At 61.7% G+C, this 57,671-nt stretch carries 52 protein-coding genes (2 of these 52 running past the window's edge); 16 read left to right on the forward strand and 36 right to left on the reverse strand.

What is annotated here, in order from left to right; all coding sequences use genetic code 11:
* The 6 genes from ggt to BLQ92_RS27995 all read right to left on the reverse strand — a co-directional run.
* Positions 1-1,696: the 5' portion of a gamma-glutamyltransferase gene (ggt, locus tag BLQ92_RS27970; protein WP_090689331.1), read on the reverse strand. Its footprint begins 32 nt before the window's first position; the window shows 1,696 of its 1,728 coding nt (coding positions 1-1,696); it begins with the start codon at positions 1,694-1,696; the stop codon falls past the left edge of the window.
* Between the two features lie 99 nt (positions 1,697-1,795).
* Positions 1,796-3,199 (reverse strand): MFS transporter, encoded by a 1,404-nt coding sequence (locus BLQ92_RS27975; protein ID WP_090689334.1) that lies wholly within the window; start codon positions 3,197-3,199, stop codon positions 1,796-1,798.
* 206 nt (positions 3,200-3,405) lie between these two features.
* A complete protein-coding gene (locus tag BLQ92_RS27980) occupies positions 3,406-4,170 on the reverse strand; it encodes a phosphocholine cytidylyltransferase family protein (protein WP_090689337.1) in 765 nt (254 codons plus the stop codon).
* 26 nt (positions 4,171-4,196) lie between these two features.
* On the reverse strand, positions 4,197-5,201 hold the full coding sequence (locus BLQ92_RS27985; RefSeq protein WP_090689340.1) for a flippase-like domain-containing protein: 1,005 nt from the start codon (positions 5,199-5,201) through the stop codon (positions 4,197-4,199).
* Positions 5,198-6,016 carry a HalD/BesD family halogenase gene (locus tag BLQ92_RS27990; RefSeq protein ID WP_090689343.1) on the reverse strand — a complete coding sequence of 273 codons (819 nt, stop codon included), beginning with the start codon at positions 6,014-6,016 and terminating at the stop codon, positions 5,198-5,200. Before BLQ92_RS27990 ends, BLQ92_RS27985 begins: the two co-directional genes overlap by 4 nt.
* Positions 6,013-6,696, reverse strand: a complete 684-nt coding sequence (locus BLQ92_RS27995) for a CDP-alcohol phosphatidyltransferase family protein (RefSeq protein WP_090689346.1) — start codon at positions 6,694-6,696, stop codon at positions 6,013-6,015. The genes BLQ92_RS27990 and BLQ92_RS27995 overlap by 4 nt, the downstream gene beginning before the upstream one ends.
* Before the next feature lie 236 nt (positions 6,697-6,932).
* Between BLQ92_RS27995 and BLQ92_RS28000 the strand changes: the two genes are divergently transcribed.
* A complete protein-coding gene (locus BLQ92_RS28000) occupies positions 6,933-7,367 on the forward strand; it encodes a hypothetical protein (RefSeq protein ID WP_090689348.1) in 435 nt (144 codons plus the stop codon).
* A 40-nt stretch (positions 7,368-7,407) separates the two neighbouring features.
* Here the strand turns inward: BLQ92_RS28000 and BLQ92_RS28005 are convergent, their stop codons facing one another.
* The gene (locus tag BLQ92_RS28005) at positions 7,408-7,944 is read right to left on the reverse strand and encodes a hypothetical protein (protein WP_090689351.1); all 537 of its coding nucleotides are present in this window, start codon (positions 7,942-7,944) and stop codon (positions 7,408-7,410) included.
* A gap of 624 nt (positions 7,945-8,568) precedes the next feature.
* Between BLQ92_RS28005 and BLQ92_RS28010 the strand changes: the two genes are divergently transcribed.
* From BLQ92_RS28010 to BLQ92_RS28020, 3 genes are all read left to right on the forward strand, one after another.
* A complete protein-coding gene (locus BLQ92_RS28010; protein WP_090689353.1) occupies positions 8,569-9,726 on the forward strand; it encodes a porin in 1,158 nt (385 codons plus the stop codon).
* 264 nt (positions 9,727-9,990) lie between these two features.
* Positions 9,991-10,332, forward strand: coding sequence for a sugar ABC transporter ATPase (locus tag BLQ92_RS28015; RefSeq protein WP_090689611.1), 342 nt, complete (start codon positions 9,991-9,993; stop codon positions 10,330-10,332).
* 187 nt (positions 10,333-10,519) lie between these two features.
* Positions 10,520-11,038 (forward strand): metal-dependent hydrolase, encoded by a 519-nt coding sequence (locus BLQ92_RS28020; protein ID WP_090689356.1) that lies wholly within the window; start codon positions 10,520-10,522, stop codon positions 11,036-11,038.
* A 133-nt stretch (positions 11,039-11,171) separates the two neighbouring features.
* Here the strand turns inward: BLQ92_RS28020 and BLQ92_RS28025 are convergent, their stop codons facing one another.
* From BLQ92_RS28025 to BLQ92_RS40800, 3 genes are read right to left on the reverse strand one after another with little or no spacing between them, the layout of a single operon-like run.
* A complete protein-coding gene (locus BLQ92_RS28025) occupies positions 11,172-11,687 on the reverse strand; it encodes a hypothetical protein (RefSeq protein ID WP_090689358.1) in 516 nt (171 codons plus the stop codon).
* Positions 11,684-13,984 carry a DUF6531 domain-containing protein gene (locus BLQ92_RS28030; RefSeq protein WP_244106461.1) on the reverse strand — a complete coding sequence of 767 codons (2,301 nt, stop codon included), beginning with the start codon at positions 13,982-13,984 and terminating at the stop codon, positions 11,684-11,686. Before BLQ92_RS28030 ends, BLQ92_RS28025 begins: the two co-directional genes overlap by 4 nt.
* An 18-nt stretch (positions 13,985-14,002) precedes the next feature.
* The gene (locus BLQ92_RS40800) at positions 14,003-14,170 is read right to left on the reverse strand and encodes a hypothetical protein (protein ID WP_244106459.1); all 168 of its coding nucleotides are present in this window, start codon (positions 14,168-14,170) and stop codon (positions 14,003-14,005) included.
* Between the two features lie 620 nt (positions 14,171-14,790).
* Between BLQ92_RS40800 and queF the strand changes: the two genes are divergently transcribed.
* Together queF and BLQ92_RS28040 are read left to right on the forward strand one after the other, a co-directional pair.
* Entirely contained in the window at positions 14,791-15,594 is an 804-nt protein-coding gene (gene queF, locus BLQ92_RS28035) for an NADPH-dependent 7-cyano-7-deazaguanine reductase QueF (RefSeq protein ID WP_090689361.1), read from the forward strand.
* On the forward strand, positions 15,591-16,547 hold the full coding sequence (locus BLQ92_RS28040; RefSeq protein ID WP_090689363.1) for a VUT family protein: 957 nt from the start codon (positions 15,591-15,593) through the stop codon (positions 16,545-16,547). Before queF ends, BLQ92_RS28040 begins: the two co-directional genes overlap by 4 nt.
* A gap of 7 nt (positions 16,548-16,554) precedes the next feature.
* Here the strand turns inward: BLQ92_RS28040 and BLQ92_RS28045 are convergent, their stop codons facing one another.
* From BLQ92_RS28045 to BLQ92_RS28080, 8 genes are all read right to left on the reverse strand, one after another.
* Entirely contained in the window at positions 16,555-17,106 is a 552-nt protein-coding gene (locus BLQ92_RS28045; protein WP_175772946.1) for an XRE family transcriptional regulator, read from the reverse strand.
* Positions 17,107-17,969: 863 nt separating this feature from the next.
* Positions 17,970-18,995, reverse strand: coding sequence for a M48 family metallopeptidase (locus BLQ92_RS28050; protein WP_090689369.1), 1,026 nt, complete (start codon positions 18,993-18,995; stop codon positions 17,970-17,972).
* Entirely contained in the window at positions 18,992-20,095 is a 1,104-nt protein-coding gene (locus BLQ92_RS28055) for a YjgN family protein (RefSeq protein ID WP_090689372.1), read from the reverse strand. Before BLQ92_RS28055 ends, BLQ92_RS28050 begins: the two co-directional genes overlap by 4 nt.
* Positions 20,096-20,442: 347 nt before the next feature.
* Positions 20,443-21,648 carry an aminotransferase-like domain-containing protein gene (locus tag BLQ92_RS28060; RefSeq protein WP_090689376.1) on the reverse strand — a complete coding sequence of 402 codons (1,206 nt, stop codon included), beginning with the start codon at positions 21,646-21,648 and terminating at the stop codon, positions 20,443-20,445.
* 305 nt (positions 21,649-21,953) lie between these two features.
* The gene (locus BLQ92_RS28065; protein WP_090689379.1) at positions 21,954-23,126 is read right to left on the reverse strand and encodes an NAD(P)/FAD-dependent oxidoreductase; all 1,173 of its coding nucleotides are present in this window, start codon (positions 23,124-23,126) and stop codon (positions 21,954-21,956) included.
* 78 nt (positions 23,127-23,204) lie between these two features.
* A complete protein-coding gene (amaB, locus tag BLQ92_RS28070; protein ID WP_090689383.1) occupies positions 23,205-24,704 on the reverse strand; it encodes an L-piperidine-6-carboxylate dehydrogenase in 1,500 nt (499 codons plus the stop codon).
* A gap of 243 nt (positions 24,705-24,947) precedes the next feature.
* Positions 24,948-25,835, reverse strand: coding sequence for a LysR family transcriptional regulator (locus BLQ92_RS28075; RefSeq protein WP_090689386.1), 888 nt, complete (start codon positions 25,833-25,835; stop codon positions 24,948-24,950).
* A gap of 255 nt (positions 25,836-26,090) precedes the next feature.
* Positions 26,091-27,497: an MFS transporter gene (locus BLQ92_RS28080; protein ID WP_244106457.1), complete on the reverse strand. Its 1,407-nt coding sequence runs from the start codon at positions 27,495-27,497 to the stop codon at positions 26,091-26,093.
* A 555-nt stretch (positions 27,498-28,052) separates the two neighbouring features.
* On the opposite strand from BLQ92_RS28080, the gene flhD reads away from it, so the two are divergent.
* On the forward strand, positions 28,053-28,376 hold the full coding sequence (gene flhD / locus BLQ92_RS28085; protein WP_090689389.1) for a flagellar transcriptional regulator FlhD: 324 nt from the start codon (positions 28,053-28,055) through the stop codon (positions 28,374-28,376).
* 30 nt (positions 28,377-28,406) lie between these two features.
* Here flhD and BLQ92_RS28090 read toward each other — a convergent pair whose 3' ends face one another.
* The 5 genes from BLQ92_RS28090 to BLQ92_RS28110 are packed head-to-tail and all read right to left on the reverse strand — an operon-like array spanning position 28,407 to position 33,887.
* Positions 28,407-29,213, reverse strand: coding sequence for an HpcH/HpaI aldolase/citrate lyase family protein (locus tag BLQ92_RS28090; protein WP_090689392.1), 807 nt, complete (start codon positions 29,211-29,213; stop codon positions 28,407-28,409).
* Positions 29,210-30,586, reverse strand: coding sequence for an MmgE/PrpD family protein (locus tag BLQ92_RS28095; protein ID WP_090689395.1), 1,377 nt, complete (start codon positions 30,584-30,586; stop codon positions 29,210-29,212). The genes BLQ92_RS28090 and BLQ92_RS28095 overlap by 4 nt, the downstream gene beginning before the upstream one ends.
* A gap of 40 nt (positions 30,587-30,626) precedes the next feature.
* Positions 30,627-31,805: a CaiB/BaiF CoA transferase family protein gene (locus BLQ92_RS28100; protein WP_090689398.1), complete on the reverse strand. Its 1,179-nt coding sequence runs from the start codon at positions 31,803-31,805 to the stop codon at positions 30,627-30,629.
* A gap of 27 nt (positions 31,806-31,832) precedes the next feature.
* Positions 31,833-32,996: an acyl-CoA dehydrogenase family protein gene (locus BLQ92_RS28105; protein WP_090689401.1), complete on the reverse strand. Its 1,164-nt coding sequence runs from the start codon at positions 32,994-32,996 to the stop codon at positions 31,833-31,835.
* A gap of 48 nt (positions 32,997-33,044) precedes the next feature.
* The gene (locus BLQ92_RS28110; protein ID WP_090689404.1) at positions 33,045-33,887 is read right to left on the reverse strand and encodes an HTD2 family dehydratase; all 843 of its coding nucleotides are present in this window, start codon (positions 33,885-33,887) and stop codon (positions 33,045-33,047) included.
* 233 nt (positions 33,888-34,120) lie between these two features.
* On the opposite strand from BLQ92_RS28110, the gene BLQ92_RS28115 reads away from it, so the two are divergent.
* Positions 34,121-34,906, forward strand: a complete 786-nt coding sequence (locus BLQ92_RS28115; RefSeq protein ID WP_090689407.1) for a 2OG-Fe(II) oxygenase — start codon at positions 34,121-34,123, stop codon at positions 34,904-34,906.
* Positions 34,907-34,971: 65 nt separating this feature from the next.
* Here the strand turns inward: BLQ92_RS28115 and BLQ92_RS28120 are convergent, their stop codons facing one another.
* On the reverse strand, positions 34,972-35,883 hold the full coding sequence (locus BLQ92_RS28120; RefSeq protein WP_090689408.1) for a LysR substrate-binding domain-containing protein: 912 nt from the start codon (positions 35,881-35,883) through the stop codon (positions 34,972-34,974).
* Positions 35,884-36,024: 141 nt separating this feature from the next.
* Here BLQ92_RS28120 and BLQ92_RS28125 point away from each other — a divergent pair, with 141 nt between their 5' ends.
* On the forward strand, positions 36,025-37,119 hold the full coding sequence (locus BLQ92_RS28125; protein ID WP_090689411.1) for a tartrate dehydrogenase: 1,095 nt from the start codon (positions 36,025-36,027) through the stop codon (positions 37,117-37,119).
* A 78-nt stretch (positions 37,120-37,197) separates the two neighbouring features.
* Here BLQ92_RS28125 and BLQ92_RS28130 read toward each other — a convergent pair whose 3' ends face one another.
* From BLQ92_RS28130 to BLQ92_RS28175, 10 genes are all read right to left on the reverse strand, one after another.
* Positions 37,198-37,626 (reverse strand): helix-turn-helix domain-containing protein, encoded by a 429-nt coding sequence (locus tag BLQ92_RS28130; protein ID WP_090689614.1) that lies wholly within the window; start codon positions 37,624-37,626, stop codon positions 37,198-37,200.
* A gap of 11 nt (positions 37,627-37,637) precedes the next feature.
* Positions 37,638-38,792, reverse strand: a complete 1,155-nt coding sequence (locus tag BLQ92_RS28135) for an NAD(P)/FAD-dependent oxidoreductase (RefSeq protein ID WP_090689414.1) — start codon at positions 38,790-38,792, stop codon at positions 37,638-37,640.
* Positions 38,789-40,165 carry an FAD/NAD(P)-dependent oxidoreductase gene (locus BLQ92_RS28140; protein ID WP_090689417.1) on the reverse strand — a complete coding sequence of 459 codons (1,377 nt, stop codon included), beginning with the start codon at positions 40,163-40,165 and terminating at the stop codon, positions 38,789-38,791. The genes BLQ92_RS28135 and BLQ92_RS28140 overlap by 4 nt, the downstream gene beginning before the upstream one ends.
* Positions 40,147-40,455, reverse strand: a complete 309-nt coding sequence (locus BLQ92_RS28145) for a (2Fe-2S)-binding protein (RefSeq protein ID WP_090689419.1) — start codon at positions 40,453-40,455, stop codon at positions 40,147-40,149. Before BLQ92_RS28145 ends, BLQ92_RS28140 begins: the two co-directional genes overlap by 19 nt.
* A complete protein-coding gene (locus BLQ92_RS28150) occupies positions 40,452-41,249 on the reverse strand; it encodes an amino acid ABC transporter ATP-binding protein (protein ID WP_244106456.1) in 798 nt (265 codons plus the stop codon). The genes BLQ92_RS28145 and BLQ92_RS28150 overlap by 4 nt, the downstream gene beginning before the upstream one ends.
* 47 nt (positions 41,250-41,296) lie before the next feature.
* Positions 41,297-42,001, reverse strand: coding sequence for an amino acid ABC transporter permease (locus tag BLQ92_RS28155; RefSeq protein ID WP_090689423.1), 705 nt, complete (start codon positions 41,999-42,001; stop codon positions 41,297-41,299).
* 149 nt (positions 42,002-42,150) lie between these two features.
* Positions 42,151-42,960: an ABC transporter substrate-binding protein gene (locus BLQ92_RS28160; protein ID WP_090689427.1), complete on the reverse strand. Its 810-nt coding sequence runs from the start codon at positions 42,958-42,960 to the stop codon at positions 42,151-42,153.
* A gap of 87 nt (positions 42,961-43,047) precedes the next feature.
* Positions 43,048-44,325, reverse strand: coding sequence for an NAD(P)/FAD-dependent oxidoreductase (locus BLQ92_RS28165; RefSeq protein ID WP_090689429.1), 1,278 nt, complete (start codon positions 44,323-44,325; stop codon positions 43,048-43,050).
* Between the two features lie 23 nt (positions 44,326-44,348).
* Positions 44,349-45,017, reverse strand: a complete 669-nt coding sequence (locus BLQ92_RS28170; RefSeq protein WP_090689431.1) for a haloacid dehalogenase type II — start codon at positions 45,015-45,017, stop codon at positions 44,349-44,351.
* Between the two features lie 436 nt (positions 45,018-45,453).
* The gene (locus BLQ92_RS28175; RefSeq protein WP_090689432.1) at positions 45,454-46,935 is read right to left on the reverse strand and encodes an aldehyde dehydrogenase family protein; all 1,482 of its coding nucleotides are present in this window, start codon (positions 46,933-46,935) and stop codon (positions 45,454-45,456) included.
* 318 nt (positions 46,936-47,253) lie between these two features.
* On the opposite strand from BLQ92_RS28175, the gene BLQ92_RS28180 reads away from it, so the two are divergent.
* The 7 genes from BLQ92_RS28180 (at position 47,254) to BLQ92_RS28210 (ending at position 55,421) form a co-directional block, all read left to right on the forward strand.
* Positions 47,254-48,444, forward strand: coding sequence for an ATP-binding protein (locus BLQ92_RS28180; RefSeq protein ID WP_090689436.1), 1,191 nt, complete (start codon positions 47,254-47,256; stop codon positions 48,442-48,444).
* 179 nt (positions 48,445-48,623) lie between these two features.
* Positions 48,624-49,487 carry a GNAT family N-acetyltransferase gene (locus tag BLQ92_RS28185; protein ID WP_244106455.1) on the forward strand — a complete coding sequence of 288 codons (864 nt, stop codon included), beginning with the start codon at positions 48,624-48,626 and terminating at the stop codon, positions 49,485-49,487.
* A 60-nt stretch (positions 49,488-49,547) separates the two neighbouring features.
* Complete coding sequence (locus tag BLQ92_RS28190) at positions 49,548-50,483, forward strand: 2-hydroxyacid dehydrogenase (protein WP_090689439.1); 936 nt, start codon at positions 49,548-49,550, stop codon at positions 50,481-50,483.
* 276 nt (positions 50,484-50,759) lie between these two features.
* Positions 50,760-52,139, forward strand: a complete 1,380-nt coding sequence (locus BLQ92_RS28195) for an aspartate aminotransferase family protein (protein ID WP_090689442.1) — start codon at positions 50,760-50,762, stop codon at positions 52,137-52,139.
* Positions 52,140-52,322: 183 nt separating this feature from the next.
* A complete protein-coding gene (locus BLQ92_RS28200; RefSeq protein ID WP_090689445.1) occupies positions 52,323-52,805 on the forward strand; it encodes an Lrp/AsnC family transcriptional regulator in 483 nt (160 codons plus the stop codon).
* A 107-nt stretch (positions 52,806-52,912) separates the two neighbouring features.
* Complete coding sequence (locus BLQ92_RS28205) at positions 52,913-54,394, forward strand: NAD-dependent succinate-semialdehyde dehydrogenase (RefSeq protein ID WP_090689448.1); 1,482 nt, start codon at positions 52,913-52,915, stop codon at positions 54,392-54,394.
* A 46-nt stretch (positions 54,395-54,440) separates the two neighbouring features.
* Positions 54,441-55,421, forward strand: a complete 981-nt coding sequence (locus tag BLQ92_RS28210) for a M14 family metallopeptidase (protein ID WP_090689451.1) — start codon at positions 54,441-54,443, stop codon at positions 55,419-55,421.
* A gap of 86 nt (positions 55,422-55,507) precedes the next feature.
* Here BLQ92_RS28210 and BLQ92_RS28215 read toward each other — a convergent pair whose 3' ends face one another.
* Together BLQ92_RS28215 and BLQ92_RS28220 are read right to left on the reverse strand one after the other, a co-directional pair.
* Entirely contained in the window at positions 55,508-55,891 is a 384-nt protein-coding gene (locus BLQ92_RS28215) for a cupin domain-containing protein (protein WP_175772944.1), read from the reverse strand.
* 128 nt (positions 55,892-56,019) lie between these two features.
* On the reverse strand, positions 56,020-57,671 hold the 3' portion of the coding sequence (locus tag BLQ92_RS28220) for a hydantoinase B/oxoprolinase family protein (protein WP_090689457.1). It continues 343 nt past the right edge of the window; only the last 1,652 of its 1,995 coding nucleotides appear in the window; the start codon falls outside the window, past its right edge; the stop codon is at positions 56,020-56,022.

Genomic DNA, 57,671 nt, shown 5'->3' on the forward strand with positions numbered 1-57,671 from the left:
GCGGATCGGCAGCCGGCTCAGGCGTATCGCCGTTGACCTTGATCGCCTGGATGTCGCCGCTGAATTCCTGGCCTTTCAACGTGTAGCCCTTCGCTTCGATCTGCTGCGCGAGCTCGCCAGTGATCGGATGGTACGGCTCCCAGAAGATCGTATTCGGCGGCAGCAACTGGTGATGGAAGCGCATAGCGGCCACCGCGTCGGGCAACGGCATATTGAAGTCGTAGACGTTGTTGATTACCTGGAAGATCGAGGTGAAGATGCGCGAGCCGCCTGGCGTGCCGATCACGAGCGCCACCTTGCCGTCCCTGGTGAGGATGGTCGGCGTCATCGACGACAGCGGACGCTTCTTCGGCGCGATCGCATTCGCGTCGCTACCCACCACGCCGAACTGGTTCGCCATGCCCGGCTTGGCCGAGAAGTCGTCCATTTCATCGTTCAGCACGATGCCCGTACCGTCCGCCACCACGCCCGAGCCAAAGTAGCCGTTGATCGTATAGGTGTTCGATACCGCGTTACCCCACTTGTCGATCACCGAGAAATGCGTCGTCTCGGCCTTCTCCGGCATCGAGGTGCCCAGCCCCGGTTGTACGCTCTGCGTGTCCGACGGCTTGGTCGGGTTGACCTCGGCGGCCCGTTTGGCGATATATGAATCGTCGATCAACTGCGCGACCGGCACCTTGTAGAAGTCCGGGTCGCCCAGGTATTGCGCGCGATCGGCAAACACGCGCTTCTCGATTTCCGCGATCAGGTGTACGTACTGCGCCGAGTTGAGCGGCACGTCCTTGAAGTCGGGCGCGAGATCCTCTTTCATCTTCAGCAACTGCACGAGGCCAATGCCGCCCGAGCTCGGCGGCGGTGCGGTAATCACGCGATAGCCGTTCCAGTTCGCCTGGATCGGCTCACGCCAGACCGCCTTGTATTCCTGCAGGTCGCGCTTCGTGATCAAACCGTGTCCGCGCATGGATGCGGCGATCAGATCGGCCGTCTTGCCGTCGTAGAAGTCTTTGGCGCCGTCATTGGCAATGCGCGTTAGCACAGCGGCGAGTTCCGGCTGCTTGAAGTTGGTACCCGCTTTGAGATTGCCGAAGTAGCTGTCGAAGTTGGTCTTGCCTGCAAAGTCTTTGGCCGCATCGTCACGGCGCTGTTGCAGTTGTTCGCTCACCTCGAAGCCGTTAGCCGCGTACTTGATGGCGGGCGCCAGTACCTGCTTCCACTTCAGCTTGCCGAAGCGGCGTTGCGCTTCCCACATGCCTTCGACCGTGCCCGGCACACCCACTGCGCGATAGCCGAACAGGCTCGCGCCCTTGATGACCTCGCCCTTGTCGTCGAGATACATGTTGCGCGTGGCAGCGAGCGGCGCCTTTTCGCGATAGTCGAGAAAGTAAGGCTTGCCGTCGACATACAGGGTCATGAAACCACCACCGCCAATGTTGCCTGCTTCCGGATAAGTCACAGCAAGCGTAAAGGCAATCGCCACGGCCGCATCGACTGCGTTGCCGCCTTCCTTGAAGATCTGCTCGGCGGCGTCGGCGCTGAATTTGTCGGCCACTGCGATGGCCGATGCGCTAAGAACAGCCGGCTGCTGATCCGACGTCTTGGCATAGGCCGGCGCTGTTTCGAGAAAGCCGCTCGATGCGGTAAGGAATGCAGCCACCGCAAATGCGGTAGCGGACAACTTTACTTTAACCAATGACATTCACTGCCCCCATGACCATTCTTTAGCTGAAAGAAAACGTCTACCTTGGGCTTATAGCATGCAACCGCGGGTTTTGCGAAGCTTAGGGGTAGTCCTAACTTACGCCTTTCCTCTCCCGCCCCTGGCAATTTCATCGCCGCTTCCCTGGGGCAAGTGTGCGGTCACCGGAATCGAGCCGAGCGAGAACAGCCCCACTACCAGAAACGCCGGCCAGAAGTCCGACCACACAATCGCCGGATGTCCCTGCAAGTGGTGCGAGATCTGCAGCACAACGCCGCCGATCGTGACCCCAAGCCCCAGCGAAATCTGCTGGATCACGCTCGCCACGCTGGTAGCGCGGCCGATGTCGCGGCTCGGGATATCCGCATAGGCCAGCGTATTCAACGAAGTAAACTGCAGCGACGGGAAGAAGCCGCCGAACAACACCACACACCAGATCGCCCAATGAGACATGCCCGGCGAGAACAAGCCATAAACGGCAATCGCCAGTCCCGCGAGTCCCGCATTGACCATCAACACCTTGCGGAAGCCGAACCGCCCAAGCACGCGCGAAGCAACCGCTTTCATAAAGATCGAACCGAAGGCCGAAGCGCAGGTAATCGAGCCGGACACGAAGGCAGTCATGCCGAGCCCTTCCTGCAGTGCCAGTGGTAGCAGGAACGGCACTGCGCCCAAGCCGATACGAAACAGCGACCCGCCCACCACGCTCGCGTGAAAGCTCGGAATGCGCAGCAGGCGCAAATCGAGCACCGGCAGTTCGACCCGGCTCGCGTAGAACCAGTAGATGAGCAGCAGTGCCGCGCCGAGCAACGACATGCCGATTGACAGCGTGTTCGACACCAGTTCCCCACCGACTAGCGAAAGCCCCAGCATAAACAGCGAAGCGCCCGCCGCCGACAACACGAAGCCGGGCCAGTCGAGACGCCCCGGATGCGCCTCGCGCACATTGGCAATATGTTTGTTCGCCAGCCAGATGCCGAGCACGCCGATCGGGATGTTGATGAAGAAGATCAGGCGCCAGTGCAGGTAGGTGGTGATGAACCCGCCAAGCGGCGGCCCCAGCACCGGCCCAAGCAATGCAGGCACCGTAAGGTAGTTGACCGCGCGAATGAACTCCGACTTGGGCATGGCGCGGAAGATGATGATGCGCCCCACCGGCACCATCAGCGCACCGCCCAGACCCTGGACGAAGCGTGCGAACACAAAGGTGCCGAGCGAGGTGGAGGCCGCGCACATCAGCGAACCGGTCATGAAGATGCCGATTGCGGTGCGAAACACCGTGCGTGAGCCGAAGCGGTCGGCCACCCAGCCGCAGATGGGAATGAATACACCGAGGCCGATCACATAACTCGTGATGGCAAGCTTAAGGGTGATAGGACTCTGCCCGAGGTCTCGCGCCAGAACAGGCAGCGAGGTCACGATGACCGTGCCGTCCACGTTTTCCATGAACATCGCACACGCGACGATCAGCGGAACGATGAATGCACCCAGATTAAGAGGCATTGGCAGGACGACGGGGGGCAAAGCCGTCGGCGTAAAGCCGCAATTATCGCATCGCCTCGGCAACAGATGTTGTCAAGAAACGTGATTTAAGCAGCACGGCGTGCTGCGCACGATGGTTGAGGACACAACGAAAGTGACCAGCCAGAAACGACTGTGCCGGCATTAGCCGGCACAGTCTCATAGCAAACCAGAACGGCAAGCGCAGCTTAACGCGGCACGGTCACCAGCGGCTGCAACTGCGGCAGGATCTCGGCGCGAGCCCGCACGACATCGTTCGGGAAGTCAATCTCGATCCACGGCGCACCCGTCACGTCGGCGGTATCGAACACCTGGCTGCGTTCCAGCAGCAGGTCGCGCACCGCCTCTTCGTGCGGCATATTCGCGCGGCCGCTGTCGATGTAGCCCGCGACGATCTGCGCGAAGCGTCGTGCGGTTTCCTCCCGGAAACGGAAGAAACCAACCGACTCGCCAATCGTGTCGTAGTCGAGGTTCACGGCGAGCTGCTTGCGCAGTTCGACCGGCACGCCGTCCTTCAGGCACAGCTTGACCGGCTCGTCACCCGCTTCGAAATCGCGGTCGATCAGCAGCCGGTTGACGGTCTCGCCCGCCACCAGGGCATTCAGGATGCGCTCGTCATACAGCACGTCGGCGTCCATCAGCAGCACGTCGCCACCGCGCGTCAGCGGCTCGGCCACCGTGTGCACGGTCAGCACGCTGCCCAGGTCGAAACGCGGGTTGATCACGGTCTGGACCGGATGCGGCCAGTTGATGCGCTTCAGTTCCGCCTCGACCAGTTCCGGCTGGAAACCGAGCGCCAGCACGACGTCGGTGACGCCTGCGGTTTCGAGCATCTGCAGATGCCGCTCGAGCAGGCTCACGCCGTCGAACTGCAGCAGGCATTTCGGAAACTGTTCCCCCGGCGGGAGCTGGAGACGCAGGCCAAGGCCCGCAGCGAGAATAATGGCACGCATGCGTGGTCCCTTTCTAAAAAGTAGCGTTAATCGACAGCCGGCACACGCGTCGCGCGCCGACGCTGCCAGTTTCTTTCACTGAAATGCAGATACAACAGGCCCGGCAGGCCCAGCAGGATCTCGCGGGCGCGCTTGGCAAGCGACAATGCCAGCGCAGCGTCTGGCGGCAGGCCGACCAGCGGCGCAAGCAGCAGGTAGCCGCCCTCCTGCACGCCGAGCGAACCGGGAATCGCAAAAGCCGCGCCTCGAATCGCCTGACCGATGCTTTCGAGCAGCAGCGCATCGACCCAATCGACCGGATGACCGAGGAAGCGCAGCGCGAGCCACACCTCTACCGTGCCGACGATCCAGCCCACCAGGCTCAGCGCAAAGTTCGCCAGCACCCGCAAGCGGTTGCGATAAAGCTCCTGCACGGCGCCGTCGACGGCGTCGGCACGCATGGTCAACGCCGACCAGTCGCGCTTGCCGAACACCTTCGAGACCACCCGCAGAAGCCGCCCGAACAGGCCGTGCCGCTGGGCGAAGAAAAACAGGCCGATCAGCCCGGCAAGCACGCCGGTAGCGATAAGAGTGGCCGTACGCAGGTCGTGCAGCGCACCTTGCGCCGCATAGGCGCCGAACAGCAGCAAGCCGAGCAGGGCAAAGACAATTTGCGCGAGCGCCTGCAGCGTGGTGCTGACGGTGATCGTTGCCGCGGCGTCGCGCATGCGCATGCCGTGCTGCGACAGTTGCCGCACGACCACCACCGGTCCGCCGATCTGGCCGGCCGGCAGCAGGCTATTGACCGACTCACCAGACCAGCGCGCCAGCAACGCGTTATGCAGGGCAATATTGTCGCGGCGCCGGTCGATCAGCACGACGATGGCGGCCGAGTCCAGCACCAGCGGCACCAGATGGAAGGCCGCCACCAGCGCGAGTCCCCAGCCGGCGGCCATGAGCGTCGAGGTGACCGAGCCGAGTCCCTGCCAGGCGAGCAGGCCGACGAACAGCGCGACGCCGATCGACAGCAGGATCATGGCGGCGCGAGTCATGACCCCGCCCCTTTGCGTTTGGTCATCTGACGGAACACCTGGCGAAAACCAAAATAGGCGATCGCGTCTTTCATGTTGGAGATGAAACGCCGCCACGGGCGCATATTCGGATCGGTGACGTATTCGAACGTCAGCGACACACGGAACTCGTTGGCGCCGGCCGGTGTGACGCGGTGGCGCAGCTTGTCACCGTCGAAGAACACCAGGCCGCCCGGGGGGATCTGCACGGAGCCGGGCACATCGGGCACGTCTGGGTTGCGAGTATGCAGTTCGTAGTCGAGCCGGCAGGACGAGTCGTCGATCACGCCCAGCAGCAGCGTATAGCGGCGGCCGTCGTAGTACGAGGTGTCGTAGTGCCAGCCGATATGGTCGCCGGGCCGGGTGTAGTAATACAGCGCATAAGCATGCGGATCGTCCGCCGGCGAGACCATCAGCTTGTCGCCGCTCAACTGCTCCAGCCAGCCGATCAGTTCCTTCGAGCGATACAGCTCGGCGATGAACGGCGCCAGACGGTCGATCGTATGACGGCTCACACTGCCGCCCTGCTTGTGGCCAGGCAGGTAATTGCGGTTGACCTCGTCGAGCAGCGCGCGGGCGCTATGCACCAGTTGTTCGGTGACCTCGGGGGCGAGGAAGTCTTCCATATAGAGGAAGGCGCCCTGGTCGGCGAAGTCCTGGCGCAGGCGCGGCGTGTCGAACTGACGCGTGCGGCTGGCGACCGCGCCATCCGCCTCGGGGGCGGCCGGCGCCGGTGCGGCGGGTGCGCGGTCGAAAGAGGCTTGGCTGAGCACGTCTTCTTCGGCCTGGGTACTCATGGACTAACCTGCATTTGACGGGTTTCGCTTGCCGGACGCGCGGCGCGGCGCACCGCGCGGCGATAGTCCACGATCACCCAGATGGCGAAGAGCGGCGCGCCGATCGAGGCGGCCACCACAAACGGTGTAACAACGCTGGTCAAAGTGACGAGCGGCAGCAGATAGAGTACATCCTCTGTCTCGAAACCGGCCACGGACGCCTGTTTGGTGCCCGCTTTGCCTTCCATGTCTTCAATGCGCATACGCAGGAAGAAAATTACCGCGACTGCCACGCCGGCAAGACTGCCGAGAAACACGCCCGGCACAACCCGGCCGGCTTCATGCACCGTGCCTATGCCGAGGCCCATGCCGACGAACAGGAGGATCGTCACCAGTGCGTCGCAGGCCAGATCGTAAAAATGACCGATCCGGCTCGACTTGCCGCTGATGCGCGCGAGTTCGCCATCCGTATGGTCGACAAAATTCGACAAGACGATCAGCAGCGCGCCTGCGTTAGTCCAGGCGAACCCGCCGCGCGCCAGGCCCAGCGCGCCTGCGACGCCGATCAACAGACGCAGCGTGGTGAGGTGATTGGGCGTGACGAATGTGTTCACAAGCGGCGTGACGAGCCGGCGGGCGAGCCTCGCGTCCCACGTTTTCGGGACCGGAACGTTTTTTAAGGATAATGGTCGAGAATTCATAACCCGGAAATATATACGGTTACGAGAAACCTTGCAGTTTCCAATCGAAATTTCCGGCTAGCCGAAGCAAACTCTTGACAGAGGCCACTTGAAGCAAGAATCCTCGAAGGTTGGTAAAGTGCGAATCCTGTTACGCCTGTAACGCCGCGTAATCCCGATGGACAACCCGGCGTGGCGGCTTTTCCCGTGCTGCCCCGCTGCGCACCTGCCATTGTGTATACGCGACTCAGAAGCTTATGAAGCACGTTTTTTCTTCCGCACTCCTCGCCCTGGCGGCCGCCGCGCTGCCGCTTGCGTGTCACGCCACCGCGCTCGACGCGCCGCTGGCCTGCGACGAATCGGGTCATCAGTTCATTGCGGACCTCGCCCAGCAGCAACTGATCGATCCGACCCCGATGCGCGTGGAAAGCAACTCGATCAATGCATTCCGCCCCGCCAAGGGTGCCGATCTGAGCGCCTTCGGTTTTCATGTGTTTGCGGTGGTCGGCTTCGAGAAGGACGATCCGATGTTCAAGACCGGCGACGGTGAACCGCTCGCCAATTCAGCTTACGGCGCCGTGGTGTTCGGTAGCGACACCAGTGTGCAGAATGCAGTGACGCAGGCTGGCAGCACGGCCATCGTGCATCACGTCGGACCGCATATCACGGCGATTTTCTGCAAGCGCAATTGAGGCGCGTGGACGCGCCGCGGCAGAGCCTTCCGTTTCAGTATTAGCCTGGACGGCGAAAGCCGTTTTCCACCCAAGCGGCGGCGTTCACCTTACCCAGCTTGAAGTTGGGCGCTACTTTCACCTGCGCGAGCTGCTCGCCGAAGGCGTCGAACGCGCTCAGCAGCGCGTAAGGATCGTCCTCGCTCGGCACGATGTCCAGCGTGATCTCCAGTTCACCGTCGCCGGAAGGCGAATCCACGGTCACACGCTTGTGCAGCATGGCGTGCAGTTGCTGTTCGTGACGGCGCAATACCTCCGACGCGGTCTTCACCAGCGTATTGAAAGCCCCGGTATCGAGCGGCTTCGGATTCTTCTTGTCACGCCCCATCGTCCAAGGACCGACCAGCGCCGGCTCCGGCTCCCCGTCCTTGATCATCTCCACCGCCCAGCCGTCGTCGTCTTCATTCTTGATGACGCGCGCCGTCCAGCCGTCGTCGCGCCACAAACGCGCCTCGTGCAGGGTCTCGGGCACTTCGGGAAGGTCTTCCGTCGCGGAATCGGCAGCGGTGTCGGGCGAAGGAAGGGGCGTATCGGTCATTGCAGGGTCGCTCAGGTTCGGAACAGATTCATCAGCACAAGGGCTGGATTCTACCCGTCCGCGCTGGCCCCAGGGACGGCCTACGCCAAACAGCCAGGGCTGCCGATTATTTCTGTTTGTAGAAAAATATTTTTCTGGATTACTTGGAACTTATAATCGAATCTAATACAGAATAAAAAAACGCGGCCCGAGGGCCGCGTATAAACAGATGAAAAAGACACCCTTGGTCAAGGGGTGAACCGAATTGTAAAGCGAGTAACCCGAGGTAATCACCGCAATAACTGGAATAGTGTCTTCCAGGAAACTGAATAATCGAAATCTTATCGTTGCGGCCCTTTTAATTAATCGGCTCAGCCGCCAGGGCCGGGCGTCGCGCGTGTGCAACAACCAAAACGGTTGACACACCGCTCCATCTCTAAATTCAAATCCAAAATCGCTTTATTTACTTGCACTTACGGAAATCAAATCCAGCATTCCTGATTCAGGAAAGCATTGTTGCGCGAGATAGGGTTAATCAATTTATCAGAGGGAATACACTTCGCTGCGAATCCTCAGGCGGCCGGCGGTATCGGCATTAAGCCCTGCAAGGCGATTCTCTACGGACTGACTCGGAGTTAAAGAAGCATGAAAAAAACCCTCATCGTCGCGGGCATCATGGGCGCGTTCGCCATCAACGCTCACGCACAAAGCAGCGTCACGTTGTACGGCACGCTGGACGCTGGTCTGGTCTATACGAACAACCAGGGTGGCCACAACAACTGGCAACAAGGTAGCGGCACGGTCTCGGATACGTACTTCGGCCTGCGCGGCAGCGAAGACCTCGGCGGCGGCCTGCATGCCATCTTCACGTTGGAAAGCGGCTTCAACCTGAACAACGGCAAGTTCGCTGAAAGCAACACGATGTTCAACCGTCAGGCTTTCGTCGGCCTGCAAAGCGACCAGTACGGCACGCTGACCCTCGGCCGTCAATATGACTCCGTGGTCGACTATCTCGGCCCGCTGTCGGAAGCAGGTTCGGGCTACGGCAACAACCTGGCCGCTCACCCGTTCGACAACGACAATCTGGACAACTCGTTCTCGATCAAGAACGCCGTCAAGTACCAGAGCGCCAACTACGCGGGTCTGCGCTTCGGCGGCCTGTACGGCTTCAGCAATGACGCTGGCCAGTTCGCCAACAACCGTGCATGGAGCGCCGGCGCTTCGTACAACAACGGTCCGCTGAATGTTGCTGCTGCTTACCTGCAACTGAACAATTCGCTGGGCAGCTCGAACTCGGGCGGCGCAGTCTCGGCAGGCGACGGCAACAATGCCAACCTGACGGCGGCACTGCAACGCACCTATGGCGTGGGCGCGAACTACTCGTACGGTCCGGCTACGGTCGGCTTGCTGTGGACTCACACGCAAGACAACAACCTGATCGCCGGCGGCCAGAACGGCGTGGGCTTTACGGTGCCGACGGGTACGAACCTGCACCTCGACAACTATGAAGTCAACGGCAAGTACGCACTGACTCCGGCGCTGAGCCTGAACGCAGCGTACACGTTCACGGACGGCAAGGTCACGGGCGGCACGACTTCGGGCGATCCGAAGTGGCATACGGTTTCGCTGCAAGCTGACTACTCCCTCAGCAAGCGCACCGACGTCTACGTGGAAGGCGTGTACCAGCACGCGTCGGGCCAACTCGGCGATGGCAGCGCGAACGTCGCGATGATCAACACGCTGTCGCCGTCGTCGACCGGCAACCAGGTGGCAGCGACCGTCGGTCTGCGTCACCGCTTCTAATGAAGCTGCAGGCCGGATCGACCGATCCGGTCTGTTGAAAAACGCGCGCGTGACACAATCACGCGCGCGTTTTTTTATGCATCGAAGCGATGCGCAAACATCGAATCTTCATGCACGCGCAGGTATACTGGGTCAAGCCGTCTTCCATGCGGCGAGCTTCATCTGAAGTACTCGTCGCGGTCGACCGGCGGCTTCGTCGCGGAGCACCCTGTTCCGCCCGTGCCCCTGTTCCCGCGTCCGATCGGGAACACCGACGATCCGATCATGAAAAAACTTCTCTTGCTCGCACCCGTTGCTCTCGCGCTGGCTGCCTGTGGTTCATCAGGCCCCACGCAAGACGCCTCGCAACCAATGGTGTTCGTCACCTCGGCGCGAACCACCGCTGATATTACCGAGTGCCTCGAAAGCCGTCTGTCGCGCGTACGGGCGTCGTCCGTGGGCGGCGCGACCGAACTGGCGGTCGGCTCGGATTCCAATACCGCTTACTTTGTGACGCTGACACCGGTCAACTCCGGCTCGCAGATCAAGGTGATGCGGCCCGCGAACGCACCGGACGATCCACCGGAACCGGAAATGCGCTTCGATATCGCGCGCTGCGCGACGTAGGCGCGAGGCGTTGGGTCTGAGCGTTTCATCTGAGTGTTGAGCATCAAGCGCGTCGCTTGATGATTGAATCTCCAGCGCCGCGCATGTTTCGACACGCGCGGCGCTGTCTTTTTGCGCGGGCATCTGCGAACATAACCGCCCTTTGTATTCCTTTCGGCGGCGCGTGTGGCGCCGTGCGTTCCTCTCGATGGCATCAAACAAAGCACATCACGCTACCGGCTTCGCAGCCGGCGTCATCGCCGCAGCTATCGTTGCGCGCTGCAACGCAGGCGGTCCTTTTCATCTATGGGTGTTGCTGAGTTTCGTCGCTGCGGTGGCGGGCGGTACAGCTCCGGACTGGATGGAGGTGGCGTGGTGGTCGCGCAAGCGGCGCCTTTGGATCACGCATCGCACAGTCACGCATTGGGGTATTGGGTGGATCGTGCTGCTGGTCTCTTCTTATCGATGGCTTGGGCATCATCATCCGCTCGCTGCGCTCGCGTTTGGGTTCGCTTGCGGCGGGTTGATGCATCTGCTCGCGGACTGGCCTAATCCGCTAGGCGTGCCGTGGATCGTCGGACGTCACTCGCTTAACTGGTGGAATAGCGGCCACTGCGATTTGCTCGTGGTGGGGGCTTCGTGGATCGCGGCGTGGTTTGTGGCCGGCCATGTGTGGCTGCATGGCGTGCATGGGTTTGCGCTGCTGCAGCACTTGCGGGTGGGGTAGGTGGGGTATCAACGGAGAATGATCCCCGCTCCGTTGATCAATCGCCTTGGCCTCAACGGAGCGAACTCGTGTGTACTCTTTGCTGATGTGGGCGATCCATCAGGCCGGCGCGCTTAGCGCCGCCGGCCATTGACTACGGCTCAATCCGGAAGCCATTCGGAGCTGTGATGAAGAATGGGTAAAAACGCCTTGCACATTCCATGATATCTGGTGGACCATAGAACACCCCGACATCCCACGACCTGTCACCAAAAGCAATCCAGTCACCATCAACTGGCAAGAGCACATAGTGTTCATGATTCACTCCAAGCGCATCGGCTGGACTGTCGCCGGGATCCTGCATCATGAAGTGGAAAAACTCCTCATCGGTGTTTTCTCTGCCGTGAACGAAGCCCGGATATTTGCCAAAGTGATGGTGAAAGTAATTCAACGGATCTGGCTTCAGAATCAATGTCGCGAAGTCGCTCCTGCCCTCGAACGCCAGCAGCGTCTGTATAAGGTCGAAGAATTTTTGCGTCGCGATATCGATTGGATCGAAGTAGAGCAACTCATCGCGCGGCTTGCTCGCAAGCAACTGAACGCCCGCATTCGCGCGATTCCGTAGAGCCGTGAACGACGCTAGATCGCGGATGTAATCTAGTTGGGTCATTGCGTACCACCTTGAGGTTTATCCAATCGAATTTTAACCGTGGCCTTGTCTGCACCATTGGGAAAATACTCGGCCGTAGGACCACCGGACCTCGACTCGTCTCGCACTGTGTACTTGAGATCGCCCTTTCTGAAAATATCGGTTTTGCCGTCCTTGCTTAGCGTCTGCGCCCAACCCTCATTGCGCATATTTGCCTCGAACTCAACTTTCGTTACGTCCGTCTCGACATTGCGGACGCTAAATCCTTCTGTTGCATCTCTCCATTCCGAAGTGACCCGCCCCGGCGGAATCCCGTCCACCTCCGTCTCCGCGGCGGGCTTGCACATCTCCTTGATGCGCTCCCAGTTTTCCGCGACCTTCCTTGCACCCTGACCGATGCCGTATCTGACTACCGGGTTCTGCAAAAGCCGGTAGACAATCACGATACCGCGTACAGTTCCGTCAATCAGTCCCGCCGAAAAGTGACAGCCGCTGCATACGGTCGACGTGCCCAGCAAGTTATCGCCCAGCAAGCGGCTCGCGCCCTGGAGGTTGGCGGGCGGCCCGACTGGAGAGTCACCGTAGTTGTAGTTATCGATCCACTGATTGGTCTCGTCGCTGCTGATCGGAATATCCGAGCCGTCGTTCAGGTCGAGAATGCTGCCGTTATTCGCAACCGTGGCGTTACGCGACACAACCTGGCCGTCGGGTGAATAGCCGAACCTGACCTTGAAAACGCGTCGCACACCACCGTTCGCCGGACTCGCATATTCATTGAACTTGAAGAGATCAATTCGTCCGCGCCGGTCGTAGCGCAAGCTGAAATCACCCGTCGGGTTATAACCCTGCAGCGCGCGATGGGCGGCATCCCGCGTGATCATCTCCGTGGCTTTCTGAGGCGTTCCTAGTGCGATGATCGCAAAGGCGTTACCCGTTGAATCGCGTGTGACCATCCACTGGCCAGCGACCTTCCCATCGGCCATCTGTTGAACGAACGAGAGCCTGTTCGTTGCGTCATAGGTCATCCCATACGCGATCGTGACCCCATCCGCCTTTCCGGCTTCGAATGCGCTGGCGCCAGTTAGATCAGTAGTCGGTGTCTCGCTCACCCCGGTCGTGTTGCCGCTCGCGTCATACACGAAAGCCTGAATCAAGTTCGGCGACGCAATCATCGAAGGACGCAAACTCGTCCCATCGGCGTAACGGATCGTGGATATCGACGTACCCGTCGCGCTTTTCACGGTCGCCCGAACTGGCCGGCTCGCATCGTCGTAGCTGTACTCAGAAGTGCCGCCGCTTGCGTCAGCGTCCTTCTGCAGATTTCCCGACGCATCCCACGCAGAGCTGCTATTGCCCGCCGCAGAGGTGGTCCCGGTAGGCCGAAGCATCCCGCCAACCGACGACAAATTCAGCGTAGTGGCGCCTTTTCGACCGGTAATGACGGTCGAGCCGGTGTTATAGGCCAACTGAACATTTTGCGTGACATTCGGATGACTGACTCCCACCGCGCGTTCTTGGGCATCGTAGCTCCACGTCGCAATGCGGTTATCCGCCTCATCGATCTCGCCCGTCAGAGCATTCTTGAAACGCGCGTCGTCGTAGACATAGCGGTGTACATAACCATCGGGCCAGGTAACAGAAACAAGATTGCCATTCGCGTCATATCCGTACTGCGTCATGCGACCCAGGGGGTCGCTCAGGCGCGCCGGGCGGTTCTTATCGTCATAGTCGAGGCGAAGCGTGATGTCGTAGTTCGCGTCCGTACCCACTGCGTGCTGCGTGATTGTGGCCAGCAGTCCTGAGCTACCATAGGTTAATGTTCGGACAAATCCTGTCTTCGTCACCTCAGAAAGCAGCACGCCTTGGGCCGAATACGATTCGACGGTATCGGTCTTGAGATCGGTCAGCGTCCATCCGGAGCCGCTCTGTGCCAGTGCAAGGCCGGTAAAGCCAGCTGTACGCCAAATGCCGGCTGACCAGTTGAACGTGACAGGCTCACCGTTCTCGCGAAACGCAAGTACTTTGGACGAGCTACCGCTGTTGGCATTCGCGAGTCCCAGGTTGCGCTGCCAGCTATGGAACCAGACTGGTCCCATCGCCGTAGCGGAATTGCCTAGTGACCTGGATCGGTAGGTCCGGGTGAACAGCATCGGAATGTCGTCGCCGCTGACAAAGTCCGCTTCAGTCAGGGTGACAGCGCCATTGCCCGGATAGACCGGGTCGGCGACAGGACAGCTCGATTCGGGCTCTTCCGTAGTTGGTGTCGCGCACCACGCGTCGATCAGGGACCACGTGTTGATGCACGCGTAGTTCGCCATACTGCCCGGCACGCGCCCCTAAACGCCCCACCGGCAGGTCGGCGAACCTGGCACTGCGCCGGTCGCCGCATAGAGTGCGTTGCAGTCGGCCGCGTTGGCTCCAAACGCGAGCATCAGCAGCATGAATGCCGCGAGGAGGCGCTCCACCATGCCTGCTGAACTCTCTGTAACTCGGTTGTTTTTCATAGCCCTCCTTATTGGTTTTACTTGTTTGAAGTCCAAGCACCCTATAAGGAGCCTTCCATTCCAGCTATACGATAATTCTTAAAATTACAGATTCCATTCGTCTCGACAAAAGATGCTTTCGATGCAGTCGCCAAGGTTCGTAGGAAAGTATGAATAGACCTACCAGACACTCAGACCCGCGGGTGACGATAACCAGAAGATCGGCTATCCGTGTCAGATTCTCTGCCGACAACCTTTTGCAACCCACTCCCTCTGTGGGGCGTATTGGCATGCACACAATGCTCATTGCATGTCGCTGCTGATTCAGGCTTAAAACAAGGAGTATGTCAAACGGCTCGCCTAGCAACGTTGATAGGTGTCGTCATGCAGGGACTTGGGCTAGATTACAAACGCAGCAGAATCGCCCAGGCCCATGCGACACACTGATCTATGGCGCATCGGAGAACTCGGACGATCTATCGAATTCTCTGCAAATACCTTCACGACGAAGCGAAGATAAACCCATAGGGACCGCCATATTCGGCTGCCGGTTCGCGAATGAGCTTTGCGCCACGTGGATCGTGCATGCACGCGCCGTCGGAAAAGGTCGTTGGTAATAGTTGACGAACGCAAGGAACACTATGGAATTGGGTAAGGTTTCAGTTTACGAATCTCACTACAACCCCGAAAGGCTCTACGCCATCCCTCGTAAAGCCCAGAGAGATGAATTGGGTCTGACAGAGAATCTCCCTTTCGTCGGGCATGATTTATGGAACCATTACGAAGTATCGTGGCTCGATGCGCGAGGCAAACCGCATGTAGCGACTGCACAGATTGTGTATCCGTGCGATTCGGAGTTCATCATCGAATCGAAATCGATGAAACTCTATTTCAACAGCTTGAATAATTCGCGTTTTGCAAACACGGATTTGCTGCAGAAGACCATCGAAGACGATTTGTCGTCAAGACTGAGGGCAAACGCGTCGGTTTCCATTCAACCCCTTCAAAGTCATGCGCATCGCATTATTTCACCCCTCGAAGGCATTTGCGTTGATGAAAACGAGATTGATGTCGAAGGGTTTGCTCTGAATCCGGACTATCTCGAAGTCGAGACTGATTCCGCGGTGGAAGAAACGCTTTACTCGAATCTACTAAAATCGAATTGCCTGGTTACCGGCCAACCTGACTGGGGAAGCGTCTGGGTCAAATACAAAGGCAACAAGATCTCCAGGGAAGGTCTGCTTCGTTACGTCATTTCGTTTCGCGAACACCATGAATTCCACGAACACTGCGTAGAAAGGATATTCATCGATATTATGCGACGCTGCAGCCCTACGAGTTTGACAGTGGGTGCAAGGTACACGCGGCGTGGCGGCCTTGATATCAATCCGGTCCGTTCCACAAAGAGCCCGGAAATTACCAACCCTCGACTGATTCGCCAATGAATACGACAAGCACACATGAGATAGTGGGTGTTATCGAGCCCGGAGAGGTTGAGCAACTGACCTTGCGCGTCAAGGTCATCGGATCCGGTGTCTCCTTTGTGACGCGACCGAAAGATCTCTATACAAAAGAGTGGCTGCCTTGCTTTTCTGCTGAGGACGTTGCATATATTGCGTTCTTGAACGCCGCCTCATACGGAGACGGGAACGTTTCGATCAAGCACTTCCCAAGGAAGAAACACCGGCTGACGGAGTCGGTGGTGCTTATCACTATCCTGTTCGTTTGCTTCCTCATGATGTCCAACATGACTGCGTTCCGGATATCTGAGGTGACATTGCCGTGGCGAATTCTGGGTCAGGTAGCAACCATCCAGTTTCCTGCGGCCCTGATATTGTTTCCCGCGACCTTTGCTTTCAGCACGATCCTGACCGAAGTCTACGGATTTCATGTGAGCCGCCTGGTAATCTGGGGCGGGCTTGCCGCAAACTCGTTGCTTGTGCTCGGGGTCTGGCTGGTTTCACTCTTGCCAACGTCCCCTGTTTGGGCCGCTCATACGGGAATCAGCGTCAAGGCGTACGAGGGGCTTTTTTCCGGGTATGTCCGGACATTCTTTGCTTCGTCAATTGCCTATTTTTTTAGTGAATTCCTAAACTCCACCCTGCTGGCAAAATTAAAGGTATCAAATCACGGAAAACGACTTTCCCACAGAATTCTCAAAAGCACGGGACTGGCTGTAAGCCTTGATAGCACACTTTTTTGCTCAATCCTGTTTTGGGGAGTGCTCAGCGGCAAGGAGATTCTCGCAATTATTGCAGTGCAAATCGCAGTTAAATTCACGTATGAACTTGCCCTGCTACCATTTGTGATAAAGGTTTCCAGCCACCTGAAGAAGCGAGACCAGATCGATTACTACGATGTAAATACTATCTTTAATCCGTTTTCGCTCGCCGAATAGCGAGCAATTACTCCACCATCCGGGCTTCAGTCACGACACCGATGATTACATCGCCTGGTGAGTGAGGCACCGGTGGGATGGAAGGTGAATCATCAAGCTTCTTGAAGAGTAAAGTTGAACCATCCTTGATCAAGCGTCGTACAGCAGGATCCCCACCAGCGAAAGAGACGATTGCAACCTGGAAATCGCGGTAAAAACTGGATGGTTGAACAATAATAATTGAACCGTTTCGATACCGGGGTGCCATCGAAGGGGTTGTTTTTACTGCGAAACTTCCCTCTGCAGCTGGCTCGGAAGTGCTAATTCGCTCCCTCGGAATAGAGTCGTCAATACCAAACTTCGTGAAATGAATGATTTCATTCCAATCGAGAAGCGGGATGGTATTGAGATCGGCACTGCCAACAAGGTAATCGACCGTCGTGCCCAGAACACGGGCAATAGCCGCCACCGTACTAATCCGCGGATCTTTTGTCTCGCCGGATAAAATGCGGCTGACAGTGCCTTGCGGAACGCCTATCTGGCGTGCAAGTTCCGCATCTGATATTTCGAGCTGGCGCATAAGTGCGCATATGCGATCGATAAGAATAAAAGACTCGGATTTCATAACCTGGATTAAGTGCTAGAGCCTTGCGATCGAAGCGATTCGCATATCTGGGCAGACACCAAGACATACCACCTCGTCGCCCAATTCTTCAATTGTATCTGTTACAGCTATCTTTCAAGCCCATTGTTTGAACAAACAACACTTGCATATTTGCAAGTGTTGGGCGACACTCCCGCTGTGCCTAACGGAGTTGATCTCTTACAGAGTGGCTTAATCATTTCGCATGACTAAGCATTCATGAGGCAGCCTGACCGGATACGTTTTACATATCGACCGCCCGCTCAAAAATCCGGCGCACGCGTGGCGTGAACCCGTGTGCGTCACCGGCACGGAAGAAAGCCTGAACGAGCGCCAGGGAGCCACTCGTTCACGGTCTGGCGCGTACAGCAATCTCAGGGCCCTGGCAGACAGCTTGTTCCCTCATAGGCCAGGGCTTTTCTGGTGCCGGTTACGGCCGGCACTCTTTTTCAATTTGCTTGAGACCCGATCCAGCGACCGGTTGCCGGAGAAGCGATGTCCCCTGAAGACGAGGCATTGCGCAGGAACTATGCCGCGCGTCGCCTGGAGTTATCCCCACTTTTTGTTCGCAAGCCTGTGGATATCCTGCGGACTCGTAACCCAAGTGTTTGATCGGGTTGGGATTGAATGCCGTGCTTGCAACAAGGCAATAGGCCCGCAAACGCGGCCAGGTTATCAACAGATAATGTTGGCAAGGCTGTGGATATCCTGAGCACGCCTTACGCAAGTGCTTGAGCGCATTGGATTTCGCCCCCATGCACGCCCGGCATCACATTTAGGGAGCATGGCGCCAGCTGCCCTCAGCGCTTCTCACACATCTGCCGCACGGCCTGCCATTGCTCGGCCGTCAACGCATGCTCGCCATTCGGCGAGCCCTGGTTCTGCTGCTCGCGCTCGATGGTAGGCGGATGGTCGGACAAAAAATCGACCGCCCCACCACCGTTGCCTTCACGCTTTGCCATCAGCGCGAAAAAGCTGGCCAGCCCGTCACTGCGCAACCCGCTCGCATGCAGATAAGCAACGCCATGCGCGTCCGCTGCGCTCTCCATCTTGCGGCTATACGAAAGGCCGACGAGTTGGCCCGCCAGCGACGACATATCGACATCCCAGCCATTGAAGCCAAGCATCGCGCTCGCGAGGCCGATGCCGGCTCGGCGAAACATCCCCTGCAGCGGGTCGCGGCTCGCAATATGCCCGGTTTCATGGGCTAGCACGCCGGCCAGTTGATCGCCATTTTCGACGCGATCGATCAGGCCGCGCATGACGACGAGACGCCCGCCAGGCAAGGTCAGTGCATTAACCGAGGCGTTGTCGATCACCAACAGGTGAACCGGTTGCGACACGCCCGCTGCGTGTGCGAGACGCGCCTCCAGTTGCTCGAGCGCGCGCTGGCCCGTCTCGTTGCGGCAGATGCGGCGATTCCCCACCACCAGCGGTTCGAACGCTTCGCCGAGCCGGTTCTCCGCACTGGCCGGCACGAAAGCCGCCGCGACCGCCGGCAGGCGCACCACGACGACAAACGCGGCCAGCAACGCGAACACGCCGACCGCTGCCCAAGCGAGACCACGCCACGACCTGCGGCGCGGCAGCCACTCAGGTGCGAGCGCAGTTGCGGCCGTCAGCAGACGTCCGGGTTCGCCCTTGCACGACACGCTGACGACACCATCCGGGTCCGGCTCGCCTACCCGCAAGCGCTCGCGCGGCCAGCGGGCCAGTTCGCCGTACGGCCCGGCGATTGCCAGATGCGTGGGACTCCAGCGTAGCGTCGCCACCTGAGCGGCGGCGCTACGTCCGTCGTAGTAGCGCGTGACGATGACCAGGCTCAGAGCGCCCCACCATGATCGAGAAGGTTCAACATGCCTTCACCGGTGCGCGGCGGCCGCTGGTTGCTCTGCTCCAGGGTCTGCGGATCAAGCGCGCCCTCGACCACCAGCGTGTCCGCGAGAAGCCGCAGCCCACGTTGCAGCGCAATCGGATAACCCAGGCCCAACGTGCAGAACACAATGACCAGATTGCCGGCCAGCACGCCCAGGAGACGAACGCCTGTCAGCGTACTGCCGAAGCGCAACTGCTCGCCGAGTCGGGTATTGCCCGTGACATGGCGCGTCACCAGCGCAAGGTAGAAGCACTGGATCAGCAGCGAGCCGACCAGCAGCAGCAGATAAAAGGCCAGCATCGGCATGAACACCTGCGCAGACACCTTGCCACCTTCGTGCAGCGGTCCCATGACCATAAAGAACAGCTTGATGCTGTTCAGAAAGATCAAACCAAGCACGACGACCAGCGCAATGATCCCTGCAAACGTCGCCAGAAAGGGACCATAGAGTTCACGTGCACGGCCCTGGAAATGAAATGTTTCGCTGCCGAAGCTGGTGGTGTTGATACGGCGCTCGGTCAGACGCATGGTGACCCACGGGGCCATTTGCCCCAGTGTCACGACCAGCAGCAAGCCGTACAGCAGGACATACGCGCCGTAGACGAGCGCGGAGCCACTCATACCGCCGCGAATTCCGCACCAGAGCGTGCGGCTCAGACGGTAGCGCTGCGCACTGTAAAAAGCCCCGGCCGCCGCGATAAAGATAAACACATACAGCGCCACGAGGGGCAAGGACGACAAGACGACACTGTGAGTCAGCTTCGTCAGCACCATGGTGAGAATCACCACGCCGATGATCGCCCCGGAAAATGTGGCGATCGCGAGAAGAAAACCCTTGAACAATTCGCCGCCCGTGCCGGTATATTCGAAACGCTCCCCCTGAAACTGCACACGCGACCAGACATAACGACGCGTGTTGGTGGTGGCCCAAAAACGGTAGATACCCAGGGTGACGATCTGCAACAGCAGATTCTTGATGAAAATTCCGTAAAGTTCACCGAGCTTGCCGTCGTAGCTCAAAAGCGGCTGCTTGCCGTTAGATGCGTTCATTTTATTCACAACCCCCGATTTGTTAATTGACCTCTTCCCCGGTGCCCGCCCGCTCCGAGCGCCGCCCGTACCTACTGGACGCAAGGCGATGTTCGAAGATGCAATAGGCTTTAATATTCAACGTCAATCAATGCCGATTGAATATTTCGCGTCCTGCAGCGGGTTCTGGTTTAAGCGGTGCACGCGATGATTACATGCTTTATGATTTTTTTAAACCGCATTTTAATCAGACCGATTCCCGAAAACTCCCGGCCGATTAAGTGGATTCTGAATAATGGGGTAGTCGCGCGTGGTTCGATGCAATCATCAATACGGGAGTGGAAATCAAGCGCGCTTCCTCTGGCCGGTTATTGAACTTGCTGCATCTCCAGCGCACGCTTGAGCCGCAATACGCCTTCTTCGATATCGCTCACACCCGGCGCTGCAAACGACAACCGCAACGACGCCAAGTCGACGTTGTCCTTATAGAACGCAACACCCGGCACGAACATCACGTTCTGCTCGATACACGCCTTCAGATACACCGACGCATCGTGTCCGCCGCTGAGCCGGCCCCACACGAACATCCCGCCGCTCGGACGGTGCAACGTAATCGCATCCTTTAGATGAGTCTCGAGCGCATCGCACAGCGTCGTGCATTTCAGCGCGTAGGCCGCGATGATCTGCGGCAGATGCTGTTCAAGCGCGCTGCTCGCGAGATACTCCGCTGCAATCGCCTGAGTCCAGGGTGAGCTGCACAGGTCCACGGTCTGTTTAGCGACCACACAACGCCGCAGAATCTCGGCATGCGCGATTGTCCAGCCCACGCGCAAACCCGGCGCCACGATCTTCGACAGACTCGAGAAATGCACCAGCCAGTCGCGCGAGCCGGGCACCTCGGCGCTCAACGCGAGCAGCGACGGCAACGCCTCGCCGGCAAAACGCAGATCGCCATACGGATCGTCTTCGACCACCAGAAACTGATAGCGCGCCGCCAGCTTCAGCAAGGCAATGCGCCGCTCATAGGAGAGCGTCGCGCCGGTCGGATTCGCAAAGGTGGGTACGGTGTAGAGCAGCTTCGGCACGCGCTTGAGCGTACCGCCTTCAAGCAAAGCCGCCAGCGCGGCCACGTCGAGACCGTCCTGATCGACCGGCACCGTCACCACCTCGGCCTGTTGCAGCTTGAGCGCCTGCAGCGTCGCCGGATAGGCCGGCTGTTCGACCAGCACGAGATCCCCCGCGCCCACCAGCACCCGCAGCAGCAGATCGAAGCCTTGCTGCGAGCCCGTCGTCACCAGCAATTCCTGCGGCGTACATGGCGTGCCACGGTGCGTCATTAGCTTCGCGAGCTCCTCTTTCAGAACCGCCAGGCCGTCGGTTGGACCGTACTGCAGACAAAGCGTGGTGTGTTGCGACGCACGTGCGGCCGCCGCGTCGAGACCCGCGCGGTCGAACAGATCGCTCGCCGGATAGCCGCCTGCAAACGAAATCATGCCGGGTTGAGCGAGGTACTTGAACAGCTCACGAATCGGCGAGCCAGTCGGTGCTTCGAACGCAGGCGTGAAGGTGTACATGGTGTCGTGGTGGTTGTGTGCCGGCGCGGGGTCGGCGTGGGGGTGGCAGATCTGGAGTTCGGTCTGGCGCGCGGATCAAAGCGCGGCTTAAAGCGCCTGTCGCGCCCCCAAGCCCGAAGACGGAACTAGCGTCGATTGTGGTCAGCAACGCTGCGCCCGGCAAACGATATCTAATCACTACGTTTTGAGTTTTCGGAATCACCCGGCCCGAACGAAAAAAACCCGGCACGGGACCGGGTTCAAACTACTGCATCCACCTGAAGGGACCGGGAGGATGGCGGGCAATGCAAGCGCGACAGGCGCGCCTACACCACATTCTTTTCGACAATCGGCCGGTTTTCGAGCAGGCGCTCAAAGTTGAGCGACGACAGATCCAGTGTCGTATAGCGGCCATGCAAAATCAGTTCGCTGACGCCGCGCCCGGTGGCGGGCCCCTGTTGCAGGCCGTGTCCGCTGAAACCGTTGGCGAAGATGCAGTTCGTCACATCCGGGTGAGGGCCGATGATCGCGTTCTGGTCCAGCACGTTGTACTCGTAGTAGCCCGACCAGCAGTTCTGCACGCGCAGCGCTTCAAATTGCGGCACGCGATGCGCCAGCGTTGGCCAGATCACTTCGTCGAATATCGCATGATCGACTTCGTCGAGCGGCAGATCGTCGGGATCATTGTCCGCGCTCGGCGAGGTACCGCAGATAAACGATTTGCCTTCCGGGCGGAAATAGACACCGCTCGGATCGATCAGCAGCGGGCAGTTTTCCAGATGTGCGGGCGAGCTGACGTTGAAAATGCTGCGACGGCGTGCGAATACCGGAAGGTCGATGCCGATCATCTGCGCAATCTTGCGCGCCCACGCGCCTGCCGCATTGACCACGACGTCGCAGGGGAAAGTCTCGCCGCTGGCGGTCACGACTTGCGTGACGCGCTTGCCGTCGCGCTGCAAGGCTGTCACGTCGTCGGCCACGTAGCGTGTGCCGAGCGCCTGCGCCTTCTTGCGCAGGGCCTGCACGAGGCCATAACCGTCGAACCAGCCCTCGCCGCTCTCGCCGTAAGCGCCCGCCACCAGATCCTCGGTATTGAGCCACGGGAAACGGGCCTGCAATTCCACCCGCTCGAGCAGACTGATATCGGCGCCCAGGCTTTTCTGCAGCGCGTGATTTTCGCGCAGCGTCGACTCGCCGGCCGGCGTGGCAAGGAACAGGTAGCCGCCTTCATGCAGATCGATGGAGGGCCTGGCACCGTCGATCTCGAGACGCTCGCCGATGGAGCGCAGAAACTCGATGCCGAACAGCGACATCTGGATCGAGAGCGGGGTCGAGAACTGCTGACGGATCGACGCGGCAGACAACGCCGACGACGAACGCGCATAAGTGGGATCGCGTTCGATTACGGTGACGCTCACCGTCGGGTCCGAAGCACGCAAAAAATACGCAATCGAGCTGCCGATCACGCCACCGCCGACGATTACGACTTTCGAACTCACGACAATGCTCCACCGAAAGCAGGGGCTTGCCGCGCGACGTGCGCGGCAAGCTTCACAGCAGATTGAGAGGGACTGCCTTTAGCCGATATTGAAGTCGATGCCTTGTGCCAACGGCAGCGCCGACGAGTAGTTGACCGTGTTGGTCGCCCGGCGCATATAGGCCTTCCACGAATCCGAACCCGATTCGCGGCCGCCACCGGTTTCCTTCTCGCCGCCGAATGCGCCGCCGATTTCAGCGCCGCTCGGTCCGATGTTCACGTTGGCAATGCCGCAATCGCTACCTGCCGCCGAGAGGAAACGCTCCGCTTCACGCAGGTCCGTGGTGAACACGCACGAAGACAGACCATGTGCCGCCGCGTTGTTCGCTTCCACTGCTTCGGCGAAATCCGTATAGCGCAGCACGTAGAGAATCGGTGCGAAGGTTTCCTTCAGCACTACAGCCGTTTGCGACGGCATTTCGACGAGCGCCGGGCGCACATAGTGGCCGCCTTCATAACCCTTCACTTCGACGCGCTCGCCGCCGAACACCTTGCCGCCTTCCGCGACCGCTTGCTGCAGCGCTTCCTGCATGCGGTTGAACGACTGCTTGTCGATCAGCGGGCCCATCAGCGTGCCCTTTTCGAGCGGGTTGCCGATCGGCACCTTGTTGTAGAGCTGCTTCAGACGCTCGACGGTCTGGTCATAGACGCTGTCGTGCACGAACAGGCGGCGCAGCGTGGTGCAGCGCTGGCCGGCGGTACCGACCGCGGAGAACAGGATGCCGCGCAGCGCAAGTTCGTGATCGGCGCTCTGCGTGACGATGCCGGCGTTGTTGCCGCCCAGTTCGAGCAGCGAGCGGCCAAAGCGCTTCGCCACTTCGACGCCCACCGTCCGGCCCATTTCGGTGCTGCCGGTGGCGCTGACGATCGAGGCGCGCGGGTCAGCCACCAGCTTGGCGCCGACGTCACGGCCACCGTTGATGAGCGCGGTGAGGCCCGCAGGTGCATCGCCGAATTCCTGCAGCGCTTCCGTGAGAATCTGATTGACGGCGAGAGCGGTCAGCGGGGTCTTTTCCGACGGCTTCCAGATCACGGCGTTGCCGCACACCAGCGCGAGCGCGGCATTCCACGACCACACGGCGGCCGGGAAGTTGAACGCGGAGATCACGACGCAAGTGCCGATGGGGTGCCACGATTCGGCCATGCGGTGGCCGGGGCGCTCCGAGGCGATAGTCAGGCCGTACAACTGACGCGACAGGCCAACCGCGAAGTCGCAAATGTCGATCATTTCCTGCACTTCACCCAGGCCTTCCTGGAGGATCTTGCCGGTTTCGAGCGTAATGATGCTGCCGAGCGCCTGCTTTTTCTCGCGCAGACGGTTGCCGAGCAAACGCACCAGTTCGCCGCGACGCGGCGCAGGCACGTTGCGCCATACATTGAAAGCCTGCTTCGCATTGGCGAGCGCCGCATCGACGTCCGCTACCGTGTGGCTGGCCACGCGGCCGATGAGCTCGCCGGAGATCGGCGAATGAACCGCGATGTCGCCGGCTTGCGCCGCCTGGGCGATGCCGAGATCGGCGAGGATGGTCGAAGCGTTCATATGAAGAATCCCTTTAATTTCCAATGCGAAACAAGAGTAAGTTCGGAAACTATACACGCGGGGTTTTATGGCGGCAAGCGCAATCGCGGCGGGGGCGGCGGCGAACGCCGCACGGCCGCTGGCCAAGTCGGCTCAGACGCTTGCAGAATATAGGATAGCCGGATTTGGCGGGGTCTGCGTCTGGCCCCGTCTACCTCCCTGAACGGGGAGGTTTTGTTTCTTATTGGAAAATTTCTCGGACGTTCAGGCATCCGCCATCAAGCGGTCAACCAGTTCCCGAGCGAACGGCGGTAAATCCTTGACGTTGCGCACGCAGATTTTCAGCTTGCGTTCGGCCCACGCATCGTTCAGGCGCACGAGGGCGATCTGCATGGTCTTGCCGTGGCGCAGCGCAACGGATTCCGGCACGATGCCAATGCCCACGCCGGCCTCGATCATCCGGCAGGCGGCTTCGAAATTGCCCACCTGGATGCGCAGCTTGAGCCGCACACCGAGCGTGTCCGCCGCGCTTGTCACGAATGCGTGGATCGCGCTGGAGGTGGGCAGGCCGACGAAGTTGTCGTCGAGCGTCTGCGCGAAATCGACCGAGGGCTCGCGCGCCAGAGCATGGTCCTTCGAGGTGACGAGGATCAGCCGGTCGTCGCGATATGGCAGCATCTCCAGATGCTCGGCGTGCACGTTGCCGGCGACGATGCCGATATCGGTCGCGCTATCGGCGACGCCCTTGACGATCTCGCCGCTCAAGACTTCGCGCAGGTCGATGTTGACGTCGGGATGATCGCGCAGGAAATGACTGAGGACGGTAGGCAGAAACTCGCTGATCGCCGTGGTATTGGCCCAGATCCGCACATGGCCCTTGATGCCTTCGCCGTACTCCTGCATGTCGCCGGCCAGGTGTTCGACCCGTTCGAGCACGAGCCGCGCATGGTGGACGAACGCCTCGCCGGCGGGTGTGGGCGTCACGCCCTGGCTGGTTCGATAGAGCAGCTTGAAGCCGAGTTGCTCCTCCAGATTCTTGATGCGGTTGCTCGCCGCTGGCGCCGAGAGATGCGAACGGTCCGCCGCGCGGGCGAGGTTCTTCGTATCGGCAATGTTGACGATGAGCCGCAGGTCTACAAAATCGAAATGCATGACGAAAGCCGATGAAGTGAGCGCGGGGTTGCCAGCGGCCGGCGGCCGAGGACCCGTGGAGGGCGACCGGCGGCAGACGCCCGCAACGCAAAGACCCATCTTAACTCCTGCCTTCACCACTGGTTCTGGCCACACGGCGTAAAACCAGGCACTCCCTGGAAACACTCACCTTACACGGCGCGTAACCCAAGCCAGACGTGGCCAAGCAAGCACTCCCTGGAAAGTCTCACCTTTAGATCGCGCGCGCCCGCATCCTCACACCCCCGCAGAGCGCTGCGTCGCGCCGCCCGCCGTCATTTCGACGCCGCCCGCCCCGTACATCTCCGAATCCGGCGAAATCTCTTCGAGAGTCTGTCGGCTCGTCTCGATACGCAACGCGAGAATCGCGGCGCTCATCAGCAGCAACACGCCGCCGACCATCGCCAGCACCCCCGTCACGCCGAAATGCGTATACAGCAGCAGCGCCACATAAGGCGTCGTCATCGAAGCAGCACGCCCGCAGGTTCCAGCCACGCCAGTGCCGCGCAAGCGATGCGCCGTGGGGAACAGTTCAGGGATATACCCGAACAGACCCAGCGTGCAGACCGTATAGATCGCGGTGACGAGCGCAAACCCGACAATCGAAATTTCTGCGGGCGAACGCATCTGTACATAGATCAGGGCCAGCACGATCGTCACCACGGAAAACAGCACGAGGCCGTTACGGCGACCCATCCGGTCCGTGACGAAATAGCCCACCACGGCGCCAAACGGCGCGCCGAACGACATCAGCAGCACAAAGCCGAGCGACTGCACAATCGTTAGCCCTTCCTTGACGAAGAAGGTCGGCAGCCAGGCCACAAAGCCGTACAGCGACATATTGATCGCCATGCAGGTGAGCGCGGCCACCAGCGTGCGGCCGATCATCCCACGGGCAAACAACGCCGACAGCGGCGCGGCAGGCACTTCGTGGCTCACCACGCGCGCGACCGGCGGCAACTTGCCGACCCTTGCCTCGACCTCCCGCTCGATGGCGGCGACGGTCGCCTCCGCTTCATCGAGGCGGCCCACCGTTTCGAGCCAGCGCGGCGACTCCGGCATGCGGTGGCGCAGGAACCAGACAATCAGCGCGCCGACGCCGGCAATCGCAAACATGTAGCGCCAACCCAGGTGCGGAATCACCCAATAGCCGACTGCTGTCGCGCCGAGCAATCCCGAGTTGATGATCAGCGCCAGCAGCGAGGTCCAACGCCCACGCGTGGCCGGCGGCACGAATTCGCACAGCGTGCCGGCCGCCACCACCAGTTCCGCGCCGAGCCCAACGCCCATCACGAAGCGCAACAGGATCAACCAGTAGATGTCCGGAGCAAAGCATGCGGCCAGCGAAGCGAGGCCGAAGATCGCCAGGTTCGCCTGATACGAATAGCGCCGTCCGAAACGGTCGCCGAGATAGCCCGACAGGCCCGCGCCGATCATCATGCCCATGAAGGTCGCGGAGATAAAAAACGAACCGAACCGTAAATCGGTGAAGCCGGTTTTGACCATCGCGGCGAGCGAGCCGTTGGCGAGATAGATATCGAACGCGTCGAGAAACGCGCCGGCACCGATCAGGCCGAGGATCTTCCAGTGAAAACGACTGATAGGCAGGCGGTCGAGCCGCGCGCCGGAATTGACGGTAGCCAAGTTTTTGTCTCCTTTGTCGACCGGAGTTAGCGCTTTAGCGCTTACTCCGGTCCCATGCAACATGGTTGTGCGGTTGCACCCGCAGGTTCGAAGAAGCTTGCGTGGCCGTCTTGGGTGGCGTGACGGCTCTGCTGCAAGCCTCAGTGTGGCGTGGCTTCGATCGGCCTTCGCCTGACCAGGCTAAGAGTGCAATAGCCGGCTCATGGAAGGAATTCGCATTGTTGGAAGCCGGTGTTTTGCTGAGGTTAATGACGGTGGCGGGTCGGGATAAACCCAGGGCCTGGAGCCTGAAGCAACCCCGGAAAATGGACGCCTCAAGTCACCACGCCACCCTTTCATTAACCTATCACCGCGCAGCGCTACTTTCTGCCGCCACATCTTCTTTTGGAGCGATCCGATAGCGCCAACCAATATGCATAAGATTAAGTTCGCACGTTTTCTCCCCACCCTGCTCTCTATACTTGCGGCGTTCCACGGACGAGCACGCGTCGCGAGGGGTAAAAGGGCAAACGGCAGGAAATGCCGACGGGTAATCGGGGTTCGGAAGCAGCCAAAATGGACCGTAGCAAAGAGACGCTGGACTCGATCCGCGAAATCAATTTGTCGTACCTCATGCTCGCGCAGCAGATGCTGCGCGAGGACAAGGCCGTCGGGATGTGCCGGCTGGGGCTGTCGGCGGAACTCGCCGACCAGATTGCCGGGCTGTCGCTCGCACAAATTCTCAAATTGGCCAGCGCCGACCAGCTTTTATGCTGGTTCCGCTTCAACGACCATGCGATGCTCTCGGCGCTGACGCAGGCCACTAAGGGAATGGAAGTGTCGCGCACTCATGCAGCAGCAGCGCAACGGGAAGTGCCGACGGCGACAGACGCGGCCTGAAGAGGAGCGAAGTCACGTGGTCTCTTCCGTTTAGCCCCGCCCGAGAATCCGCTGAGCCTTGAGGATCACCGGCAGATCGACCATCTTGCCGTCGACGGCCACCGCCGCCCCTTTGCTCGCCTCCACGGCCTGCAGCACCCGCGCGGCCCATGTCTTCTCGGCCTCGCTCCATGCATACGCTCGATGCACCGCCTCAAGCTGCTTCGGATGGATGCATAGCTTGCCGCCGAAGCCGAAGCGGCGACCACGCCGGGCGTCGGCTTCGATGGCGGCGGCATCGTCGATCGTGGTCGACACGCCATCCACCGGCGCACCGATTCCAGCCAGCCGCGAAGCCAGCACGATCTGCGAGCGGAACAGATGCAGTTCCTCGCCATCGCCGTCAATGCCGAGATCGATCTGGAAATCGAGCGTCCCGAACACAATGCGCCCCACCCGGGACGCTGTACACAACGCCGTCAGGTTGGCAAAACCGCGGGCGGTTTCGACGATCGGCAGCACGCCCACAGCGGCATGTGCGTGAGCCAGTACCGCGCTCACCTGCTCCTGCGTTTCCGCCTTCGGCAACACCACGCCTGCGATACCCGGATGCCCTACAAGTGCGGCGATGTCGTCGCTGAACCAGGGCGTGTCGGAGCCGTTGATCCTCACCCACGCCGGTCGCGCGGCATCGGCGGCTGCCAGTACGGCATCGCGTGCGGCCGGTTTTTCTTCGGGCTGCACGGCATCTTCGAGGTCGAGGATCACGGCGTCCGCGCCCGAAGCACGCGCCTTCTCGAAGCGCTCCGGGCGGTTGCCCGGCACAAACAGGTAGGAACGCGGCAGCGCCGTGCTCATGCTGTAACCTCGTCCGCAAATACCGTGTCGACGCGTGGCTGCAATGCGATCTGCCACGCGTGATCCAACAGTCGCGATGTTTCTTCCTCCGAAGCCGCGCCGGAAAACGCCGCCAGCCGCCGCACCTTGCTCGCCAGCTCGGCACGCGTCAGCGTATTGCCGGGGTCACCTTTCGGCTCATCCACGCGGCCGTGCAGGGTGCGGCCGTCGCGCGTTTCGACCGTCACCTTGCCGATCCAGCGAGCCGGATAAGCGGTGTCCACTTCCGCGTCGAAGGCCATCTCAACCTTGTCGCGGAAGGCCGCAATCGCGTCGGCGTCAAAGCCTTCCTCGAACTCGGTCACGCCTGCATAGCCGTGATACGCGACGAGTCCCAGAACGGTGCCCATGTTGAACTTCGCCTGATGCACGGTGCGCGGCGTGACGACGGCCCCCAACACATCGATTGCGCCTTGATGCACGTGAGCGGTGACCTTCACGATCTCCTGCGGCGCGAGCGCATATTGCTGAACCACCGCGAGCAACGCATCCGCAGCCGGATGCGTATGGCGGCAGGCCGCGTGGTACTTGAACGACGTCTCGGCGGTAGCCCAGCGGCCGCCCAGGCGGTCGACAAGGCGCGCGGGATCGGCGTCGCTCGACATGCCCGCCGCCATTCCCTGCGCGCCTTCAAGAATGTGCGTCGCGCCCTTGAAACCGTCGGCGGCGAGCTGGGCCGCCATCAGACCGTTGGCCGCAGCCATTGCGGTATGCAGTTGTTTCGAATCCGCCGCGTCGCGCAGAAATTCCCACAAGCCGCTCGCCTGGGTGCCCGCCGAGCCAAACGCATCGAGCATCTGCGTGGGCGTCAGGCCGAGCAGCCGTCCTGCGGTGGCCGCTGCCGCGAGCGTGCCCGCGGTGCCAGTGGTATGGAACACCTTGTAGTGCGAGCGGCCGAGGAACTCGCCAACGCGAATCCCCACCTCATACCCCGCTACCGCCGCCGCGATGAATTCGCGTCCCGAGGCGCGGTTCGCTTGTGCCAGCGCGAGCGCCACCGGGAATACCACGGTCGCCGGGTGAAACACCGAGCCGTTATGCACGTCGTCCTGCTCGGCGAAGTGCGAAGCCGCGCCGTTCACCATCGCGGCGAAGTACGGCGTGGTGCGGCTGCGATCGATCAGGACCTCGCAAGGGTCATCGGCTAGACCGCCGCCCGCCTGACGCGCAAAACGGGCGATGGTTTCGACGGGACGTGCGCCCTTGCCGGCCAGCGCCGAGCCTAGCCAGTCCACATAAAGATTGACGGTGCGCTCGACCACCGCGTGGGGGATGGAGTCGAAGTCCAGTTGCGCGGCGAACGTCGCCAGTGTGCGGCTTGGATGATCGGTCATGATGGAAACGGTTTCGCGTTGAGGGGGTGGGTGCGCCGACTCAAATCGTACCGGCGGCGCGCAAGGCGTCGATCTGCGCGCTGTCGTAGCCAAGCTCGCGCAAGATCGCATCGGTGTGTTGGCCGAGCGCCGGCACGGGGTCCATGCGCGGTTCAAAGCCGGCAGGCAAGCCCGGTGGCAGCAAGGCGGGGATCATCCCGGCAGGCGTGCCGACTTCTTGCCAACGCTCGCGTGCCTTTAGTTGCGGATGCACCCATACGTCGGTCAGCGTGTTCATCTGTGCGTTGGCAATACCGGCCGCTTCCAGCCGCTCGATCACTTGCGTAGCGGTGAGCGACGCAAACGTCTCGACGATCACCGCACGCAGCGCGTCACGCGCCGCAGTGCGCCGGGAATTCGAGGCGAAACGCGGATCTTCAGCCAACTCGGGTTGTTCAAGCACCTGCTCGCAGAACAGCTTCCATTCACGCTCGTTCTGCAGGCCGAGCATGACCGTCTTGCCGTCGCCGGCGGGGAACGGACCGTAGGGATAAATCGTTGCGTGCGCCGCACCCGACAGCGCCGGAGGCGTCTGGCCATCGATCGCGTAATAGAGCGGATAACCCATCCACTCAACCATGCTCTCGAGCATCGACACGTCGATGCGGCAGCCGCACCCCGTGCGCGAGCGCAGCAGCAACGCGCTGAGGATGTTCGAATATGCGTACATGCCAGCGGCAATATCGGCGATCGAGCAACCGGCCTTGGCGGGCTCGCCGGGCGAACCGGTAATCGAGAGGAAACCGGATTCGCTCTGGATCAGCAGGTCATAGGCCTTCTTGTCGCGATACGGACCATCCGCGCCATAGCCGGAGATGTCGCACACAATCAGCTTCGGATACTTTGCGCTCATGGCCTCGTAGCTGAGGCCCAACCGGTCCGCTGCGCCAGGCGCCAGGTTTTGCACCAACACATCCGCGTCGGCGACCAGCGAGTCGAGAATCTTCTTGGCCTCCGGCCGCTTCACATCGAGCGCGAGGCTTTCCTTCGAGCGGTTAGTCCAAACGAAGTGCGAGGACAAACCCTGCACCCGCTCGTCATAGCCACGCGCGAAATCGCCGACGCCCGGCCGCTCCACCTTGATCACCCGAGCGCCGAGATCGGCAAGCTGGCGCGTACAGAACGGCGCCGCGATGGCATGCTCGAGTGTGACGACCTTGATACCGTCTAGAGGTCTCATCTGCGCTTCACCTTCCAAATCAGAACATCAGAACGAACGCGGCAAGCCGAGAATATGTTCGGCGACGTACGAGAGAATCAGGTTGGTCGAGATCGGCGCTACCTGGTACAGCCGGGTTTCGCGGAACTTGCGCTCCACATCGTATTCGCACGCAAAGCCAAAACCGCCGTGGAATTGCAAACACGCGTTGGCCGCTTCCCATGACGCATCCGCAGCCAGCAGTTTCGCCATGTTCGCCTGAGCACCGCAGGACTCGTGCGCATCGAAGCGCCGCGCCGCTTCGAAACGCATCAGGCTCGCGGCTTCGACGTTGACGAAGGAGCGCGCAATCGGAAACTGCACGCCCTGGTTCTGCCCGATCGGGCGGCCGAACACGACACGCTCCTTCACATAGGCGGACACCTTGTCGACGAACCAGTAGCCGTCGCCGATACACTCCGCGGCGATCAGCGTACGTTCGGCGTTCAGGCCGTCCAGTATGTATTTGAAGCCCTGGCCTTCTTCGCCGATCAGGTTTTCCACGGGGATTTCGAGGTTATCGAAGAACAGTTCGTTGGTCTCGTGATTGACCATGTTCAGGATCGGCTGCACGGTCAGGCCGTGACCGATCGCCTCGCGCAGATCGACGATGAAAATCGACATGCCTTCGGATTTCTTCTTCACATCGGCAAGCGGCGTGGTGCGGGCGAGCAGGATCATCAGATCGGAATGCTGCACGCGCGAGATCCACACCTTCTGGCCATTGATCACGTAGCGGTCGCCGCGCCGCTCGGCGGTCGTCTTGATCTTCGTGGTATCGGTGCCGGTGGTGGGTTCGGTTACGCCCATCGATTGCAGACGCAATTCGCCGCTGGCGATCTTCGGCAGATACTTGAGCTTTTGCTCCGCTGAGCCGTGCCGCAGCAGCGTGCCCATGTTGTACATCTGCCCGTGGCAAGCGCCCGAATTGCCGCCGGCCCGGTTGATCTCCTCCATGATGACCGACGCTTCGGTCAGCCCCAGACCAGAGCCACCGTACTCCTGCGGAATCAGCGCGGCGAGCCAGCCCGCTTTGGTCAGCGCATCGACGAAGGCTTCGGGATAGCCGCGCGCCTCGTCGATCTTGCGAAAGTATTCGCCTGAAAACTGCTGGCACAGATCGCGCACGGCTTCGCGAATGTCCTGGAAAGAATCGGATTGCGTCGTTTGCATGAGGTGTTCAGGAGAAAGCAGTGAAGTTCAGCGGTGCTTCGGTGCGCTTCAGGCCAACGCGGCCGTGGCGCGCATCGTTAGATAACCCTCGTGGTCTTTCGCCCACAGGTCGATGGTCTTGCCGTCCTCGGACGGCTGGCCGCAGACGGTGAACGGGTGGTTCGCATAGGTAGGGCGTAGCGCCTTGAAGGCGAAGCTCTGCAGCGTGGCCTCGGGCAACTCGCGACGCACGAGGTCGACCAGCAAGGTCGCAATCAGCGGGCCATGCACAACCAGGTCCGGATAACCCTCGACCTCGGTCACATACGGATAGTCATAATGAATACGGTGGCTGTTGAAGGTCAGCGCCGAATAGCGGAACAGCAACACCGGATCGGTATGAATCGTGCGCAGCCACGTTTCGCCTTCGGGCGCAGGCGCCGCTTTGGGCAGCGGGGCATCGGGATGCGGCGCATCGCGATAGACGATGTCGTGCTCCTCCTCGATCTTTAACTCGCCACCAACCTCGATGCTGTGCTGCACCGTGACGAATACGAGCCGGCCCGAGCGGCCGGTTTTGTCCTCGATATTGGCAATGGTCGAAGTGCGCACCGCACGCTCGCCGACTTTCAGCGGCTCATGGAATGCGAGACGCCCACCGGCCCACATCCGGCGCGGCAACGGCACCGGCGGCAGAAAGCCGCCGCGCTTCGGATGACCGTCCGGCCCCGCTTCCGCCAACGGCGAAACCGGCAGGAAATACAGCCAGTGCCACATAGGCGGCACCACATCGCCCGTCTCGGTCCGGTCTAGCGTCGCCGCCAGCGCGTTGAGCGGAAAGGCGGTGATGGTGTCCTTGACGACCTCCTGCTTGTCGAGCCAGGCATCGAGGTTCTGGGGAGAAGCGGACATGGGCGGCACTCCGGAAAAGCTAAATAGGGTCTTACTATGAACCTGATGGAGCGTTCCGCGAAGTTCGCATTTCGGAAGCGCGTCTTTGGTTTTGCTTAAGGCCTTTTGCTTTCAAACTCATGACTCCGGCCAAGGCGCGGAGTTCCACCGAATTGGAGAGCAAGACCCGGGGTGTCTGGCGACGCAAACCTTCCTACACTGGGCCTACCTTGACGCAGACTCCGGAGCCTTGCATGAACACCGTCCTGAAGCACATTCCCGAAGGCGCACTCGTCGCCGATACGCTCGCCGTTTCACCTGACTTATCGAGCGCAGAGGTGGCGCGTCGCGTCGAGGCGGTGGCATGGCCAGACGTCGAGCAGGATCTCGACCAGCACGGCAGCGCGCTGATTCACGGTCTCTTGTCGGCACAGGAATGCGATACGCTGGCCAACCTCTATTCGCGCGACGAGTTGTATCGCAGCCGGGTAGTGATGGCGCGTCACGGCTTCGGTCGCGGCGAGTACCAGTACTTCGGCTATCCGCTGCCGGATCTGATCGATACGCTGCGCCGCAACGTGTATCCGCACCTCGTGCCGGTGGCCAACCGTTGGAACAGCATCATGCACATCGACACGCGTTACCCCGCGCAGCATGCCGAATTCATCCAGCGTTGCCACGACGCCGGCCAGTTACGGCCGACGCCGCTGATCCTTCAGTATGCAAAGGACGACTACAACTGTCTGCATCAGGATCTGTACGGCGAGCACGTGTTTCCGTTACAGCTCGCCATCCTGCTCTCCGAGCCGGGGCAGGACTTCACCGGCGGCGAGTTTGTGCTGACCGAGCAGCGGCCGCGCATGCAGTCACGCGTCGAAGTGATGCCATTGCGCAAAGGCGATGCGGTGGTGTTCGCGGTTCATCATCGCCCCGTGCAGGGCACACGGGGCAGCTACCGGGTCAATCTGCGGCATGGCGTGAGCCGCCTGCATTCGGGCCACCGTCACACGCTCGGGGTAATTTTTCATGATGCGCTGTGAAAGGCACGCGGGTTTGACGCAAGGCTGACGCACAGAGCGCCGCCGGGTCAGTGTTCAACGCCGCGTCAAACCGCGCCACCCTTCCACGCCTTGAACTCTTTGACCAAAAAGTCCACACAGGCCCGCACTTTCGCCGAACTCGCGCGGCGCTCCGGATAGACCGCCCAGACATTCGCCGGCTGGGACGCCTGCGGCAACACCTGCACCAGCGTGCCGTTCGCCAGCAAGGGCGCGACGTCCCAGATCGAGCGCAGCACGATGCCGTACCCCTCCACTGCCCATTGCACGGCAATCTCGCCGTGATTGGTCGACAGCGGCCCGGTCAACTTCAACTGCGACTCCTTGCCGTTGACCGTTAGCCGCCACACGCCGAACGGGTGGTCGCGTTCCTTGATGACAAGGCAGCGATGCGCAGCGAGATCCGCAAGCTCGCGCGGCTTGCCATGACGTTCCAGATACGCAGGCGACGCACACAGCACGCGATGATTCGCCGCCAGCTTGCGCGCGATCAGATGCGGCGCGATCTCGTCGCCGATGCGCACATCCAGATCGAAGCCTTCCGCCGCCACATCGACGATCCGGTCGAACAGATCGAGACGTACGTTCATCTGCGGATACGCCGCCGACAAGCGCGCCACCGCCGGCGCCACCACATGCCGCCCGAAGCCGAAGCTGCTGGAAATGCGCAGCGTGCCGCTCGGCGTGCGCTGCGTCGTGGAGACGTCTTCGACCAGATGCTCGACATCATCAAGGATTTTCTCGGCCCAGGCGAAGACCTGCGCGCCGGCCTCGGTGAGCGTCACGCGCCGGGTGGAACGGTGCAGCAAACGCGTGCCGAGATCGGCTTCCAGCATCGCAATACGCTTGCTGACGAAGGCGGGCGAGACGTTCAGCAAGTCCGCGGTGGCGCTGAAGCTGGCGTGCCTGGCGACGGCACAGAACACACGCAGGTCGGCGAGATTGGGCGTTTTATTCACGATTCGTGGAAAGTGGATTAACCTGCAAAGGGCTGCCGCGCGTCGTCAGTATGCATAGAATGGGGTAGTCGCGCGGCTTATCCACCGCGCCGCGCATCGTTTTGGCTCTACCACCCCACGCCATTCTTCTGGACGTTCGACATGACCAGCAAACAGCATCGTATCGCCGTGATTCCCGGCGACGGCATCGGCAAGGAAGTGATGCCGGAAGCCCTCCGCGTCCTCGACGCGGTCAGCCACCGCTTCGGCATCCAACTCTCGTACAAGCAGATCGACTGGGCCAGTTGCGACTACTACGCGCAGCACGGCCAGATGATGCCCGACGACTGGAAAGCCCAACTCTCCGATTGCGACGCCATCCTGTTCGGCGCGGTCGGCTGGCCCGACACCGTGCCCGATCATATTTCGCTGTGGGGGTCGCTGCTCAAGTTCCGCCGCGAGTTCGACCAGTATGTGAACCTGCGCCCGGCGCGCACCTTCGAAGGCGTGCGCTCCCCGCTCGCCGCGCATAACGCCCAGGGCATCGACTTCTTTATCGTGCGCGAGAACACCGAGGGCGAGTATTCGTCGGTGGGCGGCAAGATGTTCGAAGGCACCGAGCGCGAAGTCGTGATGCAGCAGTCGATTTTCACGCGCCACGGCACTAACCGCGTACTGAAGTTCGCCTTCGATCTCGCGCAGCGCCGTACCCGCCGTCACGTGACGGTGGCGACCAAGAGTAACGGCATTGCCATCAGCATGCCGTGGTGGGATGAACGTGCGGCTGAAATCGCCGCAACGTACCCGGATATCACATGGGACAAGCAGCATATCGACATCCTGTGCGCGCGCTTTGTGCTGCAGCCACAGCGCTTCGACGTGGTGGTCGCCTCCAACCTGTTCGGCGATATCCTCTCGGATCTCGGTCCAGCCTGCACCGGTACGATCGGCATTGCGCCATCGGCGAACCTGAATCCGGAGCGGCGTTTTCCGTCGCTGTTCGAACCAGTGCACGGCTCGGCGCCGGATATCGCGGGGCAGCATATTGCCAACCCGGTTGCGATGATCTGGTCGGCGGCGATGATGCTCGACTTCCTCGGTGAAGGTGCGGGCGCTGAACACGATGCGCATGAAGCAATCGTGGCGGCGATCTCCGACGTCTTGAAGCAAGGGCCGCGCACCCGCGATATGGGCGGAGAAGCATCGACGGGTGAGATTGGTGCTGCGATTGCAGAGCGAGTCGCAAACCACGCTTAGTACGCGCAAGGGGCCGCCTCGCGCGGCCCTACGCTTACCGCTCGATCTCGATCTAACTACCCGATATAACTGCGCGATCTAACTGCGCGCCGCCAGATACGCACTCGGTGTCGTACCCACCGTGCGCTTGAAGTGCCGCCCTAAATGGCTCTGATCGAAGAAGCCCACCTCCGTCGCCACGATCGACGGCGGCAAGCCCCTACGCAGCAGGCGCTGCGCGTGCCGGACGCGGACCATGCACACGTAGCGATGCGGCGAGATCCCCACCTCCGCGCGAAATAGCGCCGCGAAGCGCGACACGCTCAGCTCCGCCTTGGCAGCGAGCGTCGCGAGCGTCACCGGCTGGGCGAACGAGGCTTCGATAAATTCGATCGCCCGCTCGATGGGCCGCGTCGCGCGACGCGACGCCCCGAGCGTGTTATCCAGCGTCAGCGATAGGTCCAGCCGCTCCCTGATGGCGTCGTCGGCAAAGAGGTCTGCGTGGTCATCCAGAAGAGCGGTCAGCATGATCTCCACTCCTATGCCGCCTGCGGCGCCTGAGCCGCGACGCTGGCGAAGCGGCGGATATCGAACGGTTCCAGTGGCGTGCTGGTCACGCCGGTATCGATCAATTCGGCCATCGTGTCGCCGACGCCTGGCCCGAGTTGAAAGCCATGTCCGCAGAAGCCGAACGCGTAATACAGGCCACTGACGTTGCCGCTCGGACCCATGATCGGACGGTCGTCGGGCATGTAGCCCTCAATGCCGCTCCACACACGGATGATATTGAGCTTCGACAACGCCGGCGCCACCCGGTACAACTGGCGGAACTGCAGCAGCGTGTTCTGCGGCAGCACGTAGGCGCGCCGCAAATCTGGATAAGCCGGGCCGCGTGCGCAACCGCCGATCACGACGTTGCCGCGCGCAATCTGCCGGAAGTACACAACTTCCTCGATCTGCGGCGACGACACGCCGACCACCGGGCGGATGCCGTAGGTGGTCGGCTCGGTGACGGCCATCTGCGGACCATGGACTGCAATCGGCACAGGCTCGCCGAACTGTTCGCTGAGCAGGCTGCCCCACGCACCGGCCGTCACCAACAGCAGCGGCGCATGGAAGCTGCGGCCATCGGTACTGGTGGCGCGAAACTCCGCGCCTTCTTTCTCGACGGTAGCAATTTCGGTGTTCTCTACGATCTGCGCGCCCAGGCGTGCGGCGGCCCGTCCGAATGCCGGAGCTGCGAGTCGCGGATTGGCGTGACCGTCCTTCTCCGAATACGAGCCGGCCAATACTTCGGGCCCAAGAAACGGGAAGCGCGCCTTCATCTCGGCGCCGCGTACCAGTTCGAGATTTAAACCGTAGTGGGCCGCTTCTTTCGCGTAGGTCTCGAACTGGTCGGCCTGTTCCTCGCGATAGCAGACGCGAATATGACCGGACATCAGAAACTCCGCGTCATGACCGATCAGTTCGGGCAGCTTGCCCCAGATCTCGCGCGAACGATTGGCAAGCGGCAATTGCGGCAGGAAGCGCCCCTGGCGCCGCACATTGCCGAAGTTGGTGCCGCTCGCCTGCTGGCCCACGAGGCCGCGCTCGAGCAAGATCACCGAGCGGCCCCGCTTGCGCAGGAAAAACGCCGTGGCCGCACCCATGATGCCGCCGCCGACAATGATCACATCTGCTTGCGCCCGGCTCATTCGACCTCCTCAACGGTAGCGATGGAAAGCGGCTTGACGGGCGCCTGCCCGCGCAGCCGGCCGACCTGTTCGACCGGCACGCTCGCTGCATCCGCGATGATTTCCGCCGCCGCGTGGCCGCAATAGCGTCCCTGGCAGCGCCCCATGCCGACGCGACTGAAGGCCTTCGCGCGATTGGCCTCGCAGGCGCCTTCTTCGCGGATCACACGGCGCAGTTCGCCCACCTTTACGCCTTCGCAACGGCATACCACGGTGTCGTCCGAGAGATGAGCAGCTTGCGCAGCGGGCCAAGGAAACGCTTCTAGCAGCCCGAGCCGGAAGCGATCCATCTTCTGTTGCTGGCGCTTCAAATCGTCCAGCGTGGCGGCCTCGATAGCGTGACCGAGGTCCTGCAACGCCGCGTAGGCGGCAAGGCGACCCGCCAGCTCGGCGCCATCCGCGCCGAGTACGCGTACGCCGTCGCCGGCGAGATACACACCGGGTTCCGAACTGCGGCCCAGTTCATCGATTTGCGGCAGCCACTGGCGCGACGGCTCGTCGAAGCGGAACGCACAGCGCGCCAAGTCGGCGAGTTGCGTTTCCGGACGCAGGTGATAGCCGAGCGCTACTGCGTCGCAGGTAATCTGCTGCACCCGCCCCTTGGCGTCGCGATAGTGCACGCCTTGCACGCCCGCGGCGTCCGAGCCAATAATCTCCAGCGGCTCGATGCCGTTCTCGACGACGACGCCCGCCTTTTTCAGGGAAGAAACGAGCGCGGCGCCCTTTTTCAGCACATCCAGCCGCGCCAGCAATTTCGGCAGCGCGCGCAGGCGCTGGCCAAACTTCGACGTGTCCAGCACCGCCGCCACTTGCGCACCGGCTTGCACGTACTGGCTCGCCACTAGATAGAGCAGCGGTCCCGAGCCCATGAACACGACCTTGCGGCCGATCGACACCGCTTGCGCCTTCAACGCAATCTGCGACGCGCCGAGGCTATAGGTCCCGGCAAATTGCCAGCCCTTCACCGGCATCAAGCGATCGGTCGCGCCTGGGCATAGGATCAACGCGTCATAAGGCAGCGCATTGGCAACCCCGTCGTGCACCACATGCAGCTTGCGCTCGGCGACATTCCACGCGAGCGTCTCCGGCCGGTAATCGATCTGCGGGCGCAAGCGTTCGAAAGTGCTGTGCAGGTCTTCCGCACGGGCGGCCTCGGTCCCATACAACTTCGCATAGGGTCGAGAGAAATTGTCCGGCTGACGGCGATAAATCTGTCCACCATCACGGCGGCTTTCATCGATGACGGTCGGGCGGATACCCGCGGCCAGCAGGGTCTGCGCACAGCGCACGCCGGCCGGTCCGGCACCGACGATGATTATGCGAGGTTGGCCCATTGCTCCTCCGCTTGAGTCGTTACAATCTGCAGGCCTTCGCTGACCACCGTAGTACAGGCGCGCAAGCGCTCGCCATCCGCAGTCCAGACCCAGCAGTCCTGGCACGCGCCCATCAGGCAAAAGCCCGCACGCACCTCGTTGCCGAACTCCGACTGACGCACGTGATCCACCGAGCAGAGCATCGCCACCAGCACGGTATCGCCCGCCAGTGCCTCGACCGCCTTGCCGTCCACGTGAATCGTCACGGTCTTGCGTCCGGTCTCGCCGAGCCGGATGAATCGTCCACTCATGCTGTTGCTCCCTGCGCGCGGCCATCGTGATCGACGGTTGCGACGCTATCGTTCACCGGATCGATCCGGTTGGTGAGGACGTGGCGCAGAAACTCGCGCGTGCGCGTCTCGCGCGGCGAACACAAGACCTGCTGCGCACTGCCCTCTTCGATGATCTGGCCGCCGTGCAGAAAGCACACGCGGTCGGCCACTTCACGGGCAAAGCCCATTTCATGCGTGACCACCAGCATGGTCATGCCTTCGCGCGCCAGCGTGCGCATCACCGCGAGCACTTCGCCCACCAGCTCCGGATCGAGCGCGGACGTCGGTTCGTCGAACAGAATCGCTTTGGGCTTCATCGCCAGCGATCGTGCAATCGCCACGCGCTGCTGCTGTCCGCCCGACAGTTGATGCGGATATGCATGCAGCTTTTCACCGAGACCGACCTTGCCGAGCAGTTCGATGGCTTCGCGGTGCGCCTCGTGCTTCGGTTCGCCTTTTACATGCACGGGGCCCTCCATCACGTTCTCGAGCGCCGTGCGATGCGGAAACAGATTGAAGCGTTGAAACACCATGCCGACTTGCGTCCGCAAGCGGTTGATGTGGCGCGAGCGTTGCTCGACGCGCTCATCCAACAGCTTGATTTCACCGGCATCGTAGGATTCGAGCGCGTTGATACAGCGCAGCAAGGTCGATTTGCCCGAGCCCGATGCACCGATCAGGCACACCACCTCGCCCTGCTTGATATTCAAGGAAATGCCTTTCAGCACCGGAACGGCGCCAAAGCTCTTGTGCACATCAACAATCTCGATCATCGCATCCTCGCTTGAGGCCTGATTTGTGAGCCCGCTCGAGGCCTCGTTTAGCGTTCGTACAGCCTTGTTGCCTTCATCTCGCGCTTACTCGGCCTTTTGTCGGCCTTGTGCTTGCCGAAACGCTTTTCCAGATGGCGCGTCAGGCTCATCAACGGCAGGCTCATCGCCAGATACCCCAGCGCCACCAGCGTATACACCGTCACGTTCTGGAACGTCGACGCGGCGATCAATTGGCCTTCACGCGTCATCTCGGCCACGGTAATCGTCGAGGCGAGCGACGAGTCCTTCAACATCATCACCAGCGTGTTCGCATACGGCGGCAGCGCGACGCGCACGGCCTGCGGCAGGATCACGCGGTACATCGTCTTCACGCGGCCCATGCCGATCGACTGGGCCGCTTCGAACTGGCCGGGGTCGACGGCTTCGATGCCCGAGCGGATGATTTCCGCCACATAGGTCGAATAGCCGAAACCCAGACCGATGATGCTCGCTTCGAGCGCCCCCATCTGAATGCCGATGTCGGGCAACACGAAGTAGATATAAAACAGCAGCACGATCATCGGCAGGCCGCGCACCACGTTGATCATCGCGCTGACCACCGTGACGACGCCCGGGTGTCGCGACATTTTCAACAGCGCCCAGACGAGTCCGAGCACGGTGCTCAATACCAGGCAGCCCAGCGTGATGATGATGCTCATCAGGGCGCCGCTAAACAGAATCGGAACAAAGTCGGTTATATCGCGCCAATGCATACGGTGTGCTCTTCAAAATCGGGGCCGTCGGCGGCATCAGAAGCAAACCGAGCCACGACGGTCGGGACGTAAGGAACAACCCGTTCACCGGCCAGGCGCGCTTGCCGGTAACGGGCTTTCGTCACACGAGGTTCGCGTTCACTTCACGATCAGCTCGCGAGATTCCACTTCTTCAGGATCGCGTTCAGCGAGCCGTCGGCTTTCATCTTCGTCAGCGCATCGTTGATCTTGGCGAGCAGAGCAGCGTTGCCCTTCTTCACGGCAATCGCGATGTCGAATTTCTGCATCGGCACGTAGTCGTCCACCACACGCGCGCCACTCAAACCGCCCGAGGCTTCCTGCGCCTTGAGGATCGGATAGTCGCTAAAGCCTGCGGTAATGCGGCCCAGCACCACGTCGCGCGTCATATCGGCCGGGCTGTCGTACATCTTCACTTCCTTGAAGATGCCAAGCTTGAGCAACTGGTCACCGTAATCAGTGCCAGTCGGCGCGCCCACGATGGTGCCCTTCAGGTCCTGCACCGACTTGTAATCCGTCTTGTTCGAATCCTTGACGATGATGCCTTCGCCAAACGCGGTGACCGGCTGCGAGAAATCGACCACTTCTGCGCGCTTCGGCGTCGGCGTCATGCCGGCCACGATGATGTCGATCTTGCCCGACACCGCCGACTGAATCAGCGCCGAGAACGGCACTGCGTTGAACGACACGTTAAAGCCTTCGCGCTTGCCGATGGCGTCCACCACGTCGGGCATCAGGCCTTCGATCTTCTGCGTCTTCACGTCCATGAAGGTAGTCGGCGCGCTCGACGGCGGCGAACCGGCGGTGAGCGTCGGCGTATCGGCGGCGTGGCTCAGGCTTGCGCCAAGCATCATCGAGAGGGCGACGCCAGCCTGGAGAGCGAAGCGTTGAACGGCTTGCAGGCGTGCTGCGGGGCGAAGCTCACGGGTAAAACGCAACATGGTCATCCTTGGAGTGTGGTGGTGAAAACCGCTGCGGCGCCGGGCGACGCAACGGCAAACATCGGGTACTGCCCCTTCCGCATCGGTTCAATGCAGAATGTCCTGCAAACGGTAATACGCGCCGACCAGCGGCAAGAACCAGGCGTGGCCGAAATGACCGGGAATCGCGGGCCATTCGAGCGTGCGCCATGGATTGCGCGTGGCGGCGCCGAACATCACATCGGCCATCGCGCGCCCCATATGCACCGACATCTGCACACCGTGGCCGCTATAGCCCATCGAGTAAAACAGGCCCTCATGCTGGCCCGCGCGCGGCAGCCGGTCCGCCGTCATGTCGACGAGACCGCCCCAGCAGTAGTCGAGGCGCACCTCGGCCAGCTTCGGAAAGTAGCCTGCGAGACCGGCACGGAGAATCCGGCCGCTCTTTTCGTCGGAGCGCGGGTTCGACATGGCAAAGCGAGCGCGGCCGCCGAACAGCAAACGGTTGTCCGCCGTGGTCCGAAAATAGTTGCCGATGTTGCGCGTGGTCACATAGGCGCGCCGCTTCGGTACGAGCTCGTCGAGTTGTGCGGTCGTCAACGGCTCGGTGACAACAATGAAGCTGCCCACCGGTGCGATGCGCCGCCGAAACCACTGCAACGGGCCGATCTGCGAAGCGCCTGTGGCAACCAGCACGCGTCCGGCCCGGATCGTGCCGAACTCGGTTTGCACTTCGTAACGCTCGCCATCGAGACGCTTCAGGCCCGTCACAGGCGTGTGTTCGAAAATGCGTGCGCCGTGCCTTGCGGCGGCGGTCGCAAGGCCGACACCGAACTTGCCCATATGCATCTGCGCACCGTTACGCTGCACGAGGCCGCCGTAAAACCTGTCCGAGCCGACCTCTTCGCGAATCCGTTCGGGCGGAATCAGTTCGACATCCGGATCGACATTGCGCACCAGCGATTCGTAGGTCTTGGCGAGCTTGTCGAAATGCCGGGGTTTCGCTGCGAGTTTGATCTTGCCGCCGCGAAAGAAGTCGCAATCGATCTTTTCCTCATTGACGATCGACGCCACCGTCGCCACCGCGCTCTCATATGCACGATAGAAATCGCGGGCCTTGTCGGCGCCGATGCGTTCCGCCAGCGCCGCGTAATCGTGCGCGAGCCCGGTGTTGCACTGGCCGCCGTTGCGGCCGGATGCTTCGCCAGCAATACGCCCGGCTTCCAGCACCGTCACCGGAATGCCGCGCTTGGCCAACTCGAGCGCGGCGGACAGGCCGGTGAAGCCACCGCCGATCACCACCACGTCCGCGCCGCCCTCGAGCGGGCCTTGTTGCCCGTCGAGAAACGGCGGAGCGGTGTCGAGCCAGTACGAATCGAGCTTCATCAGGTTCCTTCGCGCTTCAGGGCTTAAAGACCCACGACGCCGGCCAGACCGCCGATGTCCTTGATCTCGGTATAGTTGTAGTACGGCGTGGACGGTTCGTGACCGCGCGCGACGAACACCTTGTTCTTCACGCCGAGATCGTTGGCCGACATCAGGTCGTAACGCAGGCTCGACGACACGTGCAGGATGTCTTCCGGGCCGCAGCCGAGGTTATCGAGCATGTATTCGAACGCTTGCAGACGCGGCTTGTAGGCCTGCGCCATCTGCGCCGTATACACCGCATGGAACGGTGCGCCGAGCTTGTCGACGTTGCTCTGGATCTGATCGTTCGAGGCGTTCGACAGAATCACCAGCGGAATTTCCTTCGCGACCTTGGCAAGGCCTTCCGGCACATCCGGGTGCGGACCCCACGTGGGCACGGCGTCGTAGAAGCGCTGCGCTTCGGCGTCGTCGTAGGCGAGGTTCCAGCGCTTGAGCGTGCGGCGCACGGCGTTCTTCACGACTTCCTGATACGGCTTCCATGCGCCGAGAACTTCGTCGAGGCGATACGCGGCGAAGTCACGCACGAACTGTTCCATCTGCTCGGCGTTGACTCGGTCGGCGAAGATCTCGCGAGCCAAGTCGCCCATGCGGAAGCGGGTCAGCGTACCGTAGCAGTCGAAGGTGATGTATTTGGGCCTGAAGCGGGTCATGTCTATGTCCTGTAGTGGGCAATAGTCAGCGTTGGGGGCAACGCAGCGAGCGCTGCTGAAATGAATTACACCACCCCAAAAAATGCGGGTTGTCGTGTTATCGACGCCGCTGAACACACAATCCGCCGTTTTGTGCCGCCCGCGCAGCACACTATGCGGCGGCACTTTGGGAGTGCTGGGGATGCGTCCCGCTGGTGCGGGTATGCCCTGATACGGGCGCGCTCAACAAGGCTAATCAAGGCTCGGCGGGATGCGCGACGGGTCTGCACAAGCCGCCACGAAAACGACAACGGCCGCGTCGGAGACCGACGCGGCCGTCTTGGGAAGCTGAAACCGCCGTGTTCAGCAGCAGATCGTGCTGCGTGCGGCGAGGCTTATGTATGAGGTTTGGGGTTTGCCCGGCGCGTTAGCGCTCGTGTTCGCTTCCTTCGTGTATTCAAGCGCCCTGGTTGAGGTCGATCAGGACGCTCTTGAAACGCAGATTGGCTTCGAAGGCCTGACGCCCTAAATCCTTACCGAGTCCCGACTGCTTGTAGCCACCAGTCGGAATGACGAAATCGGCGGTCCGCCCATAGCGATTGATCCACACCGTACCTGCCTCGATACTGCGCATCGCTCGCAGGGCACGGCTCAGGTCTGCGGTGTGCACGCCCGCCGCCAGGCCATACTTTTCGTGGCTGGCCAGTGCGAGCGCCTCGTCCTCGTCGTCAAAGGTCTGCACCGTCAGCACAGGGCCGAACACTTCTTCGCGCACAGCCTCCGAGGCAGCGGTCACGTTGGTCAGGATGGTCGGCGCATAGAAGGCGCCCTCGCCCGCGACCGGCAGGCGCATGCCACCCGCGGCGATCTGCGCGCCTTGCGCGACGCTGCGCTCGACAATGCCTTCGATACGCTGTGCTTGCTTGGCTGAGATGATCGGCGGCAGTGTCGTGCCTGCGGCCCAGGTGTGCCCGGGCCGCAATGCGGCAAACGCAGCGCCGATGCCGTCGATCAGGCGCGGCGCTGCCGAGCGTTCGACAATCAAGCGTGACCCCGCCACGCACACCTGCCCTGCATTACCGGCAATCGCACCGGCGATGCGGCGCGCCACCAGGTCGAGATCCGGAGCATCCGCGAACACCACTTGCGGGCTCTTGCCGCCGAGTTCGAGCGTGACCGGCTTGGTGCCGGTCTGCGCGCAGGCCGTCATGATCGCGGCGCCGGTCTGGCTCGAGCCGGTAAAGGTCACCTTCGCGATCTTCGGATGACGCACCAGCGCGTCGCCCGTGATGCGTCCGTCGCCCTGCACGACGTTGAAGATCCCCGGTGGGATGCCGGCCTCGATTGCTAGCTCAGCGAGGCGCAGCACCGAGAACGGCGTCATTTCCGAGGGTTTCAGCACCACCGCGTTGCCAGCCGCGAGCGCTGGCGCGATCTTCCACGATGCCATCACCAGCGGGAAATTCCATGGCGCGATCGCGCCGATCACGCCATACGGTTCAGCGACGATCATGCCGAGATGGTCCGGACGGGTCGCCGCCACCTCGCCGCCGATCTTGTCGGCGAACTCCGAGTAGAAGCGGATGCCTTCGGCCGTGAACGGCACGTCCCACGCGGCGGCATCGCGGATCGGCCGGGTCGAGCCGACCGACTCCAGGCGCGCCAGTGTGTCCACATCCGCTTCGATCAACTCGGCCCAACGGCGTAGCGTGCGCGCACGGTCGCGCGGCGCGCAGCGGGCCCAGTCGCTGGTTTTGAAGGCGTGCCAGGCATTCTCGACGGCATGGTCCACCAGGTCGGCGTCGGCCACGGGCAGATCCGCGTACACCGTGCCATCCGAGGGGCGCGTCACATCGAGGGCGGCGGCGCCATCCACGTAGCGGCCACCAATAAAGTGCGCGCTGCGCACGGCGATCAGAGCGGGATCGAAGCTATCCATTGTGTCCATTCCAGTTCGCAGACGAGATGCGAATCATGGTACGGGCGATACCGTAGCATTTGCTGCCATGATGGCCGGGGGTGACCGCCAGAAGTGCGCGTTGTGAGGGGCGCGGGCAGTGGAGCGTGCGGCGTGATTTGTCTAACAATAAGACGCTTGTGCGAGCCGCAGAGGTGGTATCACATTGGGAGGCCCGAACCTTAGTTATGTGTTTTCGATAACTTCCATAAATTCGATACATTCCCCGTTCAATTCTCTGTACGGAGGTTAGCAAAATTATCTACAATTCATAAACTGCCTAAACTTGCTACAGAATCCATGGATCCCATCCTCAATCCCTATGCACCTGGAGCGGGGAGCCCGCCTCCTGAACTAGCCGGACGCAGCGAACTGCGCGAGGCCGTCCGCATCTGTATCGAGCGCTTGCGGCGCGGTAAAGCCGCCAAAAGCGTCCTCATGGTCGGCCTGCGCGGGGTGGGGAAAACCGTGCTGCTCGATCAGATGCGCAATGACGCGGAGGCTACAGGCGCGCACACGATACGCATCGAAGCGCCGGAGAACCGTTCACTCCCGGCAATCCTTGCACCACAACTGCGCCTGGCGCTGCTCCGTCTGAACCGGATCGAAGCGGCGAAGGACATGGCCGTTCGCGGGCTGAAGGCGCTTGCGGGTTTTGCCAGCAAGCTCAAGATGACATACAAAGATATCGAAGTTGGCCTCGATTACGATCCCGAGCCAGGACTGGCCGACAACGGAGAACTGGAGAGCGACCTGACCGCTTTGCTCGAAGAGGTTGGCAGGGCGGCCAAGGCAGGCGGCACAATACTGGTCATCTTCATCGATGAACTCCAGTATGTGGAAGAACCACAAATGGCCGCGCTGATATCGGCGCTTCACCGCTGCGCGCAAGCAAAACTGCCGGTGACGGTAGTCGGCGCGGGCCTCCCGCAGTTGCGCGGCCGGATGGGCGAAGCGAAGTCCTATGCGGAACGCCTCTTTCAATTTACCGAGATCGGAGCGCTAGCGAAGTCCGATGCCCAGTTCGCCATCGTGAAGCCGGCTGCCGACGAGGGAGTCGAGGTGGACGGGCCAGCGGTTGAGCGAATCGTCCACGAAACCAAGGGATACCCCTACTTTCTGCAAGAATGGGGCAAACACTCCTGGGACGCTGCCACTGCCAGTCCAATCACAGAGCTTGACGTCGTCAACGCGTCGAGGGAGGCGGTGGCCACCCTCGATGAAAGCTTCTTTCGGGTCCGGTTCGATCGACTGACGCCCGCCGAAAAGAAATACTTGCGGGGCATGGCCGAACTTGGACCGGGACCTCATCGCTCAGGCGATATCGCCGACCAGCTAGGTCGCTCCGTGCAATCGTTCGGGCCCATCCGGAGCAACCTGATTCTTAAAGGCATGATTTGGAGCCCAACTCATGGAGATACGGCGTTCACCGTCCCACTGTTCGATGAGTTCATGAAGCGGATAATGCCGGGCGATGACTGGAAGAACTAGCAGGTTGATTTAAGTACACCTTGCCAAAGCACGACTGTTCCTTCGAACGGCTTTATTCGGCAAGGTCATCCGCAAGTAGAGCGTGCGGTATTCCCGCCGATCTCCCCGCAATAAGATCGTCCTATCCGCGCCTCGCAGCCGGTGCCACATTAGGCAGGCATATTGAAGAGGAGTGGAAAGTGACTCAACCGCTTGCTGCAACACCCGTCCGGTTTCGTCCGCTGACGGCCGGCGATCTGCCCGCCGCGCACGAACTGTCGGTAGCGGTCAAATGGCCGCATCGCCGCGAAGACTGGGAATTCGCGCTGAACCTGGGCGCGGGCGTCGGCGCCGAGGATCCGAGCGGACTCCTGGGCACCGCCTTGCACTGGAAATTCGGCGCGGATCACGCCTCGCTCGGCATGGTGATCGTCGCCCCGGAGCAGCAAGGCCGCGGCATCGGTCGCGATCTGATGACCCGCACCATGGACGCGCTCGGTGAGCGCACCACCTTCCTGAACGCCACGCCCGCCGGCCAGCCGCTCTACGAAAAGTTCGGTTTCAAGGCAATCGGCAGCATCCACCAGCACCAGGGCACGGGCGGCGCGCATCCGCCGGCCGTGCAACTCGCGCCCGGCGAGCGGATTCGTCCGCTCGGCGCCCGCGACCCGGACCGGCTCGCGGCCTTGTTGAACCGGGCGGCCGGTTATGACCGCACGCAGGTGCTCGCCGCCTTGCTGAACGTGGCCGAAGGCGTGGTGCTCGATCGCGACGGCGAGCCGGTCGGCTTCGCGCTAATGCGCCGCTTCGGCCGCGGTCATGTGATCGGACCGCTGGTGGCGCCGCATATCGAAGGCGCGCAGGCCTTGATCAGCCACCTGGTCGGATCGAACCCCGGCAAGTTCGTGCGCATCGACGTCGATGGCGCATCCGGCCTGTCCGACTGGCTCGACGGCCTTGGACTGCAACAGGTAGACGCCGTCGTCACCATGGTGCGGGGCGCCGCGCCGCAGCCGGAAGGCACGGCACGGGTCTTCGCCATCACCAACCAGGCGCTGGGTTAAGCGCCAGCGGATTCAAACCCATCCCAGCCAACCCGAGCGAACTCTATCGGACCCCACGAGATGACCTTCCTCTACAAGGCCGACCCCGTGCGCGGCGCGCAGTGGGCGCGCCTGTTTGCCGAGAAAGCGCCGCAGATTCCCTTTCGCATCTGGCCGGACGGCAGCAGCGGCGACGACGCCCATGCGGTGCGTTACCTCGCTGTCTGGGAAGCGCCTCGCGATCTCGCCACGACCTTCCCTAATCTGGAAGTGGTGTTTTCGGTCGGCGCGGGCATCGACCAGTTCGATCTCTCAGCCATTCCCGCGCATCTGCCGGTCGTGCGGATGGTCGAACCGGGCATTGTGGCGGGCATGGTCGAATATGTGACGCTCGCCACGCTCGCGCTGCACCGCGACTGGCTGACCTATGCCGCGCAGCAACGCGAAGGCCGCTGGCAAGCGTTGCGCACCCGCGTCGCCAGCGAGAGGCGGGTGGGTGTGCTGGGACTCGGCGTACTTGGCCAGGCCGTCCTGACGCGCCTCGCCAGCTTCGGCTTTCAATGCGCAGGCTGGAGCCGTTCGCCGCGCACGCTCGATGGGATCGAATGCTTTGCGGGCACCGAGTCGTTGCCGCAATTCCTGGCTCGCACCGATATTCTGGTGTGCCTGCTGCCGCTCACCGGCGCGACGCGTCATATCCTGAACCGCGATCTGTTCGCGCAGTTGCCGCGCGGGGCCGCGTTGATCAACACGGGCCGTGGCGGCCATCTGCAGCAGGACGATTTGCTGGAAGCGCTCGACAGCGGGCAACTGAGCGCCGCCGTGCTCGATGTGGCAGACCCCGAACCGCTCGCCGCCGACCATCCCCTGTGGCGGCACCCGCGCGTCATGCTGACGCCGCACGTCGCCAGCATGACCCAGCCGGACAGCGCCGTCGAAGTGGTACTCGACAATCTGCGCCGTCACCGCGAGGGCGAACCGCTAATCGGTCTGGTGGACCGCGCACGCGGATATTGAAACGCCCGAAGCGTGCCTCGCGCACGCTTCCCCGCCCGCGCGGCGCGCTTCTCTAATCGTTACCCCCGCATCCAGCCCTCTTTCCCCCGCAGCACAAAATGCTGCGCTGCCCGCAAAAACACAATTCCCGCCTTCCGGCCGCGCCGAATCCGAGCGTCTTCGTTGTTTCTGTCCCGCTACCATGGTTTGCATGCGGTTCGCGCCCGCGGCACGCGTTGCGCGCACCTTCCCGGCACTTCGTGCATTGCTGCGCGCACAACTCACGCACTCCATACCATGTCCACGTCCTCACTGATCGAATCCGACCGCAAACATCTGATCCACCCGGTTGCCAGCCTGCGCGCTCATGAGCAGCGCGGCGTCACCATTCTCGAATCGGGCCGCGGCGCCTGGCTGCGCGATAGCGAGGGCAAGGAACTGCTCGATGCCTTCTCCGGCCTGTGGTGCGTAAATACCGGTTACGGCCGCGACAGCATCGTGCGGGTGGCCACCGAACAGATGAGCCGCCTGCCGTATGCCACCGGCTATTTCCATTTCGGCTGCGAACCGGCCATCCGGCTCGCAGAGCAACTGGTCGAACTGGCGCCTGACTCGCTGCGTCACGTGTATTTCACGCTGGGCGGATCGGATGCGGTGGACGCGGCGATCCGCTACATCACGAACTTCTACAACGCGACCGGCCGGCCGCAAAAGAAGCAGTTCATCGCATTGGAGCGCGGGTATCACGGTTCGTCGTCGGTAGGGGCGGGACTGACCGCGCTCAGCACATTTCATCAGAACTTCGATGTGCCGCTCGCGAACCAGCATCACATTGCGTCGCCGTATCCGTATCGCAGCGAGGTGGGTGACGATCCGCAAGCGGTGATCGACGCCTCGGTTGCCGCGCTGCGTGCGAAGGTCGAGGCGCTTGGCGCCGAGCGCGTGGCCGCCTTCTTCTGTGAACCGGTGCAGGGCTCGGGCGGCGTGATCGTGCCGCCCAAGGGCTGGCTCAAGGCAATGCGCGATGCATGCCGCGAACTCGACATCCTGTTCGTCGCCGATGAAGTCATTACCGGCTTTGGCCGCACCGGTCCGCTGTTCGCGTGCGCCGCCGAAGACGTCGAACCGGACCTGATGACGGTCGCCAAGGGACTCACCGCCGGCTATGCGCCGATGGGCGCCGTGCTGATGTCCGACGAGGTCTATAACGGCATTGCCGATGGCGCGGGCACCGGCTCGGCCGTCGGTCACGGTCAAACGTATTCGGCGCACCCAGTGAGCGCGGCAATCGGTCTCGAAGTACTGCGGCTTTATCACGAAGGCGGCCTGCTCGCCAACGGCGTGGCTCAAGCGCCGCGCTTCGAAGCCGGCCTGCGCGACCTGCTCGACCATCCGCTGGTGGGCGACGCGCGCAGCCGCGGCCTGCTCGGCGCGCTCGAACTGGTGGCCGACAAAGCCACCAAGCGCCGCTTCGACCCGGCGCTGAACCTGAGCGAGCGCATCGCCACCACGGCCTATCGCAACGGGCTGATCTTCCGCGCCTTCAACGACAACATCCTCGGCTTCGCGCCCGCACTGTGCTACCAGCGCGAGGAGTTCGACGTGATGTTCGAACGCCTGCGCAAGACGCTCGACACCGTGCTGGAAGCGCCCGAAGTGCGCGCCAGCCTTGCCTGAGGACGTACCCACGGCTAGGCTCGGGCAGAGGCCGTCCGGCTGTCACGCGCGGCGGTGTAATCCGCCGAAAGGCTTGCTGCGTAAGGGTTTGCCGTGAAATTTTTTCATGACGGGGCGTGCTACGATAGTTCCGTTACCGCGCTTCCATAGGTCATTGCCTCCGTGTCAACCAACGCTAGTTCAATGAAGCTGGACCGCATCGATCTGCGCATCCTGTCCCAGCTCCAAAAGAAGGGCCGCATAACCAATGTCGACCTCGCGGATGCGGTCGGCCTGTCGCCGAGCCCGTGCCTGATTCGCGTGAAGCGTCTCGAGAAGGCGGGGTACATAGCGGGCTACGGCGCGCATCTGCAGCTCAACAAGCTCGGCGACGTCCAGCTCGTGTTCACCGAGGTGACCTTGCAGGATCATCGGCGCGAAGACTTCGCCAAGTTCGAGGCCAGCATCCGCACGGTCGACGAAATTGCCGAGTGCCACCTCGTGAGCGGCGGCTACGACTATCTGCTCAAGTTCGTCACGCGCAGCGTCGTGCATTACCAGACCGTGATGGAAAATCTGCTGGAGCGCAATATCGGCATTGAAAAGTACTTCAGCTACGTCGTGATCAAGTCGCCGTTCGTGAAGAACCATTACCCGATCGAGAGCCTGTTTCCGCTGACTGACTGAACGAATGATTGATTGATTGAATGGCGCGCAGTCGGCGCCATCGCCTCAAGGTCAGCGGCCAAGGCGCTCTATTTCGTTATCCTCAACTCTTATTCCCGGCGGTTGCCATGCCACTCACACTCCAGCGCCCCGAACTCTCCCGCTCACACAACTTCATCAATGGCGAGTGGTGCGATGCCGTCGGCGGCGCCCGCTATCCCGTCAGCGACCCGGCCACCGGCGCCGAATTTACCAGCGTCCCCGATAGCAGCGACGCTGACGCAAAGGCCGCGGCCGATGCCGCGCACACCGCGTTCGACAGTTGGCGCGAGCGCACGGCCCGCGAACGTGCGCAGTTTCTCAAACGCTGGCACGCAGCGATCGTCGCCAACAGCGAAGACCTGGCGCGTATCATTTCGCGCGAGCAGGGCAAGCCGCTCGCCGAAGCGCGCGGCGAAGTGGCGTATGGCGCGTCGTACGTGGAGTGGTTTGCGGAAGAAGCCGTGCGCAGTTACGGCGACATGATGCCCGCCTTGATGCCCGGCAAGCGGATGATGGCGGTGAAGGAACCGGTCGGCGTGGTCGCGGCTGTGACGCCGTGGAATTTCCCGCTGGCGATGATCGCCCGTAAGATTGCCCCGGCTCTGGCAGCAGGCTGCACGGTGGTCGCCAAACCAGCAGAAGATACGCCGCTTACGGCACTGGCCCTCGCGCGTCTTGCCGAGGAAGCCGGATTGCCCGCGGGCGTGCTGAACGTGGTCACTGCGTCGCGCGAGCATACGCCGTCAACCGTCGCGAACTGGCTTGCCGATTCCCGGGTGCGCAAGATTACCTTCACCGGCTCGACGCCGGTCGGCAAGCACCTGGCGCGCGAATCTGCAGATACGCTCAAGAAGCTCTCGCTGGAGTTGGGCGGCAACGCCCCGTTTATCGTGTTCGACGATGCGGATCTCGACGCCGCGGTCGACGGCTTGATGGCATCGAAGTTTCGCAATGGCGGCCAGACCTGCGTGTGCCCGAACCGGGTCTATGTGCAAAGCAGCGTATACGACGCCTTCGCCCGCAAGCTGGTGGACCGTGTGGCCGCCCTGCGGGTGGGGCCCGCTACGCGCGACGACTCGCAGATCGGCCCCATGATCAACGCTCGTGCGGTCGACAAGATCGAGCGTCACGTGCAGGACGCGCTAGCGCACGGCGCAGTGGTGCTGACCGGCGGCCGCCGTCTGCAAGGCGAAGGCCTCGACGGCCCGCACTACTACGCACCCACCGTCCTCGGCGACGCCAATCGCGAGATGGCGCTGTTCCGCGAAGAGACCTTCGGTCCGGTCGCGCCCTTGTTCCGCTTCGACAACGACGCCGACGTGCTGCGTGAAGCCAACGACACGCCGTTCGGACTCGCGGCATACTTCTATTCAAGCGATGTGCGCCGTATCTGGCGCGTCGCCGGACGGCTCGAAAGCGGCGTGATCGGCATCAACGAGGGCGCGGTCGCGAGCGAGGCCGCGCCGTTCGGCGGCGTGAAAGAATCGGGCTACGGCCGCGAAGGCTCGCGCTACGGGCTCGACGATTACCAGCACATCAAGTACCTTTGCCAAGGTGGTCTTGCTTGACCCCTGCAAAAACCCCCGTTTTTATCGACTGCGAATGGACGCTCTCATGACAACCGAATCCCCGCAGCAGGACCACGCTTATCCGGTCGACGTCGAGTTTCCCGACCTGAGCGGCTATGCAGCAGGCAACACCGGCGTTCCGTACGTCTACACGTTCGACAGCGGCGCGCCCGGCCCGCACGTGATGATCAACGCACTCACGCACGGCAACGAAGTGTGCGGCGCGATCGCGGTCAAGGCGCTGCTCGATCTTGGCGTACGGCCGCGTCGCGGCAAGCTCACGCTCGCGTTTGCGAATATCGACGCTTACCTGAGCTTCGATGCTTCCAAACCAGACGCATCGCGCTTCGTCGATCAGGATTTCAACCGCGTTTGGACTGCGGCGAAGCTCGATGATGCAAGCGCGGATTCCAGCGAACTACGGCGTGCGAGGGCCATGCGTCCGGTGATCGATACGGTGGATGCACTACTCGACCTGCATTCGATGCACGAGCGCAGCGCGCCGCTGATCGTTTCGGGTCCACTGGACAAAGGCATTGCACTGGCGCGCGCACTGGGCACACCTGCCACCGTCATCAGCGATGCAGGTCATCCGGAAGGGCGGCGCATGCGCGACTACGCGGATCTCGGCGATCCGCACAGCCCGCGCAATGCACTGCTGGTGGAATGCGGCCAGCATTGGGAGCCGTCGGCCGTGGTGGTGGCGAAGGACTGCACAGCACGTTTTCTGGTGCTAGCCGGCGCGCTCGATGAATCCGACCTGCCGCCCGACTGGTTTGCACCGAAGCCGGATGCGATCCGCGTGATCCGCGTCACGCAACCGGTGGTGGCAAAGAGCATGGATTTCCGCTTTGCCGACGCTTATACCGGTCTCGAGACGTTTGCCAAAGCGGGTACCGTGATCGGCTGGAACGAGGGCGAGCCAGTGGTCACGCCTTACGACAATTGCGTGCTGGTGATGCCGTCGTTGCGGCAACTGAGGCCCGGGGTCACGGTGGTGCGGCTGGGGCAGTTGCTGGAGAGTTGAATGGCGAACTGAGCTGAGAATTGCGCGCAGCAGTCAGCGCGAGGCGTGAAGCAGCGTTCACAGCGCCCCGCTTCACGCCGGCTCACTCAAACGTTCTGCACAAACATATACTGCTTGGTGACCTTCTCGGTCACTTCAAACACGCCGCGAAAACCCTCCGGCACCATCACCGCATCGCCCGGTCCGAACGGCTTGCGCTCGCCCTCATCGGGCACAATTGCGCCGATCCCCGACAGTACGTGAAAGAACTCGAACTGCCCATGCGGGAAATCGATCCGCCATGCGCCCGCGGTGCCGCTCCAGATGCCCGTGCTGACCTTGCCGTCGGCGCGCTCGAAAACGGGCCAGTCGCGGCGCTCGGGCTGACCGCGCAGCAGCCGCTCAGGGCTCAGCGAGAGCGGCGTGCCCTCGCCCTGCGGCTCGTTGAAACACACGCTCTGCGCGGGGCTAACAGATGAAGTCTGCGACATGGCTTGATGCTCTCTGAAGTAGTTCGATGATGGTGTTAAAGATTCTAGCCAGCGCATCCAGCTAGCCGATTGCGTTTTGCAGGCTCGTTAAAGCACGACATTGCAACGATGCCCGCGTCAATGGCATCTCAACTCGCGCGCTGCAATTCTGGCCATGAGTCACGCAACTGCGCAAAGATCTTTTCGATGACCTCAGCGCCTCCGCCCGCTACTTCGGCATGTGCGTCCAACGCGTCGAAGATACGATGCTTGATGAAGTAGCGCCATTGCACCGGCACCTCCGCCAGAATCGCCGTCAGCGCAGCGTAGCGCTCGCGCGTCCATTTCGCCTCGAACGCGTCGCGATACGGACCGAACTCGAACGCCGGCACCGCCGTATTGCGGGTCATGGCCTGTGCCTGGTCCCGTAGCGCGATCGTCTCGCGCAAGTCGATCTCGCCGTCGACGATTGCCACCGCATAGACCTCGCGCGCTTCCTGCGCCGTGATATAACCGCGCCGCACGTCCTCGCATACCCGCTGAACGTCGCGCTCGATCGGCCGGCCATAGCCACCCGCGCCCGCCCCCACCAGCCGAATCACATCGCCCGGATTGCAGATCACCAGATCGGTATTGCCCAGTTCTTCTGCTTGCGGCGTGTCCGGGTTCTTCGTAAAGCGAGCATTCGCACCCGCATGGCCGCCGCGCACGCCCCACGAGGCAAAATGCGTGCGGTCGCGGTTGCGCGCTGTGACAAGCGTATTCGGTGAAAACACCTTGAACTCCATCACGAGCCCCTGGCCGCCGCGAAACTGACCGGCCCCGCCCGAACCCGGCGCCACCCCATAACGCGTGATGCGAATCGGTACCTCGGCCTCGTTGATCTCCACGGGCGTGTTGCGCAGAAACGCGTTGTTCGCGCCGGAACCGTCTTCGCCGTCGTCGAACGACATGCCGCCAGCGCCGCCCCCAATGGGTCCAATCGATGCCATCACCGTGCTGCCATTGCGGTCCATCGTCTTGACGCTGAGAATCGACAGGCCGCCTGCGGGGCAGGCCGCGAGCCGCTCGGGAACCGCCTGCGAAAACGCACCGAAGGTCAGCAGATGCAGCAGCTTGCAGGTGAGGCTGCGCATGCCGACCGCCGCCGGCCGCTGCGCATTGACCACCGTGCCCTCGGGCAGTACGCAGCGCGCGACCCGCAGCATGCCGCTGTTGAGCAGAATCTCGGGATTGAGCGTGTACAGCACATAGACAAAGCCGACCAGTGCCAGCGCGTGCCGCTCGCGGCCGCCGGTCGGGATGTTCAGCGACGACTGCAACTGCGGGTCGCTGCCGGTGTAGTCGAATTCGACGCTGCCATCGTGGATCCGCAGCGTCAGCGCGACGCGCATCGGCTTGCCGCGCACCGAGTCTTCGTCGGCGTATTCAGCGAAGAAATACTCGCCATCGGGAATACCGCGCATGACGGTGCGCGCCTGCTCCTCCGAGTAATCGAGCAGCGCCTGCATACCTGCCTTGAAGCCGTCGATGCCGAACCGCTCGATGATCTCCAGCACGCGCCTTTCACCCGTATGCAGCGATGCCAGTTGCGCATGCAGGTCGCCGACGTTTTGCTCCGGCACGCGCACATTGGCGGCCATGATGCGCAACAGATCCTCATCGAGCACGCCGCGGCGGACAATCTTGGTGGGCGGAAAACGGATGCCCTCCTGCTCGATTTCGGTCAACGTGCGCGACAGCGACGCCGGCACGGCGCCGCCCATATCCGTGTTGTGAATATGACCGCCGACGAAGCAGA

It is taken from the genome of Paraburkholderia phenazinium (assembly GCF_900100735.1).
Taxonomy (GTDB): domain Bacteria; phylum Pseudomonadota; class Gammaproteobacteria; order Burkholderiales; family Burkholderiaceae; genus Paraburkholderia; species Paraburkholderia phenazinia.

Bases quoted from the DNA above. Each gene is read 5' to 3' on its own strand.
- BLQ92_RS28075 (WP_090689386.1), bottom strand. From the start codon at position 25,835: ATGCATTTCGATTTTGTAGACCTGCGGCTCATCGTCAACATTGCCGAT.
- BLQ92_RS28140 (WP_090689417.1), bottom strand. From the start codon at position 40,165: ATGGGCCAACCTCGCATAATCATCGTCGGTGCCGGACCGGCCGGCGTG.
- BLQ92_RS28060 (WP_090689376.1), bottom strand. From the start codon at position 21,648: ATGTACACCTTCACGCCTGCGTTCGAAGCACCGACTGGCTCGCCGATT.
- BLQ92_RS27990 (WP_090689343.1), bottom strand. From the start codon at position 6,016: ATGAGTACCCAGGCCGAAGAAGACGTGCTCAGCCAAGCCTCTTTCGAC.
- BLQ92_RS27980 (WP_090689337.1), bottom strand. From the start codon at position 4,170: ATGCGTGCCATTATTCTCGCTGCGGGCCTTGGCCTGCGTCTCCAGCTC.
- BLQ92_RS40800 (WP_244106459.1), bottom strand. From the start codon at position 14,170: ATGAAAAACAACCGAGTTACAGAGAGTTCAGCAGGCATGGTGGAGCGC.
- flhD (WP_090689389.1), top strand. From the start codon at position 28,053: ATGGACCGTAGCAAAGAGACGCTGGACTCGATCCGCGAAATCAATTTG.
- BLQ92_RS28130 (WP_090689614.1), bottom strand. From the start codon at position 37,626: ATGCTGACCGCTCTTCTGGATGACCACGCAGACCTCTTTGCCGACGAC.
- BLQ92_RS28030 (WP_244106461.1), bottom strand. From the start codon at position 13,984: ATGGCGAACTACGCGTGCATCAACACGTGGTCCCTGATCGACGCGTGG.
- BLQ92_RS28055 (WP_090689372.1), bottom strand. From the start codon at position 20,095: ATGAACGCATCTAACGGCAAGCAGCCGCTTTTGAGCTACGACGGCAAG.
- amaB (WP_090689383.1), bottom strand. From the start codon at position 24,704: ATGAACGCTTCGACCATCCTCGCCGATCTCGGCATCGCCCAGGCGGCG.
- BLQ92_RS28135 (WP_090689414.1), bottom strand. From the start codon at position 38,792: ATGAGCCGGGCGCAAGCAGATGTGATCATTGTCGGCGGCGGCATCATG.
- BLQ92_RS28195 (WP_090689442.1), top strand. From the start codon at position 50,760: ATGTCCACGTCCTCACTGATCGAATCCGACCGCAAACATCTGATCCAC.
- BLQ92_RS28105 (WP_090689401.1), bottom strand. From the start codon at position 32,996: ATGCAAACGACGCAATCCGATTCTTTCCAGGACATTCGCGAAGCCGTG.
- BLQ92_RS28015 (WP_090689611.1), top strand. From the start codon at position 9,991: ATGAAAAAACTTCTCTTGCTCGCACCCGTTGCTCTCGCGCTGGCTGCC.
- BLQ92_RS28100 (WP_090689398.1), bottom strand. From the start codon at position 31,805: ATGAGACCTCTAGACGGTATCAAGGTCGTCACACTCGAGCATGCCATC.
- BLQ92_RS28020 (WP_090689356.1), top strand. From the start codon at position 10,520: ATGGCATCAAACAAAGCACATCACGCTACCGGCTTCGCAGCCGGCGTC.
- BLQ92_RS28160 (WP_090689427.1), bottom strand. From the start codon at position 42,960: ATGTTGCGTTTTACCCGTGAGCTTCGCCCCGCAGCACGCCTGCAAGCC.
- BLQ92_RS28090 (WP_090689392.1), bottom strand. From the start codon at position 29,213: ATGAGCACGGCGCTGCCGCGTTCCTACCTGTTTGTGCCGGGCAACCGC.
- queF (WP_090689361.1), top strand. From the start codon at position 14,791: ATGGAATTGGGTAAGGTTTCAGTTTACGAATCTCACTACAACCCCGAA.
- BLQ92_RS28155 (WP_090689423.1), bottom strand. From the start codon at position 42,001: ATGCATTGGCGCGATATAACCGACTTTGTTCCGATTCTGTTTAGCGGC.
- BLQ92_RS28200 (WP_090689445.1), top strand. From the start codon at position 52,323: ATGAAGCTGGACCGCATCGATCTGCGCATCCTGTCCCAGCTCCAAAAG.
- BLQ92_RS28170 (WP_090689431.1), bottom strand. From the start codon at position 45,017: ATGACCCGCTTCAGGCCCAAATACATCACCTTCGACTGCTACGGTACG.
- BLQ92_RS28110 (WP_090689404.1), bottom strand. From the start codon at position 33,887: ATGTCCGCTTCTCCCCAGAACCTCGATGCCTGGCTCGACAAGCAGGAG.
- BLQ92_RS28180 (WP_090689436.1), top strand. From the start codon at position 47,254: ATGGATCCCATCCTCAATCCCTATGCACCTGGAGCGGGGAGCCCGCCT.
- BLQ92_RS28095 (WP_090689395.1), bottom strand. From the start codon at position 30,586: ATGACCGATCATCCAAGCCGCACACTGGCGACGTTCGCCGCGCAACTG.
- BLQ92_RS28175 (WP_090689432.1), bottom strand. From the start codon at position 46,935: ATGGATAGCTTCGATCCCGCTCTGATCGCCGTGCGCAGCGCGCACTTT.
- BLQ92_RS28045 (WP_175772946.1), bottom strand. From the start codon at position 17,106: ATGCGCCAGCTCGAAATATCAGATGCGGAACTTGCACGCCAGATAGGC.
- BLQ92_RS28150 (WP_244106456.1), bottom strand. From the start codon at position 41,249: ATGATCGAGATTGTTGATGTGCACAAGAGCTTTGGCGCCGTTCCGGTG.
- BLQ92_RS27995 (WP_090689346.1), bottom strand. From the start codon at position 6,696: ATGAATTCTCGACCATTATCCTTAAAAAACGTTCCGGTCCCGAAAACG.
- BLQ92_RS28000 (WP_090689348.1), top strand. From the start codon at position 6,933: ATGAAGCACGTTTTTTCTTCCGCACTCCTCGCCCTGGCGGCCGCCGCG.
- BLQ92_RS28010 (WP_090689353.1), top strand. From the start codon at position 8,569: ATGAAAAAAACCCTCATCGTCGCGGGCATCATGGGCGCGTTCGCCATC.
- BLQ92_RS28190 (WP_090689439.1), top strand. From the start codon at position 49,548: ATGACCTTCCTCTACAAGGCCGACCCCGTGCGCGGCGCGCAGTGGGCG.
- BLQ92_RS28145 (WP_090689419.1), bottom strand. From the start codon at position 40,455: ATGAGTGGACGATTCATCCGGCTCGGCGAGACCGGACGCAAGACCGTG.
- BLQ92_RS27975 (WP_090689334.1), bottom strand. From the start codon at position 3,199: ATGCCTCTTAATCTGGGTGCATTCATCGTTCCGCTGATCGTCGCGTGT.
- BLQ92_RS28210 (WP_090689451.1), top strand. From the start codon at position 54,441: ATGACAACCGAATCCCCGCAGCAGGACCACGCTTATCCGGTCGACGTC.
- BLQ92_RS28115 (WP_090689407.1), top strand. From the start codon at position 34,121: ATGAACACCGTCCTGAAGCACATTCCCGAAGGCGCACTCGTCGCCGAT.
- BLQ92_RS28005 (WP_090689351.1), bottom strand. From the start codon at position 7,944: ATGACCGATACGCCCCTTCCTTCGCCCGACACCGCTGCCGATTCCGCG.
- BLQ92_RS28040 (WP_090689363.1), top strand. From the start codon at position 15,591: ATGAATACGACAAGCACACATGAGATAGTGGGTGTTATCGAGCCCGGA.
- BLQ92_RS28165 (WP_090689429.1), bottom strand. From the start codon at position 44,325: ATGAAGCTCGATTCGTACTGGCTCGACACCGCTCCGCCGTTTCTCGAC.
- BLQ92_RS27985 (WP_090689340.1), bottom strand. From the start codon at position 5,201: ATGACTCGCGCCGCCATGATCCTGCTGTCGATCGGCGTCGCGCTGTTC.
- BLQ92_RS28025 (WP_090689358.1), bottom strand. From the start codon at position 11,687: ATGACCCAACTAGATTACATCCGCGATCTAGCGTCGTTCACGGCTCTA.
- BLQ92_RS28205 (WP_090689448.1), top strand. From the start codon at position 52,913: ATGCCACTCACACTCCAGCGCCCCGAACTCTCCCGCTCACACAACTTC.
- BLQ92_RS28125 (WP_090689411.1), top strand. From the start codon at position 36,025: ATGACCAGCAAACAGCATCGTATCGCCGTGATTCCCGGCGACGGCATC.
- BLQ92_RS28215 (WP_175772944.1), bottom strand. From the start codon at position 55,891: ATGTCGCAGACTTCATCTGTTAGCCCCGCGCAGAGCGTGTGTTTCAAC.